The sequence below is a fragment of the Neopoerus faecalis genome, assembly GCF_029218125.1.
In the GTDB taxonomy this organism is placed as follows: domain Bacteria; phylum Bacillota; class Clostridia; order Oscillospirales; family Oscillospiraceae; genus Oscillibacter; species Oscillibacter faecalis_A.
Map to the genome: position 1 here is coordinate 57,672 of NZ_JARFXX010000005.1, position 57,523 is coordinate 115,194.

Here is a 57,523-nt window from a genome sequence, read left to right on the forward strand (position 1 = left end):
GGTGCTGACGCAGGCGCCCATATACAGCAGACCGCCATAGACGACAGCCAGGCAGACGGCGGCGATCAGGCAGGCCCGGACATGGGCATTGCGGAAGGCTTCACCCTCGTAGCCCTTGCGCTTGATGCTGTCAAAGAACACGCCGGCAGCCAGAAAGGACACCAGAACGTCGCCGGTGCTGTAACCGCCAAGGAAGCTGTTGACAAAGGCGTTATCCACGGAGGCGGCGCCGGGAGTACCGATGGGGCTGACAGCGCCCTTGACCACCAGAATGAACAGGATGATGGTCATAACAGGAGTCAAAATCTTGCCCACATTGTCCAAAGCGGTACCGCGGTCCTTAGCGAACAGGAACGCGATCACGAAGTAGAGAATGACGAACACCAGATACGGTGCGCCGGGCCAGATGCCCTGAAGGCCCATCTCAATGCCGACGGCTGCGGTTCTGGGGATGGACACGCAGCAGCAGAGGATCATGATGGCGCCGATCATGACGGTGTAGAACTTCTTGTTCACATGGTCGGAGATTTTCTGGACAGAGCCGCACATACCCAGCACAATGATAGCCAGAATGGGCAGACCCACGCCGGAGGCCAGCATACCGATCATGCCGCTGAGCCAGTTGCTGCCGCTTTGCAGGCCCAGCATCGGCGGGAAGATCAGGTTGCCCGCGCCGAAGTAGGAGGCGAAGAACGCCAGACCTACGAATAGGACGTCTGTGAATTTGATTTTTTTCTCTTGCATAAATAAGTTCCTCCCTATTTTCCTATTTTGCACACTGAAAAACTGAGAACCGTTTGCTGACTTTTATGATAGCGGCTGAAATCGCGTTTGTCCAATAAACCGATGTTATGAACTGCAATTACTTTTGTATATATCGACCTATAATCACCTGTTTTTAAAAAACTGTTGTTTAGTATCACGAAAATGTTTGTTTTTTTAAAACAGACTATTTTGGTATGATTATAGTTGCACATTTTGGAATTCTTGTGCTATAATACAAGAAATCCATCGAAAAACGAGGAAAGGTTGGCAATTTGTCATGACGCTTCTTCAGTTGAAATACATTTCCACGGTGGCTAAATACGGCTCTTTCTGTAAAGCAGCCCAAGCGCTGTACGTATCACAGCCCGGAATCAGCAAAATGGTCTGTGCGCTGGAGGAGGAACTGGGAATTACCATTTTTGTCCGCTCCGCTGCCGGCATCACCTTGACGGCGGAAGGCCGGGAGCTGCTGAATATGGGGGAGCGGCTGCTGAAGGACGCCGAGCATATCTCCCGGCACTTTACGCAGGACATGGGTAAGACCCATGAGACCCTCAGCGTCAGCAGCCAGCATTATTGCTTTGTGATTGATGCCCTGATGGATTACCAGCGCGCCAGCAAAAAAGATGACTATACTTATAAGCTGTTAGTGGGACAGGGGCCGGAGGTCATCCAGCAGGTGTCGGACAAGACCACAGAGCTGGGCGTCCTCTTTATCAGTGACCGCAGCCGCAAGCACATGAACCGTGTTTTTGGGGACAACCATTTGGAATTTCACCCGCTGGTCAACAGCAAGCCATATGTGTTCATCCACGAAACCCATCCGCTGGCAAAAAAGTCCGTGCTGACGCTGGAGGAGTTGCAGCCCTATCCCTGCATCATGTATGAGCTGGACTCCGATTCTCCCTCCGTTTTGCAGGAGGAAATGCTGCTGCCGGACTTTTATCCCCGGAAGGTGAACATCATCAGCGGCCTTTACCAAAGCATGATGGTCATGAAAGAGTGTCAGGGCTATGATTTGGGGACCGGCACGGTCTCTGCCGGAAACCGAGAGCTGGGCGTTGTAAAGCGGCCCATCGTGGGCTATGATGATGTGATCACCATCGGCTGGATTTGCCAGAAGGGCCATACGCTGTCCCGGCCGGCGGAGGAGCTTGTCAAGCTGCTCCAGCGCCACTGCTGCGATGTGCCGGAGACCTGAATGGAAAAATAATTGGTTATGACCGGCAATAACATCACGGTATTTCCGTAACCCCTGTGATTTGTGCTATGCTTTTCTCAACCAAAATGGTAGGTTTTAGAAAAACCGCACAAATTTTAGGAGGTATACGCATGAGCCAGTTAGTTTTGAAGCATCCTGACCTGAAGCATGAGGAATTGAAGTTCAACACCGTAGAAGTCCACGCCGGTGAGCCCCGGGATATGTACGGCGCTTTAATTCCTCCCATCTACCAGACATCCACCTTCTATTTTGACTCCACGGACGATGCTGTGAAGGCCTGTGACGATTACGCCGAGAGCTTCGCCTACAGCCGCATCACCAACCCCTCTGTGGATTATCTGGAGCAGAAGCTGGCCGCGCTGGAGCATGGCAAGGGCGCTGTGGCCTACGCTTCCGGCATGGGCGCTGTTTCCGGCGCGATTTTCGCTCTGCTCAAGGCCGGCGACCACGCCATCTTCACCAAGGCCAAGTATTCCGGCACGGAGGACGTGACCAGTGACTGGCTGCCTCGCTTCGGGATCGCCCACGATACCTTTGACGCCGCTGACCTCAGCCAGTTGGAAAAGCTCATTAAGCCCAACACCAAGCTGATCTATGTGGAGTCTCCCGCTAACCCCACCATGGTGCTGGTGGATATTGCCGCCGTGGTGGAGAGCGCCCATAAGCACGGCATCAAGGTCTTTATCGACAACACCTTTGCCACGCCCTACAACACCACCCCGCTGGATCTGGGCGTGGATGCAGTCATCCACAGCCTCACCAAATACATCGGCGGCCACGGCGATCTGCTGGGCGGCGCGGTTGTTTCCAACGATGAGCAGTTCCTGCGCGAGTGCCGCTTGGGTACGTTGATGCATTTCGGCTCCGTGATGGCTCCCTTCACCGCATTTCTGGTGTGCCGCGGCCTCAAGACGCTGGGCGTCCGCATGAAGCAGTACAACGAGAGCGCTCTGAAGATCGCCAAGTGGCTGGAGGCCAATCCGAAGATCGAAACGGTCCGCTATCCCTTCCTGGAATCCAATCCCCAGTACGCCATTGCCAAGAAGCAGATGAAGGGCGGCGGCGGCATGATCTCCTTCGATGTGGCAGGCGGTCTGGAAGCAGGCAAGAAGTTCATCAACAGCCTGAAGCTCTGCACGCTGGCCGTGTCTCTGGGTGATACGGAAACGCTGGTGGAGCAGGCTGCCGCCATGACCCACACCATGATTCCCAAGGAGATCCGCGAGGCGGCCGGTATTACCGATGGTATGATTCGTATGTCCGTTGGTCTGGAGGACCCGGACGATATCATCGCCGATCTGAAGCAGGCGCTGGGCGACTAAGTTCAACTGTCTACACTTTTCTCCATATCCCCTTCTCTTTTGAAAAAGAAGCACGCCTCCGGACAATCCCGGGGGCGTGTTTCTTATTATATAAAGCAAATTTTTGCTTTTTAAACTATCCACACAAAGCATTGTTCCCCAAGAAGCGCAGACAGCGGTGAACATTTTGCTCACCGCTGTCCGCGTATGCCTCACTGCGGCCTCCGCCGCCTGAAAAGGAGGTTATTTCCCCTGATTTGCCCGGTAAAGGAACGTAACGATCTGGGCGCGGGTGCAGGTATTGCCGGACAGAAGCTGTGTGCCGCTGCCCTGCATGATGCCCTGGCTCAGTGCCCAATTCATGGCGGACACCGCATAACCGGGTACGGAGGCGGCGTCCGCAAAGCCGGAGATCAGGTCTGCCAGCGTCACAGTGTCCATCCCGCTGGCTACCGCATAGCGGAATAGGAATGCAACTGCCTGTGCGCGAGTGCAAGCCGCATCCGGGCCGAAGGTGATATCACCGATACCGGTGGTGATGCCCTCGCTCAGCGCCCAGCGGACAGCTTCGCCGTAGTACGCGTCCTCGGCAACATCTGTCATGTTCATAGCGTAATTCACCACAGGAGATCCAGCCGCACGCCACAGGAAAGTGACGATCTGACCTCGGGTGCAGGGCTGGTTCGGTGCAAAGAGGCTGTTACCAACGCCGCCGGTGATGCCGTTGTCCACGGCCCATTTCACCGCGTCATAATAGTACGCGCCGTTGGGCACGTCATAGAAGAAGTTCAGAACGCTGTTGTCCTCCATGAAGGTAACCTTGACCTCAACTCTGCTGCCGGGCATGGTGAAGGTGTATTTCCCATTGCCCCTGTCAGTGAGCTTGAGGTCATTTCCGTTCCTGTCGGTGGCGGAAATGGTTTCCAGCACATAGCCGCTGTCGGGTTTCACCGTGATCGTCACGGTGCTGCCCGCAGAGGCGTTCTTCGGGCTGACGGCGATCTTGCCGTTCTCCGCGACCGGCGCGCTGACGGCATAGGTCGGGTCGCTGTCGTCATAGCTCGGGGCGGGCGGGTTCGCCGTCCACTTGGCGTAGAGCGTCGTATCCGCCGTTACGGTGTCATTGGCAAAATCCCACGGGGTCTGCAACGTGCTGTCCTTGTACCAGCCGCCGAAGGTATAGCCGGACTTCGTTGGGTCGGCGGGCTTGGTGACGGTGCTGCCAGCATCGACGATCACAGGGTCTACCGCGCTGCCGCCGCTGGTTTCAAAGGTGACGGTATAAGTCCGTACCCACTTAGCCGTGAGCGTCATGGCGCGCGTGACCGTATCCGTGTCGAAGTTCCATTTGGCTTTGCTGCCGCTGTTATCGTAATACCAGCCGCCGAAACGATAGCCCTCCTTGGTCGGGGCGGCGGGCGCGGTGAGTTTGACGCCGTTATCGATGATTGCCGTCGTTCTCGTGCCCTCGTTATCAAAGGTCACGATGAATTTCAAGTTGGGAATCGAAACGCCCTCGGCGATCGTGCCGTCCTCGCCGTTGATGACGGTTCCGCTAAATGTGCCGCCGCTGATGGTACCGTTGTTGATGACCTCGCCGGTAAACTTGCCCTTTTCGATGATGCCGTTGTTATTGAGCACAGAACCCTTAAACTCGGTGACGCCCTCATCGCTACCGGTGATCTTGAGCGTGGCTCCATGATTTGAGGCACTATTGAGCACCACTTCGCCCGCGATCACGCCGCCGTTGGCATACAGATTTTGGGAAACAATGAAATCGGGACCCACCTCCATGTATATGCCGCTTCCGACAGCAGCGGAGCAGTCTTTGTCAACCTCCGCAAGGCCCGCTATGGTAAGGGTTCCTTCAGCAAATATACCGCCGCCATGGGTCACTCCGCCGGCGGTATTCTCGGCGCTGCACTTCCGGATGGCAGCCTGATCCTTTAGGGTGAGTGACGATCTGCTGCTGACAAGGACGCCGCCGCCATAGCTCTTTGTCCAACTATTTTGAGAAGATGCCGTCACTTTGCAGTTCTCGATCACGGCACTGCCGCTCATGGTAAATTCAGTATTTTTGTTGTGGTGGGACACATAGACGCCGCCGCCCGCGGCGCGCCCGCTGCCCGTGATGCATTCGCAATTGCTGATGGCCGCATTACCGGACATGGTAAATGCTCCGAGAGCATACACGCCGCCGCCTGGTGCATACGAGGAGTCTTTCGAGGCGGCTTTGCAGTAGCGGATAGCGGCGCTGCCGCTCATATTGAAAACGGCATTATTATCCCTCATATACACGCCGCCGCCGCGGTCCGCTGCACAACCGATGATGCTGCCGCCGGTCATGACAAATTCGCCCGCAACATACACACCGCCGCCGTAGACCGCCGAGCAGCCGACAATATTGCCACCCTCCATGGTCAGTTTGCCGCCGGGCTTGATATAGACAGCGCCGCCATAGTATGCGTCGTAGACATTAGCGCCGCTACCGAACTGGATCGGATATCCCGTGCCGCCGGTGATGACGCCGCCGGTGACGGTCTCTGTGCCGCTTGCCTCGTCCAGCACCCACAAGCCGTCGCTGTTCGGGGCAAATTTGTGCGTCGCGTTTGACCCGCTGTCCTTGATGGTCAGGTGAGCGCCGTCCTCCACGACCAATGGACTGCCGTGTACTTCGTCGTTTTTATACTGGAGTACATGGCCGTTCAGGTCGAGGGTAACATTGCCAGTAATGCGGAGTGTCTCTGTCAACGTTACATCACCGATGAGATTGTATTCGCCGCCGGTGAGCTCCGTCATGTCTGCGGTCAGCGCTGTGCCGCGCAGCCGCCGCACCAGATGAAGGGTGGATTCCCTTTGAATATTGTAGTCCATCAAAGTACGGCCATCCTCCAGCTCCTTGCCAGCAAAAATGAGCCGTTGCTGGTCGGGCGGGATGCTTTCCTTTTCCTGAATTTTATCCTTCACATTATCAATGCTGTCGGTGAGTTCCACCTCCAGCGTGATGGTCTTGCCGGTCAGCGTCTTGACAAAGAGCTGCATGGCGCTTGCGCTCACGCACAGGGCAAGGCACAGCACCAGAACTGCCAGAATGCTGAATAATCGTTTCTTCATTGTGATCCCTCCATGATGAAAGTGGTATGGTGCATCCAATGGATGCACCAAGGGGATATCCCCTTGCCTAAATTTACTGTTCCGTCAGGGCCTCAAAGCCCTTTTCCGCCTGTTGGACGGTCTTTTGGATGATGCCCAAAGCCATTGTGTGCAAATCCATCCGCAAGACGGCCGCTGTGACTGCCGCCCGCTTCTCCTTCGGCACGTCATAGAGCTTCAATGAACAGTCCAGAAAGCGGGAAACCTTGGCCTCCATCGTGAAATATACATCGCAGGGAACCGACATGAAGCCCCGCATGATACTGCCTGACGCGATCTCCATCTCGTAGAAGTCCTTGGGCTGCGCCTCCGGCAGATAAGGCCCGAAAATAACTTGCAGCCGCTTCGTTGTGCTTTTGTACAGATACGCCGCGATGGAAGGCAGGGAGTATGCCATCACATACAGCTCCCGCAGCGGCTCGGTCAGCTCGGCAATGTGAAGCTGGAGGGCCGTTTCCACGGCGTACAGGAGCACAGGATCTTGTTCCCCGCTGTGCTGTCCCGCCAGAGCGAATTGCCCGCTGAACATCCGCTTTACCAGCTCCAGCAGCAGCGCCTCCTTACTGGGAAAAACATGGAAGAACGAGCTCTGTCCGATGCCCGCCGCCTTTGCGATCTCGCCGGTGGTGGTTTTCGTGTAGCCCTTTTCCAGGAACAACGCCACCGCCGCCCGTAATACCTTTTGCTGCGTTATAAGGCCGTTTAACAGTTTTCCTTTCGGCAAATCACTGCCTCCTTATAATTTACTTGCGATTACACTTTTATAATAGCATACATTATGTGTCCGCGCAAGAAAAAATTCTGCTGACATATAAAAAATCCGTAAAATCGTCAGGCTTCACGTTTTTTCATCGGCCCCGACATTGGTTTCCACGGGGCTTTGTGTGACCCAATATAATGACAGCCAAGATACAGCGTGGGTAAGTCAAATAACTCTGTACCTGTTCGATCGTATACATCGCGCTTCTCTAAAAACATCAGAAAGCGCTTGACTTAAAGTTAAGTTCATGTGCTACTATAAACAATATGGCAGCAGGAAAGCTGCTTCAAGAGGAAAAAAGACTGCGCCGATTGCTGTGCGGAAAAATTGCCGCGCACAAAGGCGCAGCTTGAAATGTAATTTGATTCCAAAACGGCAGAAAGCAGAGGGATGAACCGCGATTGATAAAATACTGATTCGCGGAGCGAAAGTCCACAATCTAAAAAATATAGACGTCGATATTCCGCTGGGGAAAATCGTGGGTATTGCCGGGGTGTCTGGTTCCGGCAAATCCTCCCTTGCGTTGGGTGTGCTGTATGCGGAGGGCTCCCGCCGCTATATCTCGAAGCCCTTTCCACCTACACCCGCCGCCGCATGACGCAGGCGTCCAAAGCAAGCGTGGACGAGGTACTGTATAACGCCTTTGTAGGTATTTGATCATCGTTTAAGCCTCCTTTGCCACTTTCCATTGGACAGACTGCTGGTAGTCTCTCCACATCGTTCCGAACAGACTCTGCTCACCCTTGGAAAGCTCTGCGAAAGTCCCGTCTTCTGTCAGATGACCGTCCTTTAATACAAAAATACGGTCGGCATTTACAACGGTGGGCAGGCGGTGGGCTCATAATGACGGTGCGGCCCTTTGCCAGCTCCTTGAAGGCCGCCTGCACCCTTGTCTCGTTATCGGGGTCTGCAAAGGCGGTGGCTTCGTCCAAAATCAGCACCGGCGCGTTTTTCAGCATGGCGCGGGCAATGGCAAGCCGCTGCGTTTCACCGCCGGAGAGGTAGATGCCCTGTGAGCCGATGACGGTATTTGCGCCATCCGGGAATTTTTCAATGATGTCCATGCACTGCGCCGCCCGGAGCGCCGAGAACACCTCGTCATCCGTGGCGTCGGGCTTACCCATGCGGACATTGTCCAGAATGCTGCCTTTGATGAGGCGCCTGTTTTGGAACACAAAGGATACCGTGTCCATCAGCTTGTTTTTGTCGATGTCCTTCACATTTACGCCGCCGATGGAGATACTGCCGCTCTGCGGGTCAAAGAAGCGCGCAACCAGCGCCGCCAGCGTGGATTTGCCGCCGCCGGATGGGCCGACAAACGCCGCCGTTTGCCCTGCGCCGATGGAGAGGGAGACATCCTCCAGCACATTTTTGGCACCGTCATAGCTGAAGGTAACATGGTCCAGCGTCACGGAGCTGTCCTTGGGATGCTGCGGAGCGCTGGGCTGAGAAAGCGGCGGGCTTTGCAGCACACTGTCAATGCGGGTGATGGCGTCCTGCACGATCATGCCGTTCTCGCTCATAAACATCAGCTTGGTAAGGGTCAGGGAGATGACCGGCGTGATGATGATGTAAAAGAGCAGATTCAGCAAAATGCCGTTGTCTGCCCCGCCGTGGGAAAACAGGAAGCCGCCCGCGATCAAAAACACGAACACGCTGTTGACCGCCAGCGTATAGAGGGTCATGGGCCAGCGAAGCTGCTTGGTGTAGGCGATGACCCAACGCTCATAGTTGTCGATGGTCCCCTTGAATTTTTTGAAGGAGAACACCGTCTGACCGAAGGTTTTGACCACGGGGATGCCGCGCACGTACTCCACCGCTTCGCTGGACATATCCGCAAGCGCGTTTTAATACTGGGTCATCTTGTCCTGCAGCTTTTTGCCGGTCATGCTGGTCATGGCAAGAAAAGCAAGTACCACAGGCACAAGGCTCAAAAGTCCCAGCCGCCAGTCAAAGGCCAGCAGCAGTGCTAAAAGTCCCACAATGGTCGCCATGGCCTTGGCCTTGTCGGGTAGCTGGTGAGCGAGATAGGTCTCCGCCGCTCCGGCGGTTTCGGAAATGGTGCGGCGAAGCTTGCCGCTGCCGAACTGCTCGATGGCGCCCAGCGGCAGGGTGGCGATATGCCGGGTCATGGCAAGGCGCAGATAGGTGGCGATGCGGAATGCCGCGAGGTGTGAGCACATCAGTCCCATGATGTACACCAGCACGGCGGCGACAGCAAATATCACCGCCCTCCAGCCGTAGTGCGTTACATGGACCGCGTTTTCATATTGCGGTGCGACCGCGATGACCTCCTTGAGGATACGCCAGATGTACCAGAACGGCACCAGCGCCAGCAGTGCACCGGCGGCAGACAGTACCCATGAAAGGTAGGTCAGGCCCCGGTATGCTCCGGCGTACTCCAGCAGCCGGGATAAATTGGATTGCTTTTTCAATGGAATGCTTCCCTTCAAATCAATGCGGAGAAATGTGCCGCGGCAGTCCTGCCTGCATAGCCTGACAGGCGGTATGCGGCAGCCGCACCGGCTTGAATTTGCCCGATAGCGATTTGCTTCATAGCGGACGCCCTTTCTTTGTGAAACTTCACATTTCTTCTCTCACTTCCGTGCTGTGACGCACAGCCAGCTTTTTCTTTTGTGAATTTGTACATCGTGAAATCCGACCTGCTCCAGATACGTTTTCAGCTCAATGTCCTTATAGACGGTCATGCCATCGATGATCTCTGTCCATTTCTCACCGCTGTTTGTGTCGCCGCCGCTTTCATTGCAGATGAGAAAGGTGCCGCCGGGCTTCAGCACACGCCAAACCTCGCGGAAGCACTGCGGCAGGTCCGGCCAGAAATAGACCGTTTCAAAAGCCGTAACAGCGTCGAACCAATCACTCGCGAAGACCATATCCGTCACGCTGCCTTGCAGGACCGTACAGCGTCCCTCCGCGATGGCGGCCTGATTGAGCTTTTTTGCTCTTTCCACGCTGACAGGTGAATGATCGATGCCTTTTACACTCCCTTTTCCGCACTTTTCCAGCAGCATTCGGATGGTTGCCCCGCCTCCGCAACCGCAGTCCAGCACTCTTGCGTCCGGCGGAGGAGCCAGAAATTGAAGCCCCCACCTTGCAATGGAACCGTGGCCAATATTCATCATGGTGACCATGAGCTGCCCGCCAAGCCCCGCGGGCTTGCGGGTATTTTCAAAAAATGACACAGCACACCTCCAGTTTTTAGATTTCACGCGGCCCGACGGAATCGGCCGTGATTCTCCGCAGCGGCTTCCGATGCGGAAGATTTCGTTCTTTCATAGCTGACACCACATCAGTTAGAGAAATCTAACTGATGTGTACACAGCCTTGCGGTTAGAGTAAACTAACTACAACCCTTTGAAAAATCCGCACTTCTGCGGACTTTTATTCCAATAATCACTTAACGGTTCCGTGCCTCAGTATTTTCGACACTTTTCGGTACAACGCGCCGATTTGTCCCAATCAAACATGACCAATGGAACCCGTTCGGCCACATTGTATCATGCTTTTCTGCTTTTGCAAGATGGGGAGTGAGCAGCTCCGCGCAGCAACGAGTTGAGTAATTTGGATTATAGGAGTGTTTTTGCAAGAAAAAAGCTACCGCCTGCAAAATGCAGACGGTAGCTTCATACATATCTCGGCGCTTTTTCGTTGGCAATTGTCGTAAATTTGTGGTAAGTTTATCAGATTGCCAGCGAAAAATCCTTTGATTTCAAGGCTTTGCGGGGACGGCTTAGTACATGCCGCCCATGCTGGGGTCAGCGGCGGGAGCGGGAGCAGGGGGCTCGGGCTTATCAGCCACCAGAGACTCGGTGGTCAGCACCATAGCGGAGACAGATGCGGCATTCTCCAGAGCGGAGCGGGTCACCTTGGCCGGGTCGATGATACCGGCAGCAACCATGTCGCAATACTCCTCCTTGTAAGCGTCGAAGCCGTAGCCGTTCTTGCCGGAGGCACGGACCTTCTCCAGAATCACGGAGCCATCCAGACCGGCGTTGGCCGCGATCTGACGGATAGGAGCCTCCAGAGCCTTGGCGATGATCTGGACGCCGGTCTTCTCGTCGCCCTCAACGGTGTTCAGCAAAGCTTCCACGGCGGGGATGACGTTCACAAAGATGGTACCGCCACCAGCCACAACGCCTTCCTCAACGGCGGCGCGGGTAGCGTTCAGAGCGTCCTCAATGCGGAGCTTTTTCTCCTTCATCTCGGTCTCGGTAGCAGCGCCGACCTTGATAACAGCCACGCCGCCAGCCAGCTTGGCAAGACGCTCCTGCAGCTTCTCCTTATCATAATCACTGGTGGTGACAGCGATCTGGTTGCGAATCTGGCCCACACGGTCCTTGATGGCGGTAGCGTCACCGGCACCGTCCACAATGGTGGTGTTCTCCTTGGTGACCTTTACCTGACGGGCACGGCCCAGCATATCCAGCGTAGTGTTCTTCAGCTCCAGACCAACCTCCTCGCTGACAACAGTGCCGCCGGTGAGGATTGCGATATCCTGCAGCATCTCCTTGCGGCGGTCGCCGAAGCCGGGGGCCTTGACGCACACAACATTCAGTGTGCCGCGCAGACGGTTGACGATCAGAGTGTTCAGAGCCTCGCCCTCAACATCCTCGGCGATGATGACCAGCTTCTTGCCGGACTGGACCAGCTGCTCCAGAATGGGCAGGATGTCGGAGATAACGGAGATCTTCTTATCGGTGATGAGAATGTAGGCGTCGTCAATGACAGCCTCCATCTTCTCGGTATCGGTGACCATGTAGGGGGTGATATAACCGCGGTCGAACTGCATGCCCTCCACAACCTCGCTATAGGTCTCGGCGGTCTTGGACTCCTCAATGGTGATGACGCCATCGGCGGAAACCTTCTCCATGGCGTCGGCAATGAGCTTGCCGATCTCCTCGTCACCGCTGGAAACGGCGCCGACGCGGGCGATGTCATTGGAACCGTCCACCTTCTTGGCCTGCTTCTTGACCTCAGCCACAGCGGCCTCAACAGCCTTGGCCATGCCCTTCTTTACCACGATGGGGTTGGCGCCGGCAGCCAGGTTCTTCAGGCCTTCGTGGATCATGGCCTGAGCCAGCAGGGTGGCGGTGGTGGTGCCGTCACCGGCAACATCGTTGGTCTTGGTGGAGACCTCCTTCACCAGCTGTGCGCCCATGTTCTCAAAGGGATCGGGCAGCTCGACCTCCTTGGCGATGCTCACACCGTCATTGGTGATGAGGGGAGCGCCGTACTTCTTATCCAGAACCACGTTGCGGCCCTTGGGGCCCAGGGTGATCTTAACAGTATCGGCCAGAGCGTCAACGCCGGCCTGCAGAGCCTTGCGGGCTTCATCGCCGCGCATAATGAGCTTAGACATAATTGAAAACCTCCCAAATTTAGAAGTAAAGTGTAGTGTGCATTTTCATCATTTTCGCCGTGACATACGCGTGGCGAAAATACATTGACTCAGCCGCCGGGGGCGGCGTTCACCAGTTCTCAAACTGGTGGGGGGAATTTAAAGGGGGATGAAATCCCCTCTTTAAGTTACTCCACGATTGCCAGAATATCGCCCTGACGGACGACCACGTACTCAACGTCCTCCAGCGTGACCTTCGTACCGGCATACTGGCTGGTGATGACCTTATCGCCGGGCTTCACGGTCATGGTGACCTCCTTGCCGTCCACCATGCCGCCGGGGCCCACGGAAATGACCTCTGCCACAGAGGGCTTCTCCTTGGCGGAGCCGGTGAGGATGATGCCGCCCTTGGTGGTCTCCTCAGTCTCTACCATTTTCAAAATCACGCGATCAGATAACGGGGTGAGTTTCATTTGGGATTCCTCCTTATATATTTTCATAAGATAAAACAAATTCAGCGTTAGCACTCAACTCTCTCGAGTGCTAACGCTGTTATCATAGTACACTTGCCCCGGTTTGTAAAGGGGGAATTTGTAAATAACTTATGAAGTTTTCGCCGCTATGGTTCCGCTCATGTACCGCCATTTCGGCAAATTCTGTGAAAATTCAGATACAAAATGTAATATTCGACAATAAAATTATCTTTTGTATTTAAAAATTTCCGATGAATGTGCCGCATCGGCATAATCAGAATCACCTTCCGTACATAAATACGTCACATTTGATCATGCCGTTGTAGAGCTTGCGCTTTTTGTCCGCCTGCTTTCCGAAGCACCGCTCAAACTCCGTATGGGAGCTGAGCACCAGCACCCGCCACTTGGGGGGCAGGTCCCGGAGGGCCGCGCCGAACATTCGATACAGGTCCTCGGCCTCCTTCTTTTCCAGCAGCCGCTCGCCGTAGGGAGGGTTGGTGACCAACTGGCCGTACTCGCTGTCCCGGTGGAATTTTCCGGCGTCCGCCACCTCAAAGCGGATGCAGTCATCCACACCGGCCAGCTCCGCGTTGTGCCGCGCCAAATCCACGGCGGCGGGGTCAATGTCACCGCCCCAGATGTCATAATGGCCGTGGAATTCCTTGTCCATGGCCTCGTCCCCGGCCTCCAGCCACAGCTTGGAGTCCATGTTTTTCCACTTCTGAGCGGCGAAGCTGCGGTCCAGTCCCGGCGCCCGGTTCTTGGCGATGAGCGCCGCCTCAATGGGAATGGTGCCGCTGCCGCAGAAGGGGTCGCAGAACGGGTCTTGGCCCCGGTAGCGGGAAAGCGTCACCAGCGCCGCCGCCAGCGTCTCCCGCAGGGGGGCGCCCATGTTCCGCGCCCGGTAGCCACGCTTGTAAAGCCCCTCACCGGAGGTGTCCAGATACAGCGTCGCCACATCCTTGATAATGGCAAATTGAATTTGATACCGGCTGCCGGACTCCGGCAGGGTCTCCAGACCGTATTTCTCACCTAACCGCTTAGCGGAGGCCTTTTTGACAATGGCCTGACAGGCGGGAACAGAGTGGAGCTGGGAGTTCAAGGAATAGCCCTTTACAGGAAATTCCCCGTCCCGGGGGATATAATCCTCCCACGGCAGCGCGTAAACACCCTGAAACAGCGCCTCAAAATCCCGAACGGGGAAGGAGCCCAGCTCCATCAGCACCCGTGCGCCGCAGCGCAGATTGATGTTCAGCCGCGCAATGTCCGCCATGGTACCGTCGCAGTGCACCCGGCCGTTTTCCGCCCGGACGTTCTTCAGCTCCAAACGGCGCATTTCCTCCGCCACCAGACTCTCCAAACCAAATAGACAAGGGACCGTCAATGTCATAGCCCGTGTCTCCTTTCAAACATTTTTACACTCTACCATCAATTGATAAGGGCAAATATGCTTTCCAGCGGCCTAAATAGCCGCTGATTTTGTCATTGTCCTTGGCTTGCACCAGCAAGCCTTCGTCCGCTTCCGCATCAGCGCCCATTTTTGCTCGCTGGAAAGTCCTTCGGAGTTTTTCGGGATCGGAAACGGCGGCTCAGCGAGGCTGACGAAGCAGCCGGGCCGCTGCCCGGCAATGAGGAAAACGAAGCTGGATGTTGTTTCAGTTCCGAAAAACTGTGTTTGCCCTTATCAACTGATGGTATCATAACAGATTGTAACACAAATGAAAATAGCTTTTTGCGCGGAATTGTGCTACGATAGCAGCAGAATTGAAAACAGGAGGTGCTGTTTGATGATGAATTGGCTCTGGCTGGGTGCGGCTGTTGTGTTTGGGCTGATCGAGGCCGCCACGGCGGCGCTGGTGTCCGTATGGTTTGTGGGCGGCGCGGTGGCCGCGCTGCTGGTGTCCCTGCTGGGCGGGGCGCTGTGGCTTCAGATACTACTGTTTCTTGCGGTGTCCGCCGTGATTTTGGCCCTGACCCGGCCGCTGGTGAAGAAAATGGCGGGCCATGTTCAGCCCACCAATCTGGACCAGACCATCGGCGCCTCTGCCCGGGTGACGGAGGACATCGACGACGCCGCCGGTACCGGCGCCGTATATGTAAAGGGGAAAATGTGGACAGCCCGCAGCAGCAGCGGCGCGACCATTCCCATCGGCACAGAAGTGACCGTGGAGCGAATAGAGGGTGTGAAGCTCTATGTAACGCCTGTCCGTGCGGAGACGCACCGTGGATAAGAAAATCCGTCTGGCGGCTGTTAAGGAGCGAACGCCACGGCTGATCGAGGCGCTGACCGCCGTGTGGGAGCATTCCGTCCGGGCCACGCACCATTTTCTCTCCGAGCCGGAGATTCTGCGGATTCGCGCTTACGTTCCGCAGGCCGTCGGCGGCGTCGCGCAGCTTGTCGCGGCGGAAAATCAGGCGGGGGAGCCGGTGGGCTTCATGGGCGTGGAGAACGGGCGGCTGGAAATGCTGTTCCTTGCACCGGAAGCCCGAGGCTGCGGTCGTGGCGGGCGGCTGCTCCGCTGCGGCATTGAGCAGTACGGCGTTCGGGAGGTCACGGTGAACGAGCAGAACCCGCAGGCCGTGGACTTTTACGCCCACTTTGGCTTCCGAACCTACCGCCGGACGGAGCGGGACGAGGAGGGCGGCCCCTATCCGCTGCTGTATATGCGTCTGCCCTCTGACTGCCCGTAAACAAATTACAAAAGGCCGTGCCCCGCTGAATGCGGGGCACGGCCTTTCTGTTCTCAGCTTTATTGAGTCAGGGGACCAAGGCTGATGTCCATGTCTATCTCAAAGGCACGGTACCATGGAAAGCGATAGCCGGAAAGACTGACCGTGCCCCACCGGGCGGTCTCGGCCGCTCCGTCCGTCAGCCGGATACACATTCGGCTCCGCTCCAAGTTTTTCAGCACCGGCGCGGCGGCCTGCTCCATCCCGGCCTCCAGTCGGGCGGTGATGGCGCTGCGGTCCAGCTCCGGATTGCAGAAATTGTTGGGGTCGCCTCCCAGCTCATTCCGCACGTAGGATAGAATGTCCTCCCGTACCACGTTTTTATAGCAGAAGTCCTTTATAATGCTGTCCGCCAGCGCCTTTTGGAACGCGGCCTCCTCGCTCTGCGAGGTCTGTCCCAGCACCAGGTGGGCGTACCGCGCCGCGCCGTGGCTCAGCGCCGTGCCGGTGACGATGGCCATGTCCAGAAAGCCCGCATAGCTCAAAAGCCCGCCCAGCGCCGCCTTTTTTACCAGCGCATCATGGAACGCCGTACCGTACCGGCCATTCCCAGCATCGATGAGAATGACAAGCTGCCCTTTTTCCTCGCAGGCGTTCAGTGTGCGGATGAGCTCGTCATAGTACGTTTGCTGTTTTCCTTCGTCCGCCGGCTGGGTCAGCACCAAAATCTGCACCTCTGCCTGCTCTGCCGAGGGGACGCGCTTCATGCCGAAATAGTCGATGTGCTCATCTACGATTTCCGTCAGGGGCTTATAGTCATATTCACAGGCGGGCTGATTCTCCGTGCCGCCAAAGTAGGACACGAACACATGGGGATAGACCCGGGTATCCTCCGTCTCGGAAAGGTACAGCTTTGTCACCGCCTTGAAGGCCAGATCGTCCACGCCGGAGAGAATCACATCCCCCTCCCGCAGCCGGGTTTGGAGATAGGCGATTTCGTTTTTCTGAATGCAGTCCTCGGAGGAGGAATCGTCAATGCCGATGAGCACATGGAACTGGCCGCTGCCAAGACTTTGCACCTTTTCCAGCAGCGCGGCGCTGAGGGTCAGCTTATCGAGCCGGTGCTCCATGTAACGAAGGGCACCATCATACAGCGCATCAGCATTTTCCCCCTCAAAATGCAGCAGATTGTCTCCATCGGCGTCCGTATTGTAAGTGTGCCGGATGTTCTCCAGTGTCAGCTCGTCGCCGGTGAGGGTTTTCCGGGGTGCCGCGCCCATGGTCCGCATGGCGTTGTAGTATTCCAGTGTCCCGCCTGCGTAGCCCACGGTGGGGGCAAGGCGCATTACGCTGTCCAGCAGCCATACCTCATTGCCGGGGTCGGCGGCCAGCGCGCCTAAAAGTCCGTCTATCAACTCCGTCAGGGGCCAGTCCATGCCGTTTCGCTCCGCGGTGGTCCCGGCCACGCGGGAGGCCACCAGCCCGCCGTAGAGCATTTGGTCCATGGAGAGAATGTAGCGGTCGCACCCCGCCGCCTCCTGCTCCAAAACCCAGTCATAGAGCGCGGAGGGGGAGCCGTGGGGAAAGCTCTGCGGCATGGGGTCCAGACCGTTTTCCGCGCAGTAGTCCTCACTCTGCCCGTCCAGCAGCGTTTTGTATGTCCATTCCTCCGGCATATTTAAAGTGTAGCCGAGGCTTTCCGCAAGATACACCACCCGGCCCACATTGTCCGGCCGGTCATCCAGCGGAACATAGGCAACGGCGGTGCTGTCCGCTTCGGCCTCCGGCAGCTCCAAGGGCGCCCGGGCGCCGCAGCCGGTGAGCAGGCACAGCGCCAGCGCCGCCGCTGGGATACGCTTGTTCATAAAAACCTCCCGATTTGAAAGTAAGCGGATTGAAAAATAAGCGGAGCCGGAGGGCTCCGCTTATTCCGTGCAATTTTTTACAGACCGAACTTGCTCAGGTCCAGTCCGCCGGTGATACCGTCCATGCTTTTGTCCATGGCCTCACCGGCCTGACGCAGCGCCTCGTTGACAGCGGAGACCACCAGATCCTGCAGCATCTCCACATCCTCGGGGTCCACGGCCTCGGGCTTGATGTGGATAGAGATGACCTCCTTCTTGCCGTTGACCTTGGCCTCCACAACGCCGCCACCGACGCTGGCGGAAAACTCCTGCGCCTCAACGGCGTTCTGCGCCTCGGTCATTTTCTCCTGCATATCCGCGATCTTCTGCTGCAGCTCCGCCTGACGGGCGGCTCCGGAAATTTTGCCGTTGGTAAAACCACGGCGTGCACTGTAACCCATGGTAAATTTCTCCTTTTTCCTGATTATTTGATCTGAATATTGTCAAATTGGCTGCCAAATTCCAGCAGACTTTTCAGATTTTCCTCTGGGGATGCCGACGGGGCCTCGCCCACCCGGAGCAGCAGCCGCACCGGCTGGCCGGAGACCTTCTCCGCCTCGGCGGACAAAACGCCCCGCACCCGATCGTTGTCCAACCGGCTCAGCGTGATTTCATCCGGGGCATAGACCGTGATCTGGTCGCCCTCCAGCGTGCCGCCGCACAAATCCAGAAACGCCCGGTACATGGGGGGAAGCTGCCCCTTGCAGCTCTCGGACAGGGCGCGCCACCAGCTTCCGCTGACAGCGGTGGAGCCGGCAGGCGGCTTTTTTGCCTCCGTTGGAACGGAGGCGGGAGCCGCTGTCCGCGCCGGATGGGGGGTAGGGGGAGTTGACCGCACGGAGGCGGCATCCGGGGGAATGTCGAAGACCCGTTCGCCGGGCTCCTCCCGCATGGGCGGCTCCTCCGGCAGCGGCGGTTCGTCCCACGGGGGAGCGTCCTCCGTTTGCGTCGGTTTCTTCGTCTGCGGCGCTGCCGCTGCACTGCCGCCAGCGGGTCGGGAGGGCTCCGCTGTTTTGGCGGCGCGAGTGTTTTCATTCACGGCGGCGGAAATCACAGCGCCTCGCTCCACGGTGGTCTCCAACCGGGTGATGCGGCTTTCCAGCGCGGTAAGGTCGCCGCACAGGCTTTCATCGCACAGCCGCAGCAGGCACAGCTCCGCATCTGTGCGCCGGTCGGCGCTGTAATATAGGTCTGCCAGCGCTCTTTGCAGCGTGGAGGCTAAATACAAAAAGCGGTTGGAGGGGACGTTTCCGGAAAGCCTGTCCAGCGTGGCGCTGTCAAAGCCGCCGGAGAGCAGCGCCGCGCCCCCCTCCGGGGCAGTGCATCGCAGCAGCAGGTCGCGGGTCAGGGTGGAAAGCTCCCCCAGCACCGCGCCGACATCCTTGCCCCCGGCATACAGGTCATTTAAAAGCAGCAGCGCGCCTTGGGCGTCGCGTTTTAAAATGTGCTCCATGAGTTTTGCGGTCTGCAAATTGCCCGCAAGGCCCAGCACCTCCAAAACGGCGCGGCTGTCTACCGTGCCGCCCGCTGCGGCGCACTGGTCCAAAAGGCTCAGTCCGTCCCGCAGAGCGCCGTCCGCCAACCGGCTCAAAAGCTCCGCGCCGTCCGGTGTCAGGTCGATGTGCTCCTGTCCCGCCACGTATGTCAGCCGCTTGGCAATGTCCGCCGGCAGGATGCGCTTGAAGGCATACCGCTGGCAGCGGGAGAGAATGGTGGCCGGGACCTTGTGCAGCTCCGTGGTGGCCAGAATGAACATCAGGTGGGCCGGGGGCTCCTCCAAAATCTTCAGCAGGGCGTTGAAGGCGGCGGTGGAGAGCATATGCACCTCGTCCACGATGTATACCCGCTTTTTCACGTTGGCCGGGGCGTAAATGGCCTCGTCCCGCAGAGCGCGGACCTGATCCACGCCGTTGTTGGAGGCGGCGTCCAGCTCCAAAACGTCCAGAAAGCTGCCGTTTTCCAGCCCCAGACAGCTGGGACACTGACAGCAGGGGTCACCGTTTACCGGGTGCTCGCAGTTCACCGCCTTGGCCAGAATTTTGGCGCAGGTAGTCTTGCCGGTGCCCCGGGTGCCGGTAAAGAGATAGGCGTGGGAGGTGCGGCCCTCCGCCACCTGCTTTTTCAGCGTCTCGGTGATGTGCTCCTGTCCGATAACGTCGGAGAACACCTTGGGCCGCCATTTGCGGTACAGCGCCTGATACATGGAACACACCTCCTGAAAAACAGTCTGCCATCATGCGGCATGACCGCATAAAAGCATCCTCCGTTTGCAGACACGGAACCGGCGTCCTCGCGGCACATGGAACATCCCGCTTAATGCTGCTCGGTTCCCCGCCTGACATGGTTCACGGGGCTCCATTGCGCGAGACCGGCTCCGCGTCTGCAAGCGGAGGATGAATTGCGAAAGCTATTATACGATATTCCGTAAAAATTATCAACTGGAAATTTCAAATTTCCCGTAGGAGTGCTCTTTTTTCTGCGTTCAGGGCTGCCTGACCGACTTTTTACGGAATACGGAACAGCCGCCGGCCGTTTTCCCAAGTGATAGCGGTCAGCGCCTCCGGCGTCATGCCCTTCCACGCCGCCAGCGTTTCCAGCACGTAGCTTAGGTTCCGACTGTCATTCCGCTTGCCGCGCACCGGCACCGGCGCCATATAGGGGGAGTCGGTTTCTACCAGCATCCGCTCCGGCGGTGTGATAGCCGCCACCTCCGGTGCGCGGCGGGCGTTTTTATAGGTCACAGGCCCGTCAAAGCCAATGTACCAGCCACGCTTCAGCAGCTCCGCCGCCATTTCCGGGGAGCCGGAAAAGCAGTGGAACACACCGGTCACGGCGGGGAACTCCCGGATGATGTCCATGGTGTCTCCGTGGGCCTCCCGGTCATGGATGATGACCGGCAGCCTTAGCTCCTCCGCCAGCGCAAGCTGCTTGCGGAACACTGTTTTTTGAAGCTCCCGAGGCGGATTTTCCTCCCAGTAGTAGTCGAGGCCGATCTCGCCCACGGCCACCACCTTGGGCCGCGATAGGAGCTCCCGCAGCGTGTCCAGCTCGCCTTCATGAAAGCCGCTGCATTCCTCCGGGTGGATTCCGGCGGCGGCGTAAACATGGCTGTATCGCTCCGATAGCGCCGCTGCCGCTTGGGACGAGGGAATATCACAGCCGGGGTCCAGCACAAGGCCTACACCGGCGTCCGGCAGTGCGGAGAGCAGGGCATCCCGGTCGGCGTCAAAGCGGGAATCGTCATAATGAGCATGGGTATCGAAAATCGGCATGGCGCACCTCACGTTTTTTATCACTAAATACGATAGTATACACAAAACCGTGTTATTTGCAAGCGCCTGAGCTTTTATGAAAAATACCCCCCCTATTTTATAAAAATTTTCTCGCGCAGAGAGCAGAAGTGTGGTATACTATATGACCGTGATTGGCAGGGCGGCTTGATCGCCTGAAAATGGGGGAGGGACGCACATGGCAGGCCGCGGCAGAGCACGAAGACACCACATATTCCGCAGACTGTGCCTTGTGCTGCTGGCAGCTATTCTGTACGTCTTCTGGGGCAACGCCTCTATCGAAACGGACAACGCCGTTTATACCTCCGATGCATTGCCCGCCGCCTTTGACGGTCTGCGAATCGCACAGCTCAGCGACCTTCACTGCAAGGAGTTCGGCGCGGACAACACCCGGCTGTACGCTGCTGTGGAGCGGGCCGCCCCGGATTTGATTTTTCTTACCGGCGACCTTGTTGACGAGTATGCGGAGGAGCCTGTTTCTTATGCCCGGACCGTCGGCGCGGCCCTCAGCGCCATCGCACCCACCTATTTTGTCACCGGGAACCATGAGTGGGCGCAGGGCAATGCCGTAGCCGAGGCGGTAAAGACTGCGCTGTCGGAGAGCGGCGTTACGGTGCTCTCCAACGAATTTGTGCCGCTGGAGCAAGACGGGCAGACGATTTTCATTGCCGGAATCGATGACCCCAACGGCTATGCCGACCAACTGACGCCCGCGGAGCTGGCGCAGCGGCTGTATACGCAATACGCCGACCCCTTCTGGCTGCTGCTGGCCCATCGGAATAATCTTTTTAACGGCCGCTACTGCCGCTTGGGCGCGGACCTGACCTTCAGCGGCCACGCCCACGGCGGCATCTGGCGCCTGCCCTTTACGGACGGACTGCTGGACACGAACCTGAACTGGTTCCCCTCCTTCACCAGCGGCTTTTACCACTGTACGGACGAGGACTGCGCGGGCGCGGAGGTGTTTGTCTCCCGGGGACTCGGCAATTCTCCCAAATGGGCGCTTCGCCTGTTTAACCGGCCGCAGCTTGCGGTCATTACCCTGAAAAAAGGATAGAGCTATGGATACCTTTTTTGCCGGACAATTTGATATCGCTGTCATCGGCGCGGGCCACGCCGGCATCGAGGCGGCGCTGGCCGCCGCCCGCCTTGGCCTTGAGACCATCGTTTTTACCATCAATCTGGACGCTGTGGGCAATATGCCCTGCAATCCCGCCATCGGCGGCACCGGCAAGGGCCACCTTGTCCGGGAACTGGACGCGCTGGGGGGCGAAATGGCCAGAGCGGCGGACGAGTGCTGCATTCAGTACCGCCTTTTGAATCTGCGGAAGGGGCCCGCTGTCTGGTCTCTCCGGGCGCAGGCGGACCGCCGGAAGTATCAGGAGCGGATGAAGCACACGCTGGAGCTGCAGGACCATCTGACCGTGCGGCAGGGACAGGTGACAGAGGTGCGGACAGAGCACGGCGCGGTCAGCGCCGTTGCGCTCTCCACCGGCGCGGTGTACGGGGCGCGGGCTGTGGTTTTGGCCACGGGCACGTATCTGAAGGGCCGCACCATCATCGGCGACTGCGTGGAGGACTCCGGCCCGGACGGAATGCACGCTGCCGGGCCGCTGACGGACTCCCTTTTGAAGCTGGGGCTGCCTCTGCGGCGGTTCAAGACCGGTACGCCGCCCCGGGTCAACGCCCGGACGGTAGACTTTGACGAAATGGAGGTTCAGCCGGGGGACGAGCGCCCGGTGCCGTTTTCCTATTCCACGGAATCGCCGCCCCACAACCGGGCGGTGTGCTGGCTGACATGGACCACGGAGGAAACGAAGCGCATCGTGCAGGAAAACCTCTCCCGCGCTCCCATGTACTCCGGGCTTATCGAGGGCATCGGCCCCCGGTACTGTCCCAGCTTTGAAACGAAGATCGTCCGTTTTCCGGATAAGCTCCGCCACCAGCTTTTTGTGGAGCCTATGGGACTGAATACCGAGGAGCTGTATATACAGGGCTTTTCCTCCTCCATGCCGGAGGAGGTGCAGGTGCAGATGCTTCACAGCGTTCCGGGCCTGCGCCACGCGGTGATGACCCGTCCGGCCTACGCCATTGAGTATGACTGCATTGACCCGCTGGCGCTGCTGCCTACGCTGGAAACGAAACAGGTTCCCGGGCTATACGGCGCGGGGCAGTTCAACGGCTCCTCCGGGTATGAGGAGGCTGCCGTGCAGGGCTTTGTGGCCGGTGTCAACGCTGCCCGGAAGCTGAAGGGGGAGAGCCCCTTTATCCTCTCTCGGGCGGAGAGCTACATCGGTACCCTCATTGACGACCTTGTGACCAAGGGCACCAACGAACCCTACCGCATCATGACCTCCCGCAGCGAGTACCGGCTGGTGCTGCGGCAGGACAATGCCGACCTCCGGCTGACGAAGCGGGGCTACGACATCGGCCTTGTGCCGGAGGAACGGCTCCGGGCGGTGGAGGAAAAGTACGCTGCCGTGGAGCGGGAGATCAAGCGGCTGGAGCATACCGGCGTGGCCCCCTCCCCGGCGCTGACGGAGTTCCTCACGGCCCACGGTACCGCCGACGCGCCGGATGGCTGCTCACTGCTGGCTCTTTTGAAGCGGCCTCAGCTCCATTATGCGGAGCTGGCCCCCTTTGACCCGGACCGCCCGCCGCTGCCCGCCGATGTTGCGGAGGAAATTGAAATTTCTGTGAAGTATGAGGGCTATATCAAGCGCCAGCTTCAGCAGGTGGCGGAGTTCAAGCGGGTGGAGGGGCATAAGCTCCCTCCGGACATGGATTACAATTCCATTCAGGGTCTCCGGCTGGAGGCGCGGGAAAAGCTCTCTGCCGTACGGCCTATGGATTTGGGACAGGCGTCCCGTATTTCCGGCGTCAGCCCCGCCGACGTAACGGCGCTGATGATCTGGTTGGAAAATAACCGCTGAAAGAAGGAGAACCATGCGAAAATTTTTAGCCATTGTGGTCTGCAAGCTGGGCCGCTTTGTGGGAAAGCTCATCGGCAAGGGCAGTTCCATGCCCGGCAAATTTGCCCTGAAGATATGCCCGGATATTTTGAAACGGGTGACGCTGCCGCCCCACATCATCGCTGTCACCGGCTCCAACGGCAAGACCTCCACTGTGGAGATGATCGCCACGGTGCTGCGGGCGCAGGGCAGGAACGTCATCTATAATGCCGAGGGCTCCAATCAGGTGGAGGGTGTTACCACCTTGATTTTGACCCACGCCACGCTGGGCGGCAGGGTCAAGGCCGATGTGCTGCTGCTGGAAAGCGACGAGCGCTATGCCGCCCACAGCTTCAAGTATTTTCACCCCACAGAGTTTGTCATCACCAACCTCTACCGGGACCAGCTCACCCGGAACGGCCACCCGGAGAGCGTGTTTGACGCCATTCTTCCCGCCCTCCACCCCGATACGGAGCTGATTTTGAACGCGGATGATCCGCTGTCCAGCTGCTTTGCCATCGGCCATGAGAAGGTGAAGTGGTTTGGGCTGGAGCACTGCGCCACGGATACGGACGCCCCCACCGGCGTGTACCATGACGGTGCCTACTGTCCGGTGTGCCATGCTCCCATGGCGTATGACTACGTGCACTATAATCACATCGGCGCCTACCGCTGTACCAAGTGCGGCCACGCCCGCCCCAAGCCCGATTACGCCGCCACGGCGCTGAATTTGACGGAGGGCGCGCTGACGCTGGATGGCCGGTTCACCGTGAAGCTGGCGTTCCGCAGCATCTACAATGTCTATAACATTCTGGTGGCCTATGCCGCCTGCCGGGAGTGCGGCGTGGAGGGCGGCGCCATTGCGGATACCCTCAGCAGCTATATCCTGAAAAACGGCCGGATGCAGACGTTCCGGCTGGGCCAGCACCACGGCACGCTGCTGACCTCCAAGCATGAAAATTCCATCGCCTATGATACGAACCTACGCTATATTGCCTCCACCAATCAGGACTGCACGGTGCTCATCATTGTGGACGCCGTGTCCAGGAAGTATTTCACCAGCGAGACAAGCTGGCTGTGGGACATCGACTTTGACCAGCTCAACGTCCCCCATGTGAAGCGGGTCATCATCTCCGGCCTGTACCGCAATGATCTGGCGGAGCGCTTCACCTTTACCGGTGTCCAAAATTGGGAGGTCATTCCCGGCATCCCGGACGCGGCGGCGGCCATCAAGGCCCAGGGCAGCGAGGATCTGTACGTGGTCACCTGCTTTTCTGACCGGGACAAGCTGCTGAATTTGCCGGATGTGGAGAAGGAGGGCTGAGTCATGGAATTGAAGCTGCTGCATTTTTATCCCGATCTCATGAGTCTTTACGGCAGCTATGCCAATGTGTCTATCCTGAAGCGGACACTGGAGGCCATGGGGAATACCGTTGCGGTGGAGCGGGTGCGCCCCGGCGAGGACGCCGACATCGCAGATGCCGATTTCATTTACATGGGCGCCGGTACGGAGCGGGCGCAGAAGGCCGCACTGGCGGACTTTGCCCGGTACGGCGCGGCTGTCAAGGCGGCGGCGGAGAACGGCACGGCCATGCTGTTTGCCGGAAACTCCATGGAGCTTTTGGGTGCGTCCATTACCGATGACGCCGGTAAGGTATACGCCGGTATCGGTCTTGCGGATTTTACCGCCGTGCAGGGGAAGAAGCGCTTTGTGGAGGATGTCTACGGCCATACCGCGCTTTTTGAAGACGCCGTAGTGGGCTTTGTGAATCGCTGTAGTGTCTTGACAGGTGTCAAGACACCTCTGCTGACGGATATGGAGCTGGGCTGCGGCAACGAGGGCCCCTGCGGCCCGGAGGGCTATCACAGCGGCAGCGTGTTCACAAGTCAGCTCACCGGCCCTATTTTAGTGAAGAATCCGGCGCTGCTGCGGATCATGGTGCAGACCATTTATAAGCATCGGGGCGAAAGCTGCCCGGAGGTGCCGGTGGACAATTACATGACGCAGGGCTGGGCCATCACGGCAGAGCAGCTAAAGGCCCGCTGCCGGAAATAAGAAAGAAAAAGAATGTAAAAGAGCACGGTGCAAACCGTGCTCTTTTACGCTATTTTTCAAAAAATGCCCCTTTTTGTTCTCTGACCTTTATCGTTTTTTATCCGGCGTTCAGCAATTTGTTTGCATAGCGGCTAAGCTGTTCACACGGTTCGTACTTTGTCTTATATCCGATACCGTTGATGATGACAAATGGATTGCATGCTGTAATTTTTTCCTGAGACCCATCGGCCATTGTGAGTGTGAACATAACCGTTTGACCGCAATAGTCGGTATATGAAGTATCTTCATTGTAGATGGTAACCTTGCGGAGATATGAAACAAGTTCTTCTGCATTTGTAATTTGGACTGTCTCATCCGGCGGAGATAAATAGACTGCTACGGAAGCAATATCGGATGCTTTCAAATCTTTATAGGGCATTTTCCCTCTCGAGATAATCACGCCTGCCGTCAGAACGACTATCACAACTGCCATAGCAATAACTGCTTTCTTTTTCATACGGCTCCCCCTTCAAAAGTGTGTTTCTATTTGTATAGACGAAAAAAAATGCCAAAGGTTCCGGCTTTTTATATCATAGAATTTTTCCTGACCGCAAAGGCAGATAAAAAGGGGATACCCTGTTTCAAAGGGTATCCCCGAATAGGCTCGACTATTTATTTTACGATCAGGGTATGTCCGTTCATTTCCTCCGGCACGGCAAGGCCCATTACGTCCAAAATGGTGGGGGCAATGTCGCACAGGCGGCCCTTCCGCAGTTCCGTTCCGGCGCCGCAGAGGATAAAGGGCACGGGATTGGTGGTGTGGGCGGTCATGGGGCTGCCATCCGGCTGCGTCATGACGTCCGCGTTGCCGTGGTCGGCGGTGATCATGGCGATGCCGCCCATCTTCATAGTGGCGTCCACCACACGGCCCACGCACTCGTCTACGGTCTCCACAGCCTTTACAGCCGCGTCAAACACGCCGGTGTGGCCCACCATGTCGCAGTTGGCAAAGTTCAGAATGATGACATCGTAAGCGCCGGATTCAATGCGCTCCACGCATTTGTCGCACACCTCGTAGGCGCTCATCTCCGGCTGGAGGTCATAGGTCGCCACCTTGGGGGAGGGGACCAGCACCCGGTCCTCGCCGGGGAACTGCGTCTCGCTGCCACCGTTAAAGAAAAAGGTCACATGGGCATATTTCTCCGTTTCCGCAATGCGGAGCTGCGTCATACCCAGCGTGCTGAGGTATTCGCCGAGGCCGTTGCGGACAACCAGCCGGGGGAAGGCCACCGTCACATTGGGCATGGCGGCGTCATACTCCGTGGTGCAGACGAAGTGCACGGGGAAATACTGCCGTGTGAACCCGTCAAATTCCGGGTCCACCAGCGTGCGGGTGATCTCCCGGGCCCGGTCGGGCCGGTAGTTGAAGAAGATCACGCTGTCATTATCGGAAATGGTGCCCTCCGGGTCACAGACCACCGGCTCCACGAACTCGTCGGTGACGCCGCTTGCATAGGCATCCTTCACGGCAGCTACAGGTACGGGATTGACTGCGGCGCCCTCGCCGTAGACCATGGCGTCATAGGCGGCCTCCACGCGGTCCCAGCGCTTGTCGCGGTCCATGGCGTAAAAGCGGCCCATGAGCGTGGCAATCTTGCCGACACCCAGCTCCCGGCACTTTTCCACGGTGCGGGTCACATAGTCCGCGCCGGAGGTGGGGGAAACGTCCCGCCCGTCCAAAAATGCATGGATATACACCCGCTCAAGCCCCTGCTCCTTTGCCATTTTCATCAGGGCAAAGAGGTGGTCGATATGGGAGTGGACGCCGCCATCGCTGAGAAGACCCATCAGGTGCAGGGCGGAGCCGTTTTCCCGGCAGGCGCGCATGGCATCAAGATAGGCGGGATTTTCAAAAAAGTCACCGTCCTCAATGGACTTGCTGATGCGGGGCAGGTCCTGAAACACTACACGGCCTGCACCGATATTGGTGTGGCCGACCTCGCTGTTGCCCATCTGCCCGGCAGGCAAGCCGACATCCAGCCCGGAGGCAGACAGCTCCGTATGGGCGTATTCCTGAAAGAACTGGTCCAGCCGGGGCGTGTTGGCGGCGGCGATGGCGTTGCCGGCGGTTTCCCGGCGCAGACCGAAGCCATCCATAATGATGAGCGTGGTGGGAGTTTTGTTCATAAAAACCTCATTTCGCAAAAAGCGCATGAATCAAAGAGAAAGCGGAGGGGGCTCGGCCCCCTCACTCTGCTTATTCCTGATTGGCGGCATTGATGATGTCCACAAACTGCTCGGGCTTCAGGGCGGCACCGCCGATAAGGCCGCCGTCGATGTCCGGCTGGGCCAGCAGCTCAGCGGCGTTCTTGGGATTCATGCTGCCGCCGTACTGAATGGTGACGCTGCGGGCCACCCGTGCGCCGTACAGGCCGCGGATGGTGGCACGGATGTTGGAGCAGACCTCACCGGCCTGCTCGGCCGTGGCGGTCTTGCCGGTGCCGATGGCCCAGATGGGCTCATAGGCGATGATGCAGCGGCGCAGCTTCTCGGCGGGAACGCCGTTCAGGGCGCTCTTGACCTGCAGGGCGATCCACTCGGCGGTCACGCCGGCCTCACGCTGCTCAAGGCTCTCGCCCACGCAGATAATGGGGCTCATGCTGGCGTTCAGCACGGCAAGGACCTTTTTATTGACGGTGGCGTCCGTCTCGCAGAAATACTGCCGGCGCTCGCTGTGGCCCACGATGACGTACTTAACGCCCAGATCCTTCAGCATATCGGCGGAAATTTCGCCGGTGTAGGCGCCCTTTTCCTCAAAGTAGACGTTCTCGGCGCCCACGGAGATCTTCAGATCCTTGAATGCCTTCATAGCAACGGAGATGTTGCAGGCAGGGACACAGATCAGCGTGTCGCACCACTTGGCGCGGGGCATGATCTTCTTCAGCTCCTCGGCAAACTTCTTGGTCTCCGTGGCGGTCATGTTCATTTTCCAGTTGCCGGCGATAACGGTCTTGCGGTATCTGCGATTCATAATTGCGTATTCTCCTTCATATCTGTATGGCTCTATCTGAGCTGTCCGCTCCGAAGCGGAGCAGGACGAAATCAATGGTCAAACCTATTAGGTTATAGCGAAAATGCGGGCATTTGTCAAGTATTTTCGGAGAAAATACGCTTTTTTGACAGAAAACCGGCAAATACGGTTGCAATTCGCGGCACTTGCGCTCAAGGGGAGATGCGCCGCAGTGGGGGAGAGAACACCGGACTTTACTTGTCCAGCAGGTACGCAGCGCTGGGGAGCTTTTTACCATCCATAAACTCCAGAGAGGCACCGCTGGATACAGCCGAAGCGCCGCCAGCGGCGGGTAAAGCGAGGCTGTATCGAGGAAGCGGCACGATTTGCAGCTCGGACAGAGCTGCAAATCGTAATGCCGCAACGGGGGATAGGCGGCGGTGAAGACAGCGATTACTTGTCCAGCAGACAGGCAACACCAGGAAGTTCTTTTCCCTCCATGAATTCCAGGGAGGCACCGCCGCCGGTGGAAATATGGGTCATTTTATCGGCGTAGCCCAACTGCTCCACAGCGGCCGCGCTGTCGCCGCCGCCGATAATGGTGATGGCATTTGTGCGGCTCAGGGCCTCGGCCACAGCCTTGGTGCCGGCGGCAAAGGCCGGGAACTCAAAAACGCCCATGGGGCCGTTCCAGATCACGGTACCGGCGCCGGCCACAGCCTCGCAGTAGAGCTTCACCGTTTCGGGGCCGATGTCGAGCCCCTGCCAGCCCGCAGGAATCTCACCGGCCTTGACCACACGGCTGTTGGCGTCCGGAGCGAAGGCGTCCGCAATGACGGTGTCCACCGGCAGCAGCAGCTTCACGCCCTTTGCCTTGGCCTTTTCCACCATTTCCAGCGCATAGGGCTCCCAGTCGGCCTCCAGCAGACTGCCGCCCACCTGACCGCCCATGGCGGCGGAGAACGTATAGGCCATACCGCCGCCGATGATGACGGTATCGGCAATGTCCAGCAGATTGCGGATGACGCCCAGCTTGGAGCTGACCTTGCTGCCGCCCAAAATGGCCACCAGAGGCCGCTTGGGGTTGGCCAGCGCGCCGCCGATGACCTCCAGCTCCTTTTCAATCAGGAAGCCGGACACGGCGGGGAGATAGGCGGCCACACCGGCAGTGGAGGCGTGGGCTCGGTGCACGGCTCCAAAGGCGTCGGATACATAAACCTCTGCCAGAGAGGCTAGTCTCTTGGCAAAATCAGGGTCATTTTTCGTCTCGCCCTTTTCAAAGCGGGTGTTTTCCAGCAGCAGCACCTCACCGGGCTTCAGAACGGCGGCCTTGGCCTGCGCGTCCGTGCCCACAACGTCATGGGCGAACTGGACATCCTGCCCCAGCAGCTCGCCCAGCCGCACGGCCACAGGGGCCAGCGTCAGCTTTTTCTGAGCGGTCTCCCATGCCTCGCGGGTCAGCTCGGCGGGATTTTTGCCCTTTTCCGTCTGCTTTTTCACCCACTTGTCATAGTCCGGCTCCGGCTTACCCAAATGGGAGCAGGCAATGACTGCCGCGCCCTGCTCCAGCAGATACCGGATGGTGGGCAGCGCGGCCACGATGCGCTTATCGCTGGTGATGGCGCCGGTCTTCTTATCCTGCGGCACATTGAAATCGCAGCGCAGCAGGACCTTCTTGCCCTTGACATCAATGTCGCGGACGGTTTTCTTCCGATCATTCATAAGCAAGCTCCTATCTAACAGTTTATGATTTCGTTTCCCGCGGCGCGGGAAGGGTAAGGGTAGTATGTCCACTGCCGGAGGGAGAGTCCTTCAAAATCAGGTGTTTGCCATTTCACCCACGCCCAGCAGGCCGGGGAAGTGATTTTGCCGCAGCGCCTCATATACGCACACGGCTACGGTGTTGGAAAGGTTCAGGCTCCGGGCCTCGTCAATCATCGGCAGGCGGATGCACCGCTCACGGAAGCGCTCCCGGAGGTCTAAGGGCAGACCGGCGGTCTCCTTGCCGAAAAACAGCCAGCAGTCCGGGGAGAACCGGGCCTCCTGATAGGACCGGGGGGCCTTTGTGGTGGTGAGCCAGCAGTCGGCGGCGGCCTCGGGGTGCTGTGCGAAGAAGATGTCCAGATTTTCGTAATCGGAGACCTCCACCAAATGCCAGTAGTCCAGTCCGGCCCGCTTCACCGCACGGTCGGAAATGTCAAAGCCCAGCGGGCGGATAAGATGCAGGCGGCTGCCGGTGGCGGCGCAGGTGCGGGCAATGTTGCCGCAGTTCTGGGGAATCTCCGGCTCCACCAGCACGATGTTCAGCATAAGGGGCCTCCTTTTCGGTTACTTATCATTGGAATAACTTATTGTAATCCTTTACGGCGGGAAATTCAACCGTATTGTGTGCAAATGCCGGATTCCTTCACCGGTTTTATACGGCGGCGGACAGAGCTTTCGGTGGCTTTGATGAAAAAGCCGGGAAACCGGGAAAAGATTTGGCGGAATTTACCGTGAACTTTTTTGCGGAAGGGCTGGATTTCCCGTAAAAGTTTGGTATAATGACATTGACTATGATTTGCGTGGCGGGTTCTGCCCCACAGACAGGAGGATGGCGATCATGAAGCATATCTGCCGAGCCGTACTGATTCTGGAGGAGGAATGTTCGATTCCCGCCGGACGCAAACCGCTGATGCTGGAGACCTTCCTGCACCGCCCCCTGATGGAACGGGCCGCGGCGCAGTGCTTGGCAGACGGTGTTCAGCGGTTTTTTATTGTCTGTCCGCCCCGTTTTGCGGCGGAGGCAGCGGCCTGCTTCCCGGAGGGAACGGCCGTTACGGTATCCGAGCAGCACGCGGAGCTGCTGGACTTTCTCGATACGGACGAGACCACGCTGGTGCTGTGCCGCGCGGCGGTGCCCTATGCCGAGGCCGGCCCCGGCTTTGCCTATGCGGCGCCGGGCCGGGAGCTGCGGGAGGTCTGGAAGGATCAAATGACCAACGCGGTATCCGGCGCAGAGCTGGTGCCGGGCTGGCTGCCGGTATTCGGGCCGGAGACCGTCCGGGAGCTGGAGACAGCGCTGGCGGACACGGAAAAGAGCTTGTAATTTTTATTTAAGATACAGAAAATACAGAAAAGAGAGGGAGTTTCCTATGATTTCTCACGGGAAGGACATCAAAGTTTTCTGCGGCAACGCCAACCGCCCCCTGGCAGAGGAGATCTGCCGCCTGATGGGGACAAAGCTGGGCGAAGCAGAGGTCAAGGGCTTTGCCGACGGTGAGGTCTCCGTTTCCCTGTACGAAACGGTCCGCGGCAGCGATGTGTTCGTTGTCCAGTCCACCTGCAAGCCCGTCAATGACAACCTGATGGAGCTGCTGGTGATGATCGACGCGCTGCGCCGTGCCTCTGCCGGCCGTATCACCGCCGTTGTCCCCTATTTCGGCTATGCCCGTCAGGACCGCAAGGCCAAGGCCCGCGATCCCATTTCCGCAAAGCTGGTGGCCAACATGATTACCGCCGCCGGCGCCGACCGCGTGCTGACCATGGATCTGCACGCCGCCCAGATTCAGGGCTTCTTCGACATCCCGGTGGACAACCTGCTGGGCAACCCCGTTTTCGTGGATTACTATGCCAAGAAGTTCGGCGATAAGTGCGAGGACATGATCGTGGTCTCTCCGGACGTCGGCTCCGTGGCCCGCGCCCGCGCCTTCGCGCAGAAGCTCCATATGCAGATGGCCATTGTGGACAAGCGCCGCCAGAAGGCCAACCAGTGCGAGGTCATGAACGTCATCGGCGACGTCAAGGGCAAGGACTGCGTGCTCTTTGACGATATGGTGGATACCGCAGGCTCCCTGTGCAACGCCGCCAAGGCCATTGTGGAGGTGGGCGGCGCCAATAAGGTCTACGCCTGCGCCAGCCACGGCGTTCTCTCCGGCCCCGCTATCGACCGTCTGGAGGCCAGCAACATCGAGGAGCTGGCTCTCCTGGATACCATTCCCGCCCATCCCGAGGCGAAGCGCGCCCGCATCAAGTACCTGACGGTGGCCCCCATGTTCTCCGATGCCATCGAGCGCACCTATCAGGAGATCTCCATCTCCAAGCTGTTCCGCTGATTAAGCTGCGGAGCGCCGCGTCATTGCAAAAAGCCAAAGCGCCCCTCCGATTTTCGGAGGGGCGCTTTTTATGCACGGCGGCGGCAAAGCCTTGCGGCGGGGAATGGGATATGATAAGATGTCAGGAGATCAGAATTTGCAGATTTGTTATATGGGAAATGTATTTTTACATTTGGGCGGGAAAACAAATTGAATGCAGTAAGCGAATAGGGAGGGAGTAAGCGTGGGGAGCATAATTGCGGCTGCGATACATAGCTTTGTTGGAAGTTTTTTTCTCTATTTTGTAATCATCCCTGTGAGCATAATATTTTTGGGGTATTTGGTTTATATTGTAGTAGAGTTAATAAAGGAAATAAAAAAGAAATAGAAAAAGATTTAGAATCAACAATATCCGGCTTGTTAGTGGAATTACGGTCAATATAGAAATCGAATATGCGGCAGCGGAGCTTTTAACTCCGCTGCCGTGCTTTTTTGCAGCTTCAATCAGAAATTTGAAATAATATTTCCGGGAGGCTTTCACTCTGCGTTCAGGCGTCCTTGGGGAAGACCTTGATGAGCAGCAGGGAACCCTCCTTCACGGAGACCGCGGCGGTCTGCCCCGGCAGCACCTCATTACTGGTGCCGTACTGGTACTCGCTGGTGATCTCCGCGTCCCGGAGCGGATATTTGCAGCCGGTCTCCGTGACGCCCCGGGCCGTACCGGTGATGTTCACCAGAGAGTAGTAGGGGAAGCTGTCGGGAATTTCCGCTGGCTCCGCGCCCACCATCCGCATTTCGGAAAAATCGTCCACCAGCACGGCGGATTTGCCAGCGTTTTGCAGCATGACCAGCAGATAGATATTCACCAGTGTGTGGTCCATGCGCCCGCCGGAAACGCCCACCAGCAAAAAATCCTCAAAGCCCCGGCGCAGCGCCTCCTTCACGGCGAACACCGTGTCGGTATCGTCCTTTACCGTAGGCAGGACAATGGTCTCCGCCGTGCTTTCGGGCCTCGGGTGGGAGTCAAAGTCCCCGACAATGAGGTCGGGATGGGCGCATAGCCGCTCCTGATGGTAAAGCCCGCTGTCGCAGTAAATACAGAAATCCTCCGGGCGAAGATAGCTCCGCACCCGGTCATAATTGTGAATATCGGCGCCGCCGATGATGACGCAGCGTTTCATAAGACCACATCCTTCCAATTTCCTATCATACCGCGCTTTTTCCGCCATCGCAACATTTTTATATCGGAACGCATGAAATCGGAAAAAGCAGAAATCCTAATGGCGTATTGCGAAAAGGAGTGATGGTATGGAAACAGGAATCCATAATACCTCGGAGATCGGGCGGCTGCGGAAGGTCCTGCTGCACCGGCCTGGACAGGAATTGGAAAATCTCATGCCGGAGTATCTGGAGCGGCTGCTGTTTGACGATATTCCCTATCTCAAGGAGGCGCAGGCGGAACACGACGCCTTCGCCCAATGCCTGCGGGACGCGGGGGTGGAGGTGGTGTACCTCACGGACCTTGTGGTGGAGTCCCTCACCGGGCCGGAGGTGCGGCAGGCGCTTTTGACGCAGTTTTTAGACGAGGCGGGAGTGAAGGAACAGGGAGAGCGGGAGGCGGTGGAGGCATATCTCTCCGAGCTGGATGACCGGACCATGGTCTCCGCCATGATGGCCGGCGTCCGCCGCAGCGACCTGCGGCGACTGGGCGGAAGGCTCAGCGACCATCTCTCCGGGTTGGGGGAGGACTATCCCTTTGCCGTGGACCCCATGCCGAACCTCTATTTTACAAGAGACCCCTTTGCCACCATCGGCACCGGCGTGTCCATTCACAAAATGCATACCGTGACCCGAAACCGGGAAACGCTGTTCGGCCGCTTTATCTTTGAGCATAATCCGGCGTATGAGAACGCGCCCCGGTGGTATGACCGCAGCGCGGAGTCCTCATTGGAGGGCGGCGACATCCTTGTGCTGTCTCCGGAGGTGCTGGCGGTGGGCATTTCCCAGCGGACGGAGGGAGATTCCATTGACCAGCTTGCCCGGACGGTGCTCTCCCGGAGCAAAACGTTCAAAAGGGTGCTGGCCTTCAATATTCCCAAGAGCCGCTCGTTCATGCACCTTGACACGGTGTTCACCATGGTGGATAGGGACAAATTTACTGTGCACCCCAATATTTTAAGCGACATTACCGTGTTCGTCATGGAGCTGGACGGGGACGGGCAGATGAAAATCCGGCAGGAAAGCGGGCGGCTGGAGGATATTTTAAAGGAGCATCTGGGCCTGAGCCAAGTGACGCTGATTCCCTGTGGGCAGGGGCACACCATCGACGCCGCCCGGGAGCAGTGGAGCGATGGCAGCAACACGCTGGCCATCGCCCCCGGCGAGGTGGTGGTTTACACCCGGAACTATGTGACAAACCGGTCGCTGGAGGAGGCGGGAATCCGCATCCACGCCATTCCCAGCGCGGAGCTGAGCCGGGGCCGGGGCGGACCTCGGTGCATGAGTATGCCGCTTGTCCGCGATGACCCGTAAATAGGCGGCGGGCCGCGCTTTTGCGGTCGATCAAAAATTAAAATTCTCAAATAAAAGGAGAGATGACCATGGCAGTGAATTTAAAGGGCCGGAGCTTTCTGACGCTGGCGGATTTTACCCCCGGCGAGCTGCGCTATCTGCTGGACCTCGGCCACGATCTGAAAGCCAAGCGGCGTGCGGGCATCTGCGAGCCCACCATGAAGGGCAAGCACATCGTGCTGCTGTTTGAAAAGACGTCCACCCGCACCCGCTGCTCCTTTGAGGTGGCGGCCACGCAGGAGGGCGCCCATGTGACGTATCTGGACGCAAATTCCTCCCAGATGGGGAAAAAGGAGTCGCTGGAGGATTCTGCCAAGGTGCTGGGACGGTTCTTTGACGGCATCGAGTACCGGGGCTATGAGCAGTCCGTTGTGGAGGACCTTGCGAAATGGTCCGGCGTACCGGTGTGGAACGGTTTGACGGACGCCGACCACCCCACACAGATTTTGGCCGATCTCATGACCATTGAGGAGCACTGCAAAAAGCCTCTGAACAAGATCAAGGTGGTGTTTCCCGGTGATGTGCGGAACAATATGTGCTATGCATGGATGATGGGCGCCGCCAAGCTGGGGATGCACTTTGTCGCCATGGGACCGGAGGAGCTGGCAAAGCAGATGGACAAGGACGTGGTGAATTCCACGTTTGCCGAGGCCCGGGAAAATGGCGGCCTCATTGAGATCACCGATAACAAGGCGGACCTGAAGGGTGCGGACGTTATTTACGGCGATGTGTGGGCCTCTATGGGCGAGGAGGCGCAGATTCCCGAGCGGGTGCGGCTGCTGAGCCCCTTCCGGGTGACGGAGGAGACATTGAAGGCCACGGAAAATCCCGATGTGCTGTACCTGCACTGCCTGCCCTCGTTCCACGATTTTGAAACGAAGATGGCAAAGGAGTGGCATGACAAGGGCGTGGACATCCGGGAGGTCACGGACGAGGTGTTCCGCTCCCGCCACAGCGCTGTCTTTGACGAGGCGGAAAACCGGATGCACTCCATTAAGGCCATTATGGTGGCCACCATCGGGAAATAAGCCCGCTCCGGCGGGCGGAGAAACGGGGGATTCCTCTGGAACAGCGCAAGCTCCGTATGCCAACGGCATACACGATTTTGTTCTGCCTCATCATTTTTGTGGCCGTGACCACATGGTTTATCCCGGCGGGCAGCTATGACTATGCCGATGGGGTACCGGTCTCCGGCAGCTATCACACTGTTGACCCGGCGCCTCAAGGCGCAGGCGCGGTGCTGAAGGCCGCGTTCAACGGGTTTTATAACGCCGTGGACGTCTGCGTATTCATTTTGATGGTGGGCGGCTTTTTAGGCGTGGTGATGAAGACCGGGGCCATTGACGCCGGGGTCAGCAACCTCATTGCCCGGCTTCAGGGGCGGGAAAACCGGCTCATTACGATTTTGATGCTGTTTTTCGGCTTGGGCGGCACCACCTACGGAATGTGGGAGGAGACCATGGCGTTTTTCCCGCTGCTGCTGCCGGTGTTCCTTGCAGCGGGGTATGACGCCGTGGTGGGCGTGGCGGTGGTGCTGCTGGGGGCCGGAGCGGGGGTCATCGCCTCCACGGTGAACCCCTTTGCCACCGGCATTGCCGCCGGGTTTGCCGGGGTGACGCTGGGAGACGGGCTTCTCTGGCGGGTGCTTCAATTCATTGTGTTCGAGGGCATTGCCATCTGGTATGTTTCCGCCTACGCCGCAAGGATAAAGCGGGACTCCAGCCGCTCCGTGGTTGGAATCGGCGCCGGGCGGCTCCACGCCGATGTCGGCACGGTCACGCCCCTGACACGGCGGCACATCGCCGTTTTGATCGTGTTTGCCGCCACGTTCCTCATCATGGTCTATGGCGTGATTCCCTTTGATGAGATGGGACTGTCGCTGCCGGTGCTGGGATGGTGGTTCCCGGAGCTGTCCGCCCTGTTTTTAGTGGCGGGCATTGTGGTGGGCCTCATGGACCGGCTGGGAGAGGTGGAGCTGGCGGAGACCTTTGTTTCCGGCTGCACCGACCTTTTGGGCGTGGCGTTCATCATCGGCATCAGCCGGGGCATCACAGTGCTGATGAACGATGGGCGCATTACCGACACCATTCTCCACTGGGGAGAAGCGGCCCTCTCCGGGCTGGGCGCGGTACCCTTTGTGCTGCTGGTGTATCTCATTTACCTGCCGCTGTCCGTGTTCATCCCTTCGTCCTCGGGCCTTGCGACCCTTTCCGTGCCGGTGGTGGCGCCGCTGGGGCAGTTTGCCGGTGTCACCGGGGACGCAGTGGTCACGGCGTTCCAGTCCGCCTGCGGCCTTGTCAATCTGGTGACGCCCACTGCCGCCGTAGTCATGGGTGCGCTGGCGCTGGGGCGGATTCCTTATGAGAAGTGGCTGAAATTTGTGTGGAAGCCGGCGGCGGCCTTTTTGCTGCTGACGATGCTTATTTTAGTAGCCGCTGTGATTCTCTAATAGTTATGCCGGGGCCATCAGGCCCCGGCGCTTACATATTCCGCCGGAACCGCGCATAGATATGGAGAAAAACGGTCACGGAGGGATGCTATGAATCTGCGGAGCATAGCGCCGGTTTTGCTGCTGTGCCTGCTGCTGGCAGGCTGCGGCGCGGCAGAGCGCGAAGAAGAAACAGGCGCGCTGGAGAGCGCGGCGGGGCTGACAGAAAATCAGGAGGATTTTTTGACGGTGGATGGCGAGGCCGTTCCGGCGTGGCGCTATCTCTACTGGCTGGCGATGGACTGCCGGAGACTGGAGGAACAGTACGCGGCGGCGGACGAGCCGCTGGACTGGGACGCGGCCTTATCGGAGGGAGAGACCCCGGCGGGGGTGGCAAAGGCAGCCGCATTGGAGGATATGGTGCTCTGCGCTGTAACGGAGCGCTGGGGTACACAGTTCGGCTGCGCCCTGACGCCGGAGGAGCGGGCGGCGCTGACGCCGTGGGACAGCCCATGGCTCACCGAGGCGCAGGGGACGGTGCTGGCGGAGACTGCGGCGCTGTACGGAAAATTGTATGAGTTGTGCAAAACGCCGGGGAGTCCCCTGTATCCGGCGGCGGGGGAGCTGGAGGCATTTGAGGCGGCGGGAGATTTTTTAGAGGCGGAGCGGCTGCTCGTTCCGTTTTCCGGGGACAGGGACGCGGACCGCAGCCACGCGGCGGAGCTGTTTTCCGAAATCAACAGTGCGGCGGACCCGGCCGCCGCCTTTGAGACGCTGATGACAGACTGCGGCGGCACAATGACCGAGGCGGACTGGACGCCATCGCTCCGGGACGCGGCGCTGGCGCTGGAGCCGGGACAGGTCTCCGGTATTTTGGAGGGCGCGGCGGGCTATCTCATTCTGCGGCGGCTGACGACCGATGAAGAAACGTTGCGTTCGGCGCATTTTGACAGCCTCTTGCGGGCGGCTGCGGCAGACTGCGTTGTTCAGGTGAACGATGCATACGAGGCGCTTCAGCCGGGAAAATTCATGGCCGCGCTGGGCCGGAACGGCGGGGAAGTAGAGTGACATTGTTAAAATTTCGTCAATTTAGACGAAAGTACCAAGCGTTTTGTTAAGTATTTAACAAAATTTTGCGAAATGCCAGATTTTCATTGACGCAACCTCTGAAAACGCTTATAATCCAAATTGTTCAGAGAGGACTGAGACGGTTCGTCAAAAAAATAACAAGCCGCCTCCGCTCAGAAAAAAAGGAAACCCGGCGGAGCCTTCCGCCTATAAAAAACACAAATTGGAGGATCACCATGAAAGAACTTTATGTTGTGAACTGCTGCCGTACCGCCATCGGCTCCTTCGGCGGCTCCCTGAAGAACACCCCCGCTGTGGACATGGGCGCTATCGTGGTCAAGGAGGCCCTCAAGCGCGCTAACGTCGCTCCCGAGAACGTGGACGAGCTGATGTTCGGCTGCATCCTCACCGCCGGCCAGGGCCAGAACCCCGCCCGTCAGGTCTCTGTGAAGGCCGGTATCCCCTATTCTGTTCCCGCCTACACCGTTGGCATGGTCTGCGGCTCCGGCATGAAGTCCGTCATCGAGGGCGCCCGCTCCATTCTGGCCGGCGACTCCGACATCGTGGTCTGCGGCGGCACTGAGAACATGAGCGCCGCTCCCTACACCCTGCCCGATGAGCGCTGGGGCGCCCGTATGAGCGACAAGAAGGTCGTGGACGAGATGATCAAGGACGGCCTGTGGGACGCTTTCAACAACTATCACATGGGTACCACCGCTGAGAACATCAATGATATCTGGGGCATCACCCGCCGCGAGCAGGACGAGTTTGCCGCAGCTTCTCAGCAGAAGGCCTGCGCTGCCCGCGACTCCGGCCGTTTCGATGACGAGATCGTTCCCGTCCCCGTGAAGGTCAAGAAGGAGATCGTGGAGTTCAAGCGCGATGAGTATCCCAAGGAGAACGTCACCGCCGACAGCATCGCAAAGCTCCGCGGCGCTTTCCCCGTGGGCCCCGAGTCCCCCAATCCTCAGGTTGTGAACACCTTTGAGCCCACCGGCATTCAGGACGCCGATGATAAGGGTACGCCCCGCGTGACCGCCGCCAACGCTTCCGGTATCAATGACGGTGCTGCCGCTATCGTGCTGGCCTCCGGCGAGGCTGTTGAGAAGTACGGCCTGAAGCCCATGGTCAAGCTGATCGGCTGGGGCCAGGGCGGTGTTGATCCCAAGATCATGGGCGTTGGCCCCGTGGTGGCTTCCCGCGCCGCTATGGCCAAGGCCGGTGTGAAGATCGAGGACATCGATCTGGTGGAGGCCAACGAGGCATTCGCCGCTCAGTCCATCGCTGTAGCCCGTGAGCTGCACTTCGACATGAGCAAGGTCAACGTCAACGGCGGTGCTATCGCTCTGGGCCATCCCGTCGGTGCTTCCGGTGCCCGTATCATCGTCACCCTCATCCACGAGATGATGAAGCGTCCCGAGGCCAAGAAGGGTCTGGCTACCCTCTGCATCGGCGGCGGCATGGGTACCGCTGTTGTGGTGGAGAAGGTCTAAGATAACAGTCAAATCGAAAGAAAACGAAAAAAGGACTGCGGCGAAAGCCGCAGTCCTTTTTTCGTTTATAGGGGAGAGCCTTTGCGGCGTTATCCCCGGTGGTCGCACCGTTGAACATTTTCACTACCATGGCCTTGAAGGTATTGACCACCGCGCCCTCGGTGATATATCGGGCTGTGCCCTTGACCTGATAGCCCTCAAGGCTTTGGGCGTCATATATAGAGACAGCGATTTTCCCATGATTGGCGGCGATGTTCTTCAGGGTTGTGTCCAGAAACACATCCCCCACCACCAGCTTGCCCTCCGGGGTCACGTCCTTGAAGGCGACGGGCACAACGTTGGGCTCACCGTCCATACAGGTAGCAAGGTCCCACAGTCCGCTTTTCAGCAGCTTTACGGCATTTTCATTCAGCATGATGATTTCCTCCTTGTATTTCGGGCCGCGGGGCCCGTCTGCTGCGCTGATTATAAGCCGGATATGAGAGCGGGGAAAGATATGGGCCAATTTATGAGTCGCTCATAAATTACAGAGCGGCAGGGTGAGGGCGGCACTTTGCGGATAGGTATTCAATAAAAGCACAGAGGTGCACGGCTGTGAAAATTGCCGCTTTTTGGGTGGGCATACAAAATTGAGAAGAAAATGCGGAGCGGAATTTGGCGGAAACGTTGGTTGATTTTCTGCCGAAAGGTAGCGTATAATCAACCCTATCAAATAAATGGTTAAAACACTTCAAGATGCAGTGACGGGGTAAGTACCTCTCTTTCCCCCGCTTTTCAGAGAGTCCGGTTGGTGTAAAAGGACAGGCGGTTGAGAGCGAAGATGGCCTCTGAGCATCGGTGGTGAGTCCCAAGGGATAAGCTGCCGCCGGGTCCGCCCGTTACAGCGTTCTTCCGTTAATCGCCTGTTGGGCGCCGACGGAGCTGAGGCGATGGCTGAGAGGCCATCGTAAAACAAGGTGGTACCGCGAATCGTTCGCCCTTGTGCTTCTACGGAAGCACAAGGGCGTTTTTATTTTCCGTACCGAAAGGGAGAGAGCCATGGAAGAAATCAAGAAAAAGCTGTTTGCGGCGGAGGACGCCCATAAAGAATGGTTTGAGGAGATCAGCCGCACGGTGTTTCAGCACCCGGAGCTGGGCGACCGGGAATTTTTCTCCTCACAATATCTGGCCGACGAGATGCGGAAGGCGGGCTTCCGGGTGGAAAAGCCCTACTGCGGTATGGAGACCGCGTTCCGCTGTGAGCTCGGCGAAGCGGGTGAGGGCCCCACGGTGGCGTTTCTGGCGGAGTATGACGCCCTGCCCGGCTACGGTCCCAACGGCGACCAGAACGGCCATGCCTGCGGCCACAACTGGATCGCGGCCAGCACCTTTGCCGCCTGCGTGGCCCTGAAGGAGCTGAAGGAACAGGTGGGCTTCCCCGGCAGAATCGTCTATATGGGTACGCCGGCGGAGGAGACCACCAGCGGGAAGATCACCCTGATTGACCGGGGTGCTTTCCGGGATATTGACGCCGTATACCAGATGCACCTGGGTGAGACGAACCGGGTGGACAGCGCGGCGCTGGCCATGACCATTCTGCAATTTGAGTTCTTCGGCCTTGCGGCCCACGCCGCCGGCGCGCCGGAGAAGGGCATCAACGCGCTGGATGGCTGCATTCTTACCTTTAACGGCATCAACGCCCTGCGCCAGCACGTTACCAGCGATGTCCGCATCCACGGCATCATCAAGGATGGCGGCAAGGCGTGCAACATTGTGCCTGACCACGCGCTGATGGAGATTTATGTCCGGGCGGCGGACAAGAACTATCTGGAAACCGTCATCGAAAAGGTCTGCAACTGCGCCCGGGGCGCGTCCTTGATGACCGGCGCCCGGGTGGAGGTCACCCGGGACAAGTACACCACCTATGATATCCGCAACAACCCCCTGCTGGTGAAGCTGCTGGTGGAAAACCTTCACAGCCTCGGCATCACCCCCTTGCCCACGGCGGACCCGCTCCGCACGGCGGGGAGTACGGATATCGGCAACGTTTCCTATGAGGTCCCCACCTGCTACACCTACATGGGGACCATTGAGGCCGGCGCCGGTCCCGCCCGCACCCATGAGGCGGCGTTTCTGGATGTGGCGGACTCGGACATCGCCCACCGGCTGCTGCATCAGGGCGCCAAGGCCATGGCCGCGTCCGCGCTGGACCTCTACCTCCGCCCAGAGCTGGTGGCGGAGCTGAAAAAAACGAAGTACCCGCTGTAAACAAAAATTAAAATAAAAAATTTGGGAGGAAATTCCGATGAAAAAGAAAAACTGGTTTGCCCTGCTGCTCACCGCAGCGCTGTCTTTGTCCCTGTTGACCGGCTGCGGCGGCAGCTCCAAGCAGTCCGAAGCCGCCTCCGGCGACAACAGCGCCGACGCTCCCGCCGCCAGCGAAAGCCGGCTGGACAAGGTGCTGGCGGCCGGAAAGATCACCAACGTCTGTGAGCCCTATTTTGCCCCCTATGAGTTCATTGACAACACCAAGTCCGGTCAGGAGCAGTTCCTGGGCGCCGATATGGAGCTGGCCCGGTACATCGCCAAGGAACTGGGCGTGGAGCTGGAGATCGTGCCGCTGGAGTGGAGCGCCGTGCTGACGGGCGTTGGCGCGGGCAAGTACGATATGGCTGTGGCCGGCATGGCCTATACCCCGGAGCGGGCGGAGACCATGGCTATGTCCAAGGTCTATAAGCCCGGCGGGGATCAGGGTCTGCTGGTCCCGGCGGACAAGGTGGATGAGTACACCTCTCTTGCTGATTTTGCCGGTAAGAAGGTGGGCTTCCAGAGCGGCACCGTGCAGGAGCAGAACGTGCTGACCCAGCTGCCCGACTCCGAGCCTGTTACGTTTGACATCATCCAGAACGCCGTGCTGGCGCTGGACAGCGGCAAGGTGGATGCGGTGTCCGTGTCCATTGCCAACGGTGAGATGTTTGTTTCCACCAATCCCAAGCTGGCGGTTTCCACCGTTCAGTTTGACAACAGCCAGAACGGCAACGTCATCGGCTTCCCCAAGGGCGAAACCGAGCTGGTGGACGCCGTAAACAAGATCATTGACGAGGTGCTGGAGCAGGGCTTGTATGACCAGTGGCTGGAGGAAGCCACGGTCGAGGCCGAAAATCTGGGCCTGTAAGATCAGGCCGCCGGGAGGGGAATTACATTGCTTTCATTTATAGAAAATATCGGCCTGATTTTGCAGCGCTACGGCGCCGTATTCGCACAGGGCCTCTGGAATACACTGTGGCTATCGTTTGTATCCGTGTTTTTTGGTACTTTTCTGGGTATTCTGGTGGCGCTGGGTAAGCTCTCTCGGCACAAGCTGCTCAACGGTGTGGTGAGCACCTATATTGAGATCATCCGGGGTACCCCGATTTTGCTTCAGCTTTATTTCTTCTGGCTGGCTCTGCCGAATATTCTGCCGAGCATTTCGGATACGACCTGCATTTTAAGCGCACTGGTGGTGAATGCCAGCGCCTATATCGCGGAGGTCATCCGGGCGGGCATTCAGGCAGTGGACGCCGGACAGCGGGAGGCGTCCCTCAGCCTTGGCATGACGGAGCGGGCCATTATGACAAAGGTCATTTTCCCGCAGGCCATCAAGAACATTCTGCCGGCGCTGGGTAACGAGGTCATTGTGATGATCAAGCAGACGTCCCTGGCCTCCGTGTTCTTCTTCGGCGAGCTGATGACCGCCTATAAGCAGGTGCAGTCCACCACGTTCCTTGCGCTGGAGCCGCTGACCATTTCCGGCTTGATCTACCTGTTCCTGACGGTGACGCTCTCCCGCATCACCCGCCACTTTGAAAAGAGGATGAAGCAGAATGAACGATAAAAATGTAATTCTTCAGGTACGGGGCCTGCAAAAAAACTTTGGCGAGCTGGAGGTACTCAAGGGCCTTGATCTGGACATTCACGAGGGCGAGGTCATTTCTATCATCGGCCCCTCCGGCTGCGGCAAGTCCACCTTCCTTCGGTGCCTGAATCTGCTGGAGAAGCCGGACGGCGGCTCCATTTGCTTTGAGGGACAGGAGGTGACCGGGGCCAAGACCGATGTGACCGCCTACCGCCGGAGAATCGGCATGGCGTTCCAGCACTTCAACGTATTTCCCCATCTGACGGTTTTGAATAACGTAACGCTTGCCCCGGTGAGCAACAAGATGATGACGGAGGCACAGGCTGTTGAAAAGGCCAAGGTCCTGCTGGACCGCGTGGGCCTTGGCGACAAGCTGGACGAGTACCCCACGAAGCTCTCCGGCGGACAGAAGCAGCGCCTTGCCATTGTCCGGGCTCTTGCACTGGAGCCGCAGGTGATTCTCTTTGACGAACCCACCTCCGCGCTGGACCCGGAAATGGTCATGGAGGTGCTGGATGTGATTCGGGAGCTGGCGGAGTCCGGCATGACGATTTTGATTGTGACCCACGAGATGGGCTATGCCCGGGAGGTCAGCGACCGCGTCCTCTTTATGTACGGCGGGCAGATCGCGGAGTCCGGCACGCCGGAGGAGGTCTTTGACCACACGAAGACCGAGCGGGCCAAGGATTTCTTCCGCAAGGTCATCCATTCCTGATTTTTAACTGCAAAAGGAGTATTGAAAATGCGTATTTCTCTGGAAGAGACTCTGAAAAAGGCCGGCGGCATTCTGGTGATCGACGGTTCCATGGCCACAGCGCTGGAGGGCCTTGGCTGCGATTTGAACAATTCCCTGTGGACCGCGAAGGCGCTGGAACGGCAGCCGGAGCTGGTGAAGCAGGTGCATCTGGACTATTTCCGCGCCGGTGCGGACTGCGGCATTACGTGCAGCTATCAGGCCACGATTCCGGGCCTGAAAAAGAACGGCTGCTCCGAGGCGGAGGCGGAGGCTCTGATTGTCCGCTCCGTGGAGATTTTTAACGAGGTGCGGGAGAACTGGTGGCAGAACGAGGGTAAGGCGCAGGGCCGTGTCTATCCCCTTTGCCTTGCCGGTATCGGTCCCTACGGCGCGTATCTGGCAAACGGCGCGGAATACCGGGGCCGTTACGGCGTTTCCAAGGAGGTGCTGCGCCAGTTCCATGCCCGCCGGATGGAGCTGCTGTGGAACGCCGGGGCCGACCTGCTGCTCATCGAGACCCAGCCCTCCCTGCAGGAGGCGCTGCTGGAGGCCGATCTGGCCGAGCAGATGGGAGCGGATTACTGGGTCAGCTTTACCTGCGGGGACGATACCCACACATGGGAGGGCGATGACATCCGGGACTGCGCCAAGGCGCTGTCCGAAAATCATCCCCACCTGAAGATGATCGGCGTGAACTGCGTGGCGCCCCATCTGGTGTCCGGGCTGGTGGAGAAGCTGAAGGCAAGCTGTGATCTGCCTATCGGCGTGTATCCCAACTCCGGCGAGACCTATGACCCCATCACGAAAACATGGTCCGGTCCCAAGGATGGTGTCCGTTTCGGGGACTATGCCTATCAGTGGATGGAGGCGGGGGTCTCCGCCATCGGCGGCTGCTGCCAGACGGTAGCCGACCACATTCGTCAGGTCACGGAGGCCCGGAAGCGCTTTTTGAAGCGCGGATGAGGCAAGCAAAAATAAAAAAGAGCAGGCGTACATACGCCTGCTCTTTTTATTATGTGGGTATTTTCATTTTTTGAAAAAGTGAAAATCGCAGCAATCGCCGCCGTAGCCCAGCGTTTGGGTGCGGGCAAAGCCCAGCTTCCTCAGTCCACCGTAGGCCACGTTATCCACCTCGCAGAACAGGGGGCACAGCTCCGCGCAGCCGTTTTCCACGCAGGCCGTGTGCCAGAGGCACTTTTTCATCGTGACCTCAAAGTGGTCTTTACCGTGGGACTGCGTGCTCTCCCACAAATCGCTCTTTCGCACCACCCGCAGAAAAATGCGGCTATACAGGAAGTAAAAGCCAGGAATGGCCTCCATTTTTGCCGTGGAGGAATGCTTTTCCGGTGCAACGATCTCAAGCATATAGGCCCGCATGGTCTTGTAGGCGTCCTCGTGGGGAAAGTGCTCCGAGAGCGCCTTGTACAGCGCGACGCGGGGGAGAATCGTCTCGGTCAGCGTTTTCATCTGATTGGGCGACTTGCCCTCCGTGCGGGCGATACACCCTTGGAGCAGCGCCTCCTGCCGCTCAAACAGCGTACTGTCACTGTCTCCGCCGAATTTTTCGCTTAAAAATGCCCTGATCTGCTGTTGCTGCTTGATCTGCATGGCTGCGATGCCTCTTTCAACTTTGCGTATTTGATCGGAAAGCGTGGGGCGTTACAGCGCCTCGGCCAGCTCCAGCACCAGCCGCTCCGACTTTTCCCAGCCGAGGCAGGCATCGGTGATGCTCTTGCCGTAAACGCCCTCGTTGATTTTCTGATTGCCGTCCTCAATGTAGCTTTCAATCATCAGGCCCTTCACCAGACCGTGAATGTCCGCAGAATGGCGCATGGAGTGAAGTACCTCCTTGGCAATGCGAATCTGCTCCAGATACTGTTTGCCGGAGTTGGCATGGTTGCAGTCCACAATGCAGGCCGGATTCTTAAAGCCCCGCTCTGCATACAGCTTATGGAGCTGCACCAAATCCTCATAGTGGTAGTTGGGGCGGCTCTCGCCCCGCTCGTTCACATAGCCCCGCATAATGGCGTGGGTGTAGGAGTTGCCGCTGGTCTCCACTTCCCAGCCGCGATAGAGGAACGTATGGTCGCCCATGGCGGCGTAAATGGAATTCATCATCACGCTCAGGTCGCCGCCGGTGGGGTTTTTCATGCCCACGGGCACATCAATGCCGCTGGCCACCAGCCGGTGCTGCTGGTTTTCCACCGAGCGGGCGCCCACGGCCACATAGCCCAAAATGTCGGAGAGATAGCGGTAATTTTCAGGATAGAGCATCTCGTCCGCACAGGCAAAGCCCGTTTCCTCCACGGCCCGGGTGTGGAGGCGGCGGATGGCGATGATGCCCTCCAGCATATCCGGCTTTTTGCTGGGGTCGGGCTGGTGAAGCATTCCCTTGTAGCCCGCGCCGTTGGTGCGGGGTTTGTTGGTATAAATGCGGGGGACGATGAGAATTTTATCCTTCACCTGCTCCTGCAGGGGGACAAGGCGGTAGATGTAGTCCATAACGCTGTCCTCGCGGTCGGCGGAGCAGGGACCGATCATGAGCATCAGCCGGGAATCCCGCCCATCCAAAATGGCGCGCATTTCCTCAACGCGGGCCGCACGGGCCGCAGAGACGCGCTCCGACAGGGGGAACTCCTTCTTGATGTCCATGGGAATCGGCAGTTTGCGGATGAAGCGGGCATTTTGCTGCATGATGGATGCTCCTTTTGCTATTTTTAATGTTGCTCCTATTTTACAGCGTTCCCCCGCAGACCACAAGCGCGATTTCGCGGTGATTTGTCCATTTTTTCGCCCCGCGAGGGGACAAAATCTGCCGAATCCGCCAAGAGGCGGCCCGGCCGCCGGGAAAATGCTGATAATGCCCGGTGAAGTGAAAGACTTTTTCGGTACACTGAGCGATGGCATGCTGTCGCCCTTTTTGCGCGGTTTTCGGGGAAGCGTGGCGGACTTTTGACAAAAAATCGCCGAAACAGCGGTTTTTTGCAACAAATTTTCAAACCCCTATTGACATGGTAGGAGTTAAGATGTAAAATCCCTACTTGCAAAGTGGGTAATTACGGCGGGAGGTGTCGGTCATGATGGTTTCGTCCAAGGGGCGCTACGCCCTGCGGGTCATGCTGGACATGGCGGAGCAGGGGGACGGTGCTTGGCTGCGGCTCAGCGACATTGCCCAGCGGCAGCAGCTCTCCAAAAAATATTTGGAGAGCATCATGGCGGCGCTGAGCCGGGCGGGGTTGGTGGAAAGCTCCGTGGGTAAGGCGGGCGGCTACCGGCTGACCCGTCCGCCGGAGGAATACCCGGTGGGGGAGATTCTGCGGGCGGCAGAGGGCGACCTGTGCGCGGTATCGTGTATCTCTGAGGAAAAGGCGGGCTGCGGAAGCGTCTGCGACTGCGGCACACGCTCTTTCTGGCAGGGGCTGGAGGCGCAGATCAACACCTATGTGGACCATTACACGTTGGCACAATTCATGCATTCAGGGGAAAAATCAACGGGCCGCTCCTGCGGCGCGGAAGGAGAATAAGGCAGTATGAGGAAAGCACTTTTGGAAATCAAGGACCTGCACGTGCGGGTGGAGGACAAGGAAATTCTGCACGGTGTCGATTTGACGGTGGGCGCGGACGAGACCCACGTGCTTATGGGCCCCAACGGCACCGGCAAGTCCACGCTGGGCTATGCCATTACCGGCAACCCGGCCTACAGCGTGACGGCGGGCAGCATTCTGTTTGACGGAGAGGACATCACGGCGCTGCCGGTGAACGAACGGGCGAAGAAGGGCATTTTCCTGTCCTTCCAGAATCCGCTGGAGGTTCCCGGTGTGACCCTCAGCGCCTTTATCCGCAGCGCGCTGGAGCAGAAGACCGGCAGCCGTCTGCGGCTGTGGGACTTTAAAAAGCAGCTCAAGGAGACCATGGCGCTGCTGAACATGGACGAGAGCTACGCCGAGCGGGACCTGAACGTGGGCTTCTCCGGCGGCGAGAAGAAAAAGGCGGAGATTCTGCAGATGCTGATGCTGGAGCCGAAGCTGGCTATTCTGGACGAGACGGATTCCGGTCTGGATGTGGACGCGGTGCGGACTGTCAGCGAGGGCGTGCGGCTGTTCCGGGAGCGGACCCACGGCTCCCTGCTCATCATCACCCACTCCACCCGGATCTTGGAGGCGCTGCATGTAGACGCGGCCCATGTGATGGAGGAGGGCGTCATCGTCCGCAACGGCGGCGCCGAGCTGGTAGAGGAGATCAATGAAAAGGGCTTCGGCAGCCTGAAGGAAGACTGAGGCAGGAGGCTCCTGATATGGCAGATTTGAAAGAGAAAACCTATGTGGAGGATGTAGACCGCAGCGTTTACGATATCCGGGACGAGGAGCATGACGCCTACCGCTTGGAGACCGGCCTGACGCCGGAGATCGTGGAAAAACTCTCCAAGGAAAAGGACGATCCGGCGTGGATGCAGCAGTTCCGGCTGGAATCCCTCCAGATTTACAACGAAATGAAGATCCCCGATTGGGGTCCCTCTATCGAGGGCCTCGATATGGACCACATCGCCACCTATGTCCGCCCCAACACGAAAATGCGGAATGACTGGAAGGATGTGCCGGAGGACATCAAGGAGACCTTTGAGCGCCTCGGTATCCCCCAGGCGGAGCGGAAGTCCCTGGCCGGTGTGGGCGCGCAGTACGATTCCGAGCTGGTATACCACAATGTCAAGGACTCCGTGGCGGCGGAGGGCGTGGTGTATACCGACATGGAAAGCGCCCTGAAGGGCGAGTATGCCGATATGGTGCGCAAGTATTTCATGAAGCTGGTGACGCCCCATGACCACAAGTTCGCGGCGCTTCACGGCGCGGTGTGGTCCGGCGGCTCCTTTGTGTATGTACCCAAGGGCGTGCACCTGTCCATTCCCCTGCAATCCTATTTCCGCCTCAACGCCAAGGGGGCGGGACAGTTTGAGCACACCCTCATCATTGTGGACGAGGGGGCCAGCCTCCACTTTATCGAGGGCTGCTCCGCTCCGAAGTACAACGTGGCGAACCTCCACGCCGGCTGCGTGGAGCTGTACGTGAAAAAGGGTGCCAAGCTCCGCTACTCCACCATTGAAAACTGGTCCAAGAATATGTACAACCTGAATACAAAGCGGGCTCTGGTAGAGGAGGGCGGCGTCATCGAGTGGGTGTCCGGTTCCTTCGGCTCCCATGTGGGCTGCCTGTACCCCATGAGCATTTTGAAGGGCGATAATTCCCGGATGGAGTTCACCGGCGTAACGTTTGCCGGTGCCGGACAAAATCTGGACACCGGCGCCAAGGTGGTCCATGTAGGCAAAAACACCAGCTCCTATATGAACACCCGCTCCATCAGCAAGAGCGGCGGCATCAGCACCTTCCGCAGCAGCGTGGTGGTGGAAAAGGGCGCGAAGGGCGCCAAGTCCGCCGTGTCCTGCCAGTCGCTGATGCTGGATTCCGAGTCCCGCTCCGATACTATCCCCGCCATGGACATCCGCACAAAGGATGCTGCCATCGGCCACGAGGCCAAGATCGGCGCTATCAGCAATGAGGCGGTGTTCTACCTCATGAGCCGGGGCATGAGTGAGGAGGACGCCCGGGCGATGATTGTCAGCGGCTTTGCAGACAATGTTTCCAAGGAGCTGCCGCTGGAATACGCCGTGGAGATGAACAACCTGATTCGCCTTGAGATGAAGGGCAGCATCGGGTGAGAGGAGTTAGCAGTATGAGTGAGACAATTTTGATCAACAGCCTCCCCACCCGCACATGGAACCGGCTGGGCGTCAATGAAACGGCCCTGACTTGGGGCGAGAGCGCGGATTTGGGTACGGAGCGCATTACTGCAGCCGGACAGACTGTCCGGCTGGACATCGCCGGAAGCGGCGAATACAGCGAGCAGACCGTGGACATTCAGGCCCCGGCGGGGCAGACCATCACAGTGTTTGAAACACTGCGCGCAGAGGACAAGCTGCTGGTCCGCACAAAGCTGAACGTGGAAAAGGACGCCAAGGTTCGTCTGATTCAAATTCAGAATACGGCGCGGGACTCCGTGCTCCGTCTGGAAACGAATGGGGCGTGCGCCGAAAACGGGCAGGTGGAGCTGATTCAAATCCTGCTGGGCCGGGGCGCCGTTTATAGTGACGGACATGTGGAGCTTAACGGCACCGGCGCGGGCTTCAACGCCGGAATCGGGTATTTGGGCCAGAGAGAGCAGACGATAGACCTGAACCTTGTGGTAAACCACTGGGGACAGAAGACCACCAGCGAGATCAATGCCGCCGGGGCACTGAAGGACGATGCCCGGAAGGTGTTCCGGGGGACCATCGACTTTAAGAGAGGCTCTGCCGGCTCCGTAGGCAACGAGCAGGAGACAGTTTTGATGCTGGGAGATGGCGTTGTCAACAAAACGGTGCCCCTGATTTTGTGCGCCGAGGAAAATGTGGTGGGCAATCACGGCGCCACCATCGGTGAGCTGGACGAGGACACGCTGTTTTATTTTGAGAGCCGGGGCATTTCCGCAGAGGAAGCGGAGAATATCATGGCCCGGGCGGCTATTGAGCGGCTGGCCCGCACCATGGAGGACGAAACGGCCCGGGAGGCCGTTCTGAAGGAATTGGAGGAGGTGCTGTAGCATGGCCCATGGATATCGGGAGGATTTCCCTCTGCTGAACAGTCTGGATATCGCTTATCTGGACAGCGCCGCCACGGCCCAGCGGCCGCAGTGCGTGCTGGACGCCGAAGCGGAATTTTATAAGACCCGCAACGCAAACCCCCTGCGGGGTCTGTACCCCCTGAGCGTTGCCGCCACGGACGCCTATGAGGACGCCCGGGAGGCGGTGCGGGCCTTCCTGAACGCAGGGAGCACCCGTGAGATCATCTTTACCCGGAACACCACCGAGGGACTGAATTTAGTGGCCTACAGCTACGGACTGTCCCATGTGAAGGCCGGGGATGAGATTTTGGTGTCCATTATGGAGCACCACAGCAATCTGCTGCCATGGCAGATGGTATGCCGCCAGACCGGCGCGGCGCTGAAATTCATGGAATGCGAAATGGACGGTACGCTGGACCTCAATAAGGTGGAGGCTCTCATCACACCGAAAACAAAAATCGTGGCCTGCACGCAGGTCTCCAATGTTTTGGGCCGGGTGAACCCCATCCGGGAGATCGCGGAGCTGGCTCATCGGGGCGGCGCGGTCATGGTGGTGGACGGTGCCCAGAGCACGCCCCATATTCCCGTGGATGTGCAGGCGTTGGGAGCGGACTTCCTGTCCTTTTCCGGCCATAAGGTCTACGGCCCCATGGGAATCGGTGTGCTGTACGGCCGGGAGGCGCTGCTGGAGGAGATGCCGCCCTTCCTTACCGGCGGCGAGATGATCGAATCCGTCACCCGGGAGAGCGCGGTCTACGCGGAGCTGCCTCACAAGTTTGAGGCCGGTACGGTCAATGCCGCCGGTGCTGTGGGGCTTCATGCCGCCATTGACTATGTGAACCGCGTGGGCTTTGAGAATATGCACCGGCAGGAGGTCGATTTGACCCGGCGGGCCATGGAGGGCATTCGGAATATCCCCAGCGTTCATGTGCTGGGCTCTGAAAATCCGGAGGAGCACTGCGGCATCATCACCTTTACGGTGGATGGCGTCCACCCCCATGACATCAGCGAGATTTTAGCCAGCGACGGTGTCGCCATCCGGGCGGGCCACCACTGTGCCCAGCCGCTGCTTGCCTATCTGGGGCATCCGTCTACGGCCCGTGCAAGCCTTGCCTTCTACAATACAGAGGCGGAGATCGACCGGCTGCTGGAGAGTCTATCAACCTTGAGGGAGCGGATGGGCTATGGAAAATAGGAGCTTTTATAACGAAATTCTCACGGAGCACAATCTCCACCCGGAATTCAAGCACGATCTGCCGGACGCCGACATTGTGCTGGAGGGTGTGAACCCAAGCTGCGGAGACGATATTTTCCTGAAGCTGAAGCTGGACGGGGACACCATTGCGGACGGCGCCTTTGTAGGGGATGGCTGTGCCATTTCTCAGGCGTCCGCCGACATCATGCTGGGTATGATCGTGGGCCGCAAAAAGGATGAGGCTCTGAAACTGGGTGAAACATTCCTGAAAATGATTCAGGGTGAGGCCACCGAGGAGGAGATCGACAGTCTGGAGGAGGCCTCTGCTCTCCGCGACATTGCCCATATGCCTGCACGGGTCAAGTGTGCGGTCCTGGGCTGGCGGACGCTGAAGGAAGCTCTGCAGGACGGGGAGAAGCCGTAAGGGCCTGACAATTTCAATTTAGATGCAAAATAAAAGGAGACATTCGGAAGAATGTCTCCTCAGCATGTCGAAAAAGTCCGGCTGGAGCTGAGCTTTTTCTGATAGATATGGTAGAATGGGCAAGGGTGATGCAAGATGCTGGAACGCGGGAAAATGGATTGAGATCTGGTAGAGTTCGTAGTCATAGACCAACTGGTGCCGAAGGAGCATTTGCTGCGAAAGATAGATGCAGCGGTGGACTTCACACAGCTGTATGAAATGGTGGAGCCGCTCTATTGTGAGGATAATGGGCGCCCCAGCATTGACCCGGTGGTGTTGTTCAAGATGGTGCTGATCCAGCATCTGTACGGCCTTCCCTCGCTGCGGCGGACAGCGGAAGAAGTCAGCGCAAATATCTGTTACCGCTGGTTTCTGGGATACACGCTGCAGGAGGAAACACCGCATTTTTCCACGGTGAGCTATAACTTCCGGCATCGGTTCACCGAAGAGACCGTGGATCGGGTATTTGCGTGGATTTTAGATGAGGTAGCCAAGGCAGGCTATCTGTCTCCCAAGGCCGTCTTCATTGACGGTACTCACATCAAGGCCAACGCCAACACGAAGAAGCAGATGAAGGAACAGATCCCAGCAGCTGCCAGGCACTATACAAAAGAATTGATGGAAGAGGTCAACGCGGATAGAGAAGCGCATGGCAAGAAGCCCTTTGATGATGACAACGATCCTCCGGTATCTCCTAAGAAGCGCAAAGACAACACCTCTAAGAAGAAGCTGGCCCGCAGGAAGAAGCAAGGCTTTCGTACCGTAACCAAAAGCACGACAGATCCGGACTGCGGCTTATTCGTAAAGGGCGAGCATAAGCGACAGTTCGCCTATGAGGCGCATACCGCCTACGACAAGAACGGTTTTGTGCTTGAGACAGTGGTAACTCCCGGCAATGTTCATGACAGCGTGGCCTTTGATGAAGTTTACGGCAAAGTAACGGAAAATTTCCCACAGGTAGAGGCCGTTGTGGCCGATGCCGCATACAAAACGCCACATATCTGCAAGAAAGTGTTCGACGATGGCAGAGTCCTTTCCACAGCCTACAAGCGCCCGCAGACCATGAAGAATGGACACGAGTGGTGGAAGTATGTCTATGATGAATTCTACAACTGCGTGATATGTCCCGAATACCACCCCTTGAAATATAGCACGACGAACCGTGATGGATATAGGGAATACAAGAGTGATCCGAATATCTGCGCCGCCTGTCCGACCAGAGAACGGTGTACGCATTCCAAGAACTGTATCAAAACGGTGCAGCGGCATATCTGGAAGGACTATGAGGAATTGGCGGACGATGCCAGATATACGCCTGCGTACGCGCAGCTCTATAAGTGCCGAAAGGAAACCATTGAACGAGTCTTCGCGGACGCCAAGGAAAAACACGCGATGCGTTATACGCAATACAGAGGCTTGGCTCAGGTGACGAACTGGGTGAAGCTTAAGTTTGTTGCCATGAACTTGAAAAAATTGGCCACATGGAAATGGAGGAATCTGTTGTCCTCGTTTCGCTTTGCTGTTTTTTTGCTCATATATGTTCGAGACCCAGTCTGCTCCTGAGTACAGCCCGGGTTCCTCGACAGACTGAACGGCGCTGGCTCATTAAGAGCCAGCGCCGTTCTTATACGAATGGGACGATTTAAATTACTTGATATGATTCACCACATCGGCCCACTGCTTCGTGCGCGTATACAGGGACTCAAGGATCGCATATTCCTTGGTGGTGTGATTCCACTCGCCCTGAATTCCGCAGCTGCACAGAGAGGGAACGCCAGCGATCACCGCGTAGGCAGCATCGGAAGAACCGCCGATGTGCTTCAGCGGGAAGTCACCGAAGCCATCCTCCACGCAGATATCGTGAACCATGTGATAGAGCTTCATGACGCCCTCAGTGCACTCAAAGGGCAGCATCTCCATCTGGTATTCCATAGTGGTCGTCGTGCCGTCAATATAGGTCTTTGCAGCAATTTCCTCGATCTGTTTCTTAACCTTCTGCATTTCCTCCACGGAAGTGGCTCTCACATCGAAGGTAGCCTCTGCGTGAGCAGGGAATGCGCCGAAGTTCGTGCCGCCGTGAATGACGTCAACACAGACCGTTGTACCGGCATCAAGGTTGGTCAGCGCCTGAATATCGGTCACCTTTTTGCAAAGCTCAGCGATAGCGTTTCTGCCGCGTGCGAAGTCATTGCCCGCGTGTGCGGAAACGCCCTCGACATACAGTGCCACCTCGGTCTTGCCCTTACGGGAAACGCAGAGGTCGCCGCCGGGCAGGCCGGTCTCCATGTTGAGCATGAACTCGCCGCCCTTGCAGAACTCTACGAACTGGTCGGCGGTGTTGCCGTGCTTGTGCAGCTTCTCCTCGTCGGGAGCGAAGCAGATCTTGAGGGGACGGCTGTTATAGCCGATCTCATTGAGTGCCTTGCAGACATAAAGAGCAATCACGATACCGCCCTTCATGTCCAGAACGCCGGGGCCATGGACCTTGCCCTCATCGTCCACCTCAAACTTGCAGGGGAAAGAACCGAGCTTATGAACGGTATCCATGTGGCCGCCGAAGATGATGGGCTTTCCGGGACGGTCCTCGCCGAGAATACCGGTCAGCATATCGCCGCTCTCGTCCGTTCCGACGTTGGTCAGCTTGCAGCGGAAACCGACTTCCTCGAACATCTCCTTGAACATCTTGCCCATGGTGCGGACTTCTTCCGGAGCGCTGTGATAGCTCTCCTGCAGAATGACCTTGCGATAGGTCTCGAGCATTTCGTCTCTGTGGGACTCCACATACGCATTAATTTTTTCAAGATCAGTCATTTGTATGTTCCTCCTTAAATCGCAGAATTTGTGTTACAGGATTCTTCCAATAAAGTTTGCCAGAACAACCGAGAGCAGTGTAACGGTCGTAAAGCCGGCGATCACGTAGGCCGTGCCGAGCTTTTCGGAAATGTAATCCCGCTCGGCATCCGTCTTGCCGACAGCGTTAGCGATTTCATCGGCAATCAACTGCGTACCGGGGTAGCCGATCATCTGGCACATTGCAATGCCAAGGGAAAGGCTCTTGGAGCCGCAGATCTTCCACAGCGGGGTGAAACGGAATATCACAACCATGATGATCATAGCAAATACGAAGATGACCAGTGCATTGAAGCCGATGACCGGAATATCCGCAAGGTTGATCTTCGCCAGAGAGGGAATCATGGTGATCATGGTCAGGAAGTTGAAGAAGCCAACAGACCGGGAGGTATCTCTCAGGAAGTGGCTGGGAACAAGGCCCGTGTTTCTTGCCACAATACCGAGAATCATGCTCCACAGAGACTGGCCGATCCAGCCGTTGGTTGCTTTGCCAAGGAGATATGCCAGAAACACGATCGTGCCGGCAATCGCGAGGCAGACAAAGTTGGTGTAAAAGTGCTTGTGTTTCTGCCAGAAGAGCTGCTTCGTTTTGGCATTGCCGGTGTTGGACGCCGCATCTGCGGAATGATCGCGCTTGCGATACTCCTCTACGAGCTGGTTTGCATACTTGATGCCGCCGTTGGAAGCAGGAAGCGTAGCGACGAGCTTCTGCGTTGCGTAGATAAACGTAGCCAGGGCCGCGCAGGTCGGCAGGCCCACATTCTCAGCCGCCGTTACCATGGTATTGGCAGCGACAACGCCGCCGGCGATGACCGGCATGCTGACAAGAGCAGCCTCGCGGCCGATAACCGGAATGGCAATCGCACAGCCGACCACTGCCAAAAGCAATGCAATGGTTGCGGTGGCAACGGTGCGCCACTCCTTTTTCAGCTCTGTCAGACCAACGCTGCTGCCCATATCGACCAGAAGGAACTGAAGGCCGATGCTGGTCACATAGGTAAGATTAGCGGTTGTGCAGATATCCGCGGGAATCGCATGGGTCATAAACAGGACCAGGAAGGTAGCCATGATGACAAACATCGTAGATACCTTCGCCTTCGTTACCACGCCGACGAAATCGCCGAACGCGAATACCAGAAGGATGATAAACAGGGCCCCAAACGGTGTTAGATTCGTCATATTTTCTCCTCTAAAAAGCAGCTGCACTGCGTATTATAGTGCTTGCCTA

51 protein-coding genes, 1 other RNA gene, 1 pseudogene and 1 other annotated feature (1 of these 54 running past the window's edge) are annotated in these 57,523 nt (G+C 57.9%); of the genes and pseudogenes, 28 read left to right on the forward strand and 25 right to left on the reverse strand.

Going from position 1 to position 57,523, the window contains the following annotated elements; genetic code table 11:
* A protein-coding gene (brnQ, locus tag PY311_RS07460; protein WP_286148050.1) for a branched-chain amino acid transport system II carrier protein crosses the window boundary here: on the reverse strand, positions 1-744 show its 5' portion. Its footprint begins 546 nt before the window's first position; only the first 744 of its 1,290 coding nucleotides appear in the window; its start codon is at positions 742-744; the stop codon falls past the left edge of the window.
* 298 nt (positions 745-1,042) lie between these two features.
* Between brnQ and PY311_RS07465 the strand changes: the two genes are divergently transcribed.
* The gene (locus tag PY311_RS07465; RefSeq protein WP_286148051.1) at positions 1,043-1,966 is read left to right on the forward strand and encodes a LysR family transcriptional regulator; all 924 of its coding nucleotides are present in this window, start codon (positions 1,043-1,045) and stop codon (positions 1,964-1,966) included.
* Between the two features lie 131 nt (positions 1,967-2,097).
* Positions 2,098-3,309: a trans-sulfuration enzyme family protein gene (locus PY311_RS07470; protein WP_286148052.1), complete on the forward strand. Its 1,212-nt coding sequence runs from the start codon at positions 2,098-2,100 to the stop codon at positions 3,307-3,309.
* 222 nt (positions 3,310-3,531) lie between these two features.
* Here PY311_RS07470 and PY311_RS07475 read toward each other — a convergent pair whose 3' ends face one another.
* The 7 genes and pseudogenes from PY311_RS07475 to PY311_RS07510 all read right to left on the reverse strand — a co-directional run bounded on the left by PY311_RS07475 (position 3,532) and on the right by PY311_RS07510 (position 14,423).
* Complete coding sequence (locus PY311_RS07475; RefSeq protein ID WP_286148053.1) at positions 3,532-6,402, reverse strand: InlB B-repeat-containing protein; 2,871 nt, start codon at positions 6,400-6,402, stop codon at positions 3,532-3,534.
* Between the two features lie 73 nt (positions 6,403-6,475).
* The gene (locus PY311_RS07480; protein WP_286148054.1) at positions 6,476-7,165 is read right to left on the reverse strand and encodes a TetR/AcrR family transcriptional regulator; all 690 of its coding nucleotides are present in this window, start codon (positions 7,163-7,165) and stop codon (positions 6,476-6,478) included.
* A 700-nt stretch (positions 7,166-7,865) separates the two neighbouring features.
* A pseudogene (locus tag PY311_RS07490) lies at positions 7,866-9,636 on the reverse strand (ABC transporter ATP-binding protein).
* Positions 9,637-9,798: 162 nt separating this feature from the next.
* Complete coding sequence (locus PY311_RS07495) at positions 9,799-10,404, reverse strand: class I SAM-dependent methyltransferase (RefSeq protein WP_286148055.1); 606 nt, start codon at positions 10,402-10,404, stop codon at positions 9,799-9,801.
* 548 nt (positions 10,405-10,952) lie between these two features.
* The gene (gene groL, locus PY311_RS07500; protein ID WP_286148056.1) at positions 10,953-12,581 is read right to left on the reverse strand and encodes a chaperonin GroEL; all 1,629 of its coding nucleotides are present in this window, start codon (positions 12,579-12,581) and stop codon (positions 10,953-10,955) included.
* Positions 12,582-12,748: 167 nt separating this feature from the next.
* Complete coding sequence (locus PY311_RS07505) at positions 12,749-13,033, reverse strand: co-chaperone GroES (RefSeq protein ID WP_286148057.1); 285 nt, start codon at positions 13,031-13,033, stop codon at positions 12,749-12,751.
* Between the two features lie 280 nt (positions 13,034-13,313).
* A complete protein-coding gene (locus tag PY311_RS07510) occupies positions 13,314-14,423 on the reverse strand; it encodes a THUMP domain-containing class I SAM-dependent RNA methyltransferase (RefSeq protein WP_286148058.1) in 1,110 nt (369 codons plus the stop codon).
* Positions 14,424-14,820: 397 nt separating this feature from the next.
* Here PY311_RS07510 and PY311_RS07515 point away from each other — a divergent pair, with 397 nt between their 5' ends.
* Together PY311_RS07515 and PY311_RS07520 are read left to right on the forward strand one after the other, a co-directional pair.
* On the forward strand, positions 14,821-15,264 hold the full coding sequence (locus PY311_RS07515) for an NfeD family protein (RefSeq protein WP_286148059.1): 444 nt from the start codon (positions 14,821-14,823) through the stop codon (positions 15,262-15,264).
* A complete protein-coding gene (locus PY311_RS07520) occupies positions 15,257-15,724 on the forward strand; it encodes a GNAT family N-acetyltransferase (protein WP_286148060.1) in 468 nt (155 codons plus the stop codon). Before PY311_RS07515 ends, PY311_RS07520 begins: the two co-directional genes overlap by 8 nt.
* 59 nt (positions 15,725-15,783) lie before the next feature.
* Here PY311_RS07520 and PY311_RS07525 read toward each other — a convergent pair whose 3' ends face one another.
* The 5 genes from PY311_RS07525 to PY311_RS07545 all read right to left on the reverse strand — a co-directional run bounded on the left by PY311_RS07525 (position 15,784) and on the right by PY311_RS07545 (position 20,879).
* Positions 15,784-17,568 (reverse strand): DUF4127 family protein, encoded by a 1,785-nt coding sequence (locus tag PY311_RS07525; protein ID WP_286148061.1) that lies wholly within the window; start codon positions 17,566-17,568, stop codon positions 15,784-15,786.
* A gap of 77 nt (positions 17,569-17,645) precedes the next feature.
* Positions 17,646-18,008 carry a YbaB/EbfC family nucleoid-associated protein gene (locus PY311_RS07530; RefSeq protein ID WP_286148063.1) on the reverse strand — a complete coding sequence of 121 codons (363 nt, stop codon included), beginning with the start codon at positions 18,006-18,008 and terminating at the stop codon, positions 17,646-17,648.
* Between the two features lie 23 nt (positions 18,009-18,031).
* A complete protein-coding gene (gene dnaX / locus PY311_RS07535) occupies positions 18,032-19,810 on the reverse strand; it encodes a DNA polymerase III subunit gamma/tau (RefSeq protein ID WP_286148064.1) in 1,779 nt (592 codons plus the stop codon).
* A 37-nt stretch (positions 19,811-19,847) separates the two neighbouring features.
* An RNA gene (gene ffs, locus PY311_RS07540) (signal recognition particle sRNA large type) lies at positions 19,848-20,075 on the reverse strand.
* 36 nt (positions 20,076-20,111) lie between these two features.
* Positions 20,112-20,879: a TatD family hydrolase gene (locus tag PY311_RS07545; protein ID WP_286148065.1), complete on the reverse strand. Its 768-nt coding sequence runs from the start codon at positions 20,877-20,879 to the stop codon at positions 20,112-20,114.
* Between the two features lie 196 nt (positions 20,880-21,075).
* Between PY311_RS07545 and PY311_RS07550 the strand changes: the two genes are divergently transcribed.
* From PY311_RS07550 to PY311_RS07565, 4 genes are read left to right on the forward strand one after another with little or no spacing between them, the layout of a single operon-like run.
* Positions 21,076-21,954 (forward strand): metallophosphoesterase, encoded by an 879-nt coding sequence (locus PY311_RS07550; protein WP_286148066.1) that lies wholly within the window; start codon positions 21,076-21,078, stop codon positions 21,952-21,954.
* A 4-nt stretch (positions 21,955-21,958) separates the two neighbouring features.
* Positions 21,959-23,830: a tRNA uridine-5-carboxymethylaminomethyl(34) synthesis enzyme MnmG gene (gene mnmG, locus PY311_RS07555; protein ID WP_286148067.1), complete on the forward strand. Its 1,872-nt coding sequence runs from the start codon at positions 21,959-21,961 to the stop codon at positions 23,828-23,830.
* A 13-nt stretch (positions 23,831-23,843) separates the two neighbouring features.
* Positions 23,844-25,172: a MurT ligase domain-containing protein gene (locus tag PY311_RS07560; RefSeq protein WP_286148069.1), complete on the forward strand. Its 1,329-nt coding sequence runs from the start codon at positions 23,844-23,846 to the stop codon at positions 25,170-25,172.
* 3 nt (positions 25,173-25,175) lie between these two features.
* A complete protein-coding gene (locus PY311_RS07565) occupies positions 25,176-25,904 on the forward strand; it encodes a type 1 glutamine amidotransferase (RefSeq protein ID WP_286148070.1) in 729 nt (242 codons plus the stop codon).
* Positions 25,905-26,001: 97 nt separating this feature from the next.
* Here PY311_RS07565 and PY311_RS07570 read toward each other — a convergent pair whose 3' ends face one another.
* From PY311_RS07570 to PY311_RS07595, 6 genes are all read right to left on the reverse strand, one after another.
* Positions 26,002-26,400: a hypothetical protein gene (locus PY311_RS07570; RefSeq protein ID WP_286148071.1), complete on the reverse strand. Its 399-nt coding sequence runs from the start codon at positions 26,398-26,400 to the stop codon at positions 26,002-26,004.
* A gap of 155 nt (positions 26,401-26,555) precedes the next feature.
* Complete coding sequence (gene gpmI, locus PY311_RS07575; RefSeq protein ID WP_286148072.1) at positions 26,556-28,070, reverse strand: 2,3-bisphosphoglycerate-independent phosphoglycerate mutase; 1,515 nt, start codon at positions 28,068-28,070, stop codon at positions 26,556-26,558.
* A 70-nt stretch (positions 28,071-28,140) separates the two neighbouring features.
* A complete protein-coding gene (gene tpiA / locus PY311_RS07580) occupies positions 28,141-28,914 on the reverse strand; it encodes a triose-phosphate isomerase (RefSeq protein WP_286148073.1) in 774 nt (257 codons plus the stop codon).
* A gap of 233 nt (positions 28,915-29,147) precedes the next feature.
* Positions 29,148-29,276, reverse strand: a complete 129-nt coding sequence (locus PY311_RS07585; protein WP_286148074.1) for a hypothetical protein — start codon at positions 29,274-29,276, stop codon at positions 29,148-29,150.
* A gap of 70 nt (positions 29,277-29,346) precedes the next feature.
* Entirely contained in the window at positions 29,347-30,615 is a 1,269-nt protein-coding gene (locus tag PY311_RS07590) for a phosphoglycerate kinase (RefSeq protein WP_286148075.1), read from the reverse strand.
* Positions 30,616-30,711: 96 nt separating this feature from the next.
* Entirely contained in the window at positions 30,712-31,203 is a 492-nt protein-coding gene (locus PY311_RS07595; protein ID WP_286148076.1) for a tRNA (cytidine(34)-2'-O)-methyltransferase, read from the reverse strand.
* Between the two features lie 292 nt (positions 31,204-31,495).
* Here PY311_RS07595 and PY311_RS07600 point away from each other — a divergent pair, with 292 nt between their 5' ends.
* A complete protein-coding gene (locus tag PY311_RS07600) occupies positions 31,496-31,981 on the forward strand; it encodes a hypothetical protein (RefSeq protein WP_286148077.1) in 486 nt (161 codons plus the stop codon).
* Positions 31,982-32,027: 46 nt separating this feature from the next.
* Complete coding sequence (locus PY311_RS07605) at positions 32,028-32,987, forward strand: ribose-phosphate pyrophosphokinase (RefSeq protein WP_286148078.1); 960 nt, start codon at positions 32,028-32,030, stop codon at positions 32,985-32,987.
* A 527-nt stretch (positions 32,988-33,514) separates the two neighbouring features.
* On the opposite strand, the gene PY311_RS07610 is transcribed toward PY311_RS07605, so the two are convergent.
* Positions 33,515-34,147 (reverse strand): thiamine diphosphokinase, encoded by a 633-nt coding sequence (locus PY311_RS07610; protein ID WP_286148079.1) that lies wholly within the window; start codon positions 34,145-34,147, stop codon positions 33,515-33,517.
* A 127-nt stretch (positions 34,148-34,274) separates the two neighbouring features.
* Between PY311_RS07610 and arcA the strand changes: the two genes are divergently transcribed.
* The 5 genes from arcA to PY311_RS07635 all read left to right on the forward strand — a co-directional run bounded on the left by arcA (position 34,275) and on the right by PY311_RS07635 (position 40,526).
* The gene (arcA, locus tag PY311_RS07615) at positions 34,275-35,498 is read left to right on the forward strand and encodes an arginine deiminase (RefSeq protein WP_286148080.1); all 1,224 of its coding nucleotides are present in this window, start codon (positions 34,275-34,277) and stop codon (positions 35,496-35,498) included.
* A 68-nt stretch (positions 35,499-35,566) separates the two neighbouring features.
* Positions 35,567-36,565 carry an ornithine carbamoyltransferase gene (gene argF, locus PY311_RS07620; RefSeq protein WP_286148081.1) on the forward strand — a complete coding sequence of 333 codons (999 nt, stop codon included), beginning with the start codon at positions 35,567-35,569 and terminating at the stop codon, positions 36,563-36,565.
* A 56-nt stretch (positions 36,566-36,621) separates the two neighbouring features.
* Positions 36,622-37,986, forward strand: coding sequence for a YfcC family protein (locus tag PY311_RS07625; protein ID WP_286148082.1), 1,365 nt, complete (start codon positions 36,622-36,624; stop codon positions 37,984-37,986).
* 90 nt (positions 37,987-38,076) lie between these two features.
* Entirely contained in the window at positions 38,077-39,033 is a 957-nt protein-coding gene (locus tag PY311_RS07630) for a peptidylprolyl isomerase (RefSeq protein WP_286148083.1), read from the forward strand.
* Positions 39,034-39,269: 236 nt separating this feature from the next.
* Entirely contained in the window at positions 39,270-40,526 is a 1,257-nt protein-coding gene (locus PY311_RS07635; protein ID WP_286148084.1) for an acetyl-CoA C-acetyltransferase, read from the forward strand.
* Here PY311_RS07635 and PY311_RS07640 read toward each other — a convergent pair.
* Positions 40,471-40,941, reverse strand: coding sequence for a pyridoxamine 5'-phosphate oxidase family protein (locus PY311_RS07640; protein ID WP_286148085.1), 471 nt, complete (start codon positions 40,939-40,941; stop codon positions 40,471-40,473). The genes PY311_RS07635 and PY311_RS07640 overlap by 56 nt on opposite strands.
* Positions 40,942-41,257: 316 nt before the next feature.
* Positions 41,258-41,510, forward strand: a binding site (T-box leader).
* 54 nt (positions 41,511-41,564) lie between these two features.
* Here PY311_RS07640 and PY311_RS07645 point away from each other — a divergent pair.
* Genes PY311_RS07645 through mmuM form a run of 5 tightly spaced genes read left to right on the forward strand, consistent with a single transcriptional unit; the run spans position 41,565 to position 46,099 of the window.
* The gene (locus PY311_RS07645; protein WP_286148086.1) at positions 41,565-42,773 is read left to right on the forward strand and encodes a M20 family metallopeptidase; all 1,209 of its coding nucleotides are present in this window, start codon (positions 41,565-41,567) and stop codon (positions 42,771-42,773) included.
* Between the two features lie 37 nt (positions 42,774-42,810).
* Positions 42,811-43,680 carry a transporter substrate-binding domain-containing protein gene (locus tag PY311_RS07650; protein WP_286148087.1) on the forward strand — a complete coding sequence of 290 codons (870 nt, stop codon included), beginning with the start codon at positions 42,811-42,813 and terminating at the stop codon, positions 43,678-43,680.
* 27 nt (positions 43,681-43,707) lie between these two features.
* Positions 43,708-44,379 carry an amino acid ABC transporter permease gene (locus tag PY311_RS07655; protein ID WP_286148088.1) on the forward strand — a complete coding sequence of 224 codons (672 nt, stop codon included), beginning with the start codon at positions 43,708-43,710 and terminating at the stop codon, positions 44,377-44,379.
* 7 nt (positions 44,380-44,386) lie between these two features.
* On the forward strand, positions 44,387-45,115 hold the full coding sequence (locus tag PY311_RS07660) for an amino acid ABC transporter ATP-binding protein (RefSeq protein ID WP_350309720.1): 729 nt from the start codon (positions 44,387-44,389) through the stop codon (positions 45,113-45,115).
* A 27-nt stretch (positions 45,116-45,142) separates the two neighbouring features.
* A complete protein-coding gene (mmuM, locus tag PY311_RS07665; RefSeq protein WP_286148090.1) occupies positions 45,143-46,099 on the forward strand; it encodes a homocysteine S-methyltransferase in 957 nt (318 codons plus the stop codon).
* A gap of 63 nt (positions 46,100-46,162) precedes the next feature.
* Here the strand turns inward: mmuM and PY311_RS07670 are convergent, their stop codons facing one another.
* Together PY311_RS07670 and PY311_RS07675 are read right to left on the reverse strand one after the other, a co-directional pair.
* Positions 46,163-46,744 carry an L-2-amino-thiazoline-4-carboxylic acid hydrolase gene (locus PY311_RS07670; protein WP_286148092.1) on the reverse strand — a complete coding sequence of 194 codons (582 nt, stop codon included), beginning with the start codon at positions 46,742-46,744 and terminating at the stop codon, positions 46,163-46,165.
* Between the two features lie 51 nt (positions 46,745-46,795).
* Positions 46,796-47,830: a 3-deoxy-7-phosphoheptulonate synthase gene (locus tag PY311_RS07675; protein WP_286148093.1), complete on the reverse strand. Its 1,035-nt coding sequence runs from the start codon at positions 47,828-47,830 to the stop codon at positions 46,796-46,798.
* On the opposite strand from PY311_RS07675, the gene PY311_RS07680 reads away from it, so the two are divergent.
* From PY311_RS07680 to PY311_RS07715, 8 genes are all read left to right on the forward strand, one after another.
* Entirely contained in the window at positions 47,829-48,092 is a 264-nt protein-coding gene (locus PY311_RS07680; protein ID WP_286148094.1) for a hypothetical protein, read from the forward strand. The two genes, PY311_RS07675 and PY311_RS07680, sit on opposite strands and share 2 nt — an antisense overlap.
* Positions 48,093-48,213: 121 nt before the next feature.
* On the forward strand, positions 48,214-48,660 hold the full coding sequence (locus PY311_RS07685) for an RrF2 family transcriptional regulator (RefSeq protein WP_286148095.1): 447 nt from the start codon (positions 48,214-48,216) through the stop codon (positions 48,658-48,660).
* A gap of 6 nt (positions 48,661-48,666) precedes the next feature.
* Positions 48,667-49,413 carry a Fe-S cluster assembly ATPase SufC gene (sufC, locus tag PY311_RS07690; RefSeq protein ID WP_286148096.1) on the forward strand — a complete coding sequence of 249 codons (747 nt, stop codon included), beginning with the start codon at positions 48,667-48,669 and terminating at the stop codon, positions 49,411-49,413.
* Between the two features lie 26 nt (positions 49,414-49,439).
* Positions 49,440-50,846 (forward strand): Fe-S cluster assembly protein SufB, encoded by a 1,407-nt coding sequence (gene sufB / locus PY311_RS07695; RefSeq protein ID WP_286148178.1) that lies wholly within the window; start codon positions 49,440-49,442, stop codon positions 50,844-50,846.
* A 14-nt stretch (positions 50,847-50,860) separates the two neighbouring features.
* Positions 50,861-51,766: a SufB/SufD family protein gene (locus PY311_RS07700; protein WP_286148097.1), complete on the forward strand. Its 906-nt coding sequence runs from the start codon at positions 50,861-50,863 to the stop codon at positions 51,764-51,766.
* Between the two features lies 1 nt (position 51,767).
* Positions 51,768-52,982 carry an aminotransferase class V-fold PLP-dependent enzyme gene (locus PY311_RS07705; protein ID WP_286148098.1) on the forward strand — a complete coding sequence of 405 codons (1,215 nt, stop codon included), beginning with the start codon at positions 51,768-51,770 and terminating at the stop codon, positions 52,980-52,982.
* The gene (gene sufU, locus PY311_RS07710) at positions 52,972-53,406 is read left to right on the forward strand and encodes a Fe-S cluster assembly sulfur transfer protein SufU (RefSeq protein ID WP_286148099.1); all 435 of its coding nucleotides are present in this window, start codon (positions 52,972-52,974) and stop codon (positions 53,404-53,406) included. Before PY311_RS07705 ends, sufU begins: the two co-directional genes overlap by 11 nt.
* A gap of 183 nt (positions 53,407-53,589) precedes the next feature.
* The gene (locus PY311_RS07715) at positions 53,590-55,008 is read left to right on the forward strand and encodes an IS1182 family transposase (protein ID WP_434059937.1); all 1,419 of its coding nucleotides are present in this window, start codon (positions 53,590-53,592) and stop codon (positions 55,006-55,008) included.
* 84 nt (positions 55,009-55,092) lie between these two features.
* Here PY311_RS07715 and PY311_RS07720 read toward each other — a convergent pair whose 3' ends face one another.
* Together PY311_RS07720 and PY311_RS07725 are read right to left on the reverse strand one after the other, a co-directional pair.
* Positions 55,093-56,256, reverse strand: a complete 1,164-nt coding sequence (locus PY311_RS07720; protein WP_286148101.1) for a M20/M25/M40 family metallo-hydrolase — start codon at positions 56,254-56,256, stop codon at positions 55,093-55,095.
* Between the two features lie 33 nt (positions 56,257-56,289).
* Positions 56,290-57,474 (reverse strand): hypothetical protein, encoded by a 1,185-nt coding sequence (locus PY311_RS07725; RefSeq protein ID WP_286148102.1) that lies wholly within the window; start codon positions 57,472-57,474, stop codon positions 56,290-56,292.
* Positions 57,475-57,523: the final 49 nt, after the last annotated feature.

Bases quoted from the DNA above. Each gene is read 5' to 3' on its own strand.
- PY311_RS07465 (WP_286148051.1), top strand. From the start codon at position 1,043: ATGACGCTTCTTCAGTTGAAATACATTTCCACGGTGGCTAAATACGGC.
- PY311_RS07470 (WP_286148052.1), top strand. From the start codon at position 2,098: ATGAGCCAGTTAGTTTTGAAGCATCCTGACCTGAAGCATGAGGAATTG.
- PY311_RS07475 (WP_286148053.1), bottom strand. From the start codon at position 6,402: ATGAAGAAACGATTATTCAGCATTCTGGCAGTTCTGGTGCTGTGCCTT.
- groL (WP_286148056.1), bottom strand. From the start codon at position 12,581: ATGTCTAAGCTCATTATGCGCGGCGATGAAGCCCGCAAGGCTCTGCAG.
- PY311_RS07505 (WP_286148057.1), bottom strand. From the start codon at position 13,033: ATGAAACTCACCCCGTTATCTGATCGCGTGATTTTGAAAATGGTAGAG.
- PY311_RS07510 (WP_286148058.1), bottom strand. From the start codon at position 14,423: ATGACATTGACGGTCCCTTGTCTATTTGGTTTGGAGAGTCTGGTGGCG.
- PY311_RS07515 (WP_286148059.1), top strand. From the start codon at position 14,821: ATGATGAATTGGCTCTGGCTGGGTGCGGCTGTTGTGTTTGGGCTGATC.
- PY311_RS07525 (WP_286148061.1), bottom strand. From the start codon at position 17,568: ATGAACAAGCGTATCCCAGCGGCGGCGCTGGCGCTGTGCCTGCTCACC.
- PY311_RS07530 (WP_286148063.1), bottom strand. From the start codon at position 18,008: ATGGGTTACAGTGCACGCCGTGGTTTTACCAACGGCAAAATTTCCGGA.
- dnaX (WP_286148064.1), bottom strand. From the start codon at position 19,810: ATGTATCAGGCGCTGTACCGCAAATGGCGGCCCAAGGTGTTCTCCGAC.
- PY311_RS07545 (WP_286148065.1), bottom strand. From the start codon at position 20,879: ATGCCGATTTTCGATACCCATGCTCATTATGACGATTCCCGCTTTGAC.
- PY311_RS07550 (WP_286148066.1), top strand. From the start codon at position 21,076: ATGGCAGGCCGCGGCAGAGCACGAAGACACCACATATTCCGCAGACTG.
- mnmG (WP_286148067.1), top strand. From the start codon at position 21,959: ATGGATACCTTTTTTGCCGGACAATTTGATATCGCTGTCATCGGCGCG.
- PY311_RS07560 (WP_286148069.1), top strand. From the start codon at position 23,844: ATGCGAAAATTTTTAGCCATTGTGGTCTGCAAGCTGGGCCGCTTTGTG.
- PY311_RS07565 (WP_286148070.1), top strand. From the start codon at position 25,176: ATGGAATTGAAGCTGCTGCATTTTTATCCCGATCTCATGAGTCTTTAC.
- PY311_RS07570 (WP_286148071.1), bottom strand. From the start codon at position 26,400: ATGAAAAAGAAAGCAGTTATTGCTATGGCAGTTGTGATAGTCGTTCTG.
- gpmI (WP_286148072.1), bottom strand. From the start codon at position 28,070: ATGAACAAAACTCCCACCACGCTCATCATTATGGATGGCTTCGGTCTG.
- tpiA (WP_286148073.1), bottom strand. From the start codon at position 28,914: ATGAATCGCAGATACCGCAAGACCGTTATCGCCGGCAACTGGAAAATG.
- PY311_RS07590 (WP_286148075.1), bottom strand. From the start codon at position 30,615: ATGAATGATCGGAAGAAAACCGTCCGCGACATTGATGTCAAGGGCAAG.
- PY311_RS07595 (WP_286148076.1), bottom strand. From the start codon at position 31,203: ATGCTGAACATCGTGCTGGTGGAGCCGGAGATTCCCCAGAACTGCGGC.
- PY311_RS07600 (WP_286148077.1), top strand. From the start codon at position 31,496: ATGAAGCATATCTGCCGAGCCGTACTGATTCTGGAGGAGGAATGTTCG.
- PY311_RS07605 (WP_286148078.1), top strand. From the start codon at position 32,028: ATGATTTCTCACGGGAAGGACATCAAAGTTTTCTGCGGCAACGCCAAC.
- PY311_RS07610 (WP_286148079.1), bottom strand. From the start codon at position 34,147: ATGAAACGCTGCGTCATCATCGGCGGCGCCGATATTCACAATTATGAC.
- arcA (WP_286148080.1), top strand. From the start codon at position 34,275: ATGGAAACAGGAATCCATAATACCTCGGAGATCGGGCGGCTGCGGAAG.
- argF (WP_286148081.1), top strand. From the start codon at position 35,567: ATGGCAGTGAATTTAAAGGGCCGGAGCTTTCTGACGCTGGCGGATTTT.
- PY311_RS07625 (WP_286148082.1), top strand. From the start codon at position 36,622: ATGCCAACGGCATACACGATTTTGTTCTGCCTCATCATTTTTGTGGCC.
- PY311_RS07630 (WP_286148083.1), top strand. From the start codon at position 38,077: ATGAATCTGCGGAGCATAGCGCCGGTTTTGCTGCTGTGCCTGCTGCTG.
- PY311_RS07635 (WP_286148084.1), top strand. From the start codon at position 39,270: ATGAAAGAACTTTATGTTGTGAACTGCTGCCGTACCGCCATCGGCTCC.
- PY311_RS07640 (WP_286148085.1), bottom strand. From the start codon at position 40,941: ATGCTGAATGAAAATGCCGTAAAGCTGCTGAAAAGCGGACTGTGGGAC.
- PY311_RS07645 (WP_286148086.1), top strand. From the start codon at position 41,565: ATGGAAGAAATCAAGAAAAAGCTGTTTGCGGCGGAGGACGCCCATAAA.
- PY311_RS07650 (WP_286148087.1), top strand. From the start codon at position 42,811: ATGAAAAAGAAAAACTGGTTTGCCCTGCTGCTCACCGCAGCGCTGTCT.
- mmuM (WP_286148090.1), top strand. From the start codon at position 45,143: ATGCGTATTTCTCTGGAAGAGACTCTGAAAAAGGCCGGCGGCATTCTG.
- PY311_RS07670 (WP_286148092.1), bottom strand. From the start codon at position 46,744: ATGCAGATCAAGCAGCAACAGCAGATCAGGGCATTTTTAAGCGAAAAA.
- PY311_RS07680 (WP_286148094.1), top strand. From the start codon at position 47,829: ATGATGGATGCTCCTTTTGCTATTTTTAATGTTGCTCCTATTTTACAG.
- PY311_RS07675 (WP_286148093.1), bottom strand. From the start codon at position 47,830: ATGCAGCAAAATGCCCGCTTCATCCGCAAACTGCCGATTCCCATGGAC.
- PY311_RS07685 (WP_286148095.1), top strand. From the start codon at position 48,214: ATGATGGTTTCGTCCAAGGGGCGCTACGCCCTGCGGGTCATGCTGGAC.
- sufC (WP_286148096.1), top strand. From the start codon at position 48,667: ATGAGGAAAGCACTTTTGGAAATCAAGGACCTGCACGTGCGGGTGGAG.
- PY311_RS07700 (WP_286148097.1), top strand. From the start codon at position 50,861: ATGAGTGAGACAATTTTGATCAACAGCCTCCCCACCCGCACATGGAAC.
- PY311_RS07705 (WP_286148098.1), top strand. From the start codon at position 51,768: ATGGCCCATGGATATCGGGAGGATTTCCCTCTGCTGAACAGTCTGGAT.
- sufU (WP_286148099.1), top strand. From the start codon at position 52,972: ATGGAAAATAGGAGCTTTTATAACGAAATTCTCACGGAGCACAATCTC.
- PY311_RS07720 (WP_286148101.1), bottom strand. From the start codon at position 56,256: ATGACTGATCTTGAAAAAATTAATGCGTATGTGGAGTCCCACAGAGAC.
- PY311_RS07725 (WP_286148102.1), bottom strand. From the start codon at position 57,474: ATGACGAATCTAACACCGTTTGGGGCCCTGTTTATCATCCTTCTGGTA.